This is a genomic window from Bacillus sp. AF62 (assembly GCF_050312695.1).
GTDB classification, from domain to species: domain Bacteria; phylum Bacillota; class Bacilli; order Bacillales; family Bacillaceae_G; genus Bacillus_A; species Bacillus_A cereus.
Window position 1 is genome coordinate 1 of sequence record NZ_JBNPJZ010000114.1, and the last position, 50,008, is coordinate 50,008.

The window sequence follows — 50,008 nt, forward strand, 5'->3', positions numbered from 1 at the left end:
TAAAGTTAGTTTGTCTAGCATCTAAAAATAAAAATTGACGTTTCACGTTGTTTGTTTCGTTCAGTTTTCAAAGAACTTGTCCGCCGCTTCAGAAGCGACTTCATCATATTAACATCTTCATTTTTCGATGTCAACTAAGTTTTTAAATTTCTTTTTTGTCGTTTTCTGCGTTTCCGCATCAGCGACGTTTATTAATATACCATCATGATTTTTAAATAACAAGTGTTTTTTATAAAAAACACAAAAAAATTATCTATCCTACTTTCTTCTATAGAAAGAATTATTATCCTTCCTACTAAAAATAGTTATTCTGATTGTATACTACTACAATTCATTCAACCAAATTGCATTTCACAATACCTTCCCAGGTTTTCATTCTCTTCTATATTAAAGTTTATAATAATTATCCTTCTATAGAATAACGATATAACTTAGCCGTAAGAAAAAACCCCATCCACATTAAACAATTCCAATGCAAATATAAACTTAAGAATATTGTTAGAATTTTTTTACATTTAATTAATGAAAAATATCCATTTTTTGTTATATAGTAAGAAAGGATGTACTCAACTATAAATAAACCAATGGAGGAATTATTTTATGGATAGGTTAACAAAGTTTTCATTAAAAAACCGAGCTGCCATTATCATCATGATTTTTCTCATTTCCATACTCGGTGTTTATTCCGGCTCTAAATTACCTATGGAATTTTTACCAAGTATCGACAATCCAGCAATTACCGTCACAACCTTATCTCAAGGACTCGACGCTGAAACGATGACAAAGGATGTAACTGATCCTCTCGAAAAACAATTTCGCAATTTAGAACACGTCGACACCATTACTTCTTCTACATACGAGGGATTATCACGTATCGACATTGCGTATACATCAAAAGCAAACATGAAAGATGCAGCACGCGAAGTCGAAAAAGCCGTCAATACAATTAAATTACCTAAAGATGTAACCAAGCCCGTAGTTAGTCAACTAAACACTTCTATGATTCCACTCGCCCAAATTACTATCCAGAAACAAAACGGGTTTTCAAAAGCAGATGAAAAACAAATTGAAAAAGAAATCGTACCACAACTCGAAAACATTGATGGTGTTGCTAATGTTATGTTTTTCGGAAAATCCACCTCTGAATTATCTATCGTACTTGATCCGAACCAATTAAAAAACAAAAACGTAACATCACAGCAGGTACTCACTGTTTTACAAGGAAAAGAAACTTCTACTCCAGCTGGGGCAATTACTGTTAATCAGGAAGAATACAACCTCCGCGTCATTGGGGACATAAAAAATGTAAATGATATTAAAAACATCACTGTGGTACCCCAAGTGAAATTGCAAGACATTGCTCAAATCGAAATCAAACAACACTACGATACAATCTCACATATAAACGGAGAAGAAGGCACTGGATTAATCATCATGAAAGAACCGAGCAAAAATGCAGTTGCAATTGGAAAAGAGATTGATAAAAAAGTTAAAGAGATAAATAAGGAATATAAAGATCAGTTTTCCATTAAACTTTTAGCCTCAACCCATGAACAAGTTGAAAATGCTGTTACTAGCATGGGAAAAGAAGTAATACTTGGAGCAATCGCTGCAACTCTAATTATCTTAATCTTTTTACGTAACTTCCGAACAACACTCATCGCTGTTGTCAGTATTCCATTATCTATTTTATTAACACTCTTTTTACTACATCAATCTAACATCACACTTAACATTTTAACCCTTGGTGGTTTAGCTGTTGCGGTTGGACGTCTCGTCGATGATAGTATCGTTGTCATCGAGAATATTTTCCGCCGTTTACAAAAAGATTCTTTCTCTAAAAATATTATTCTTGATGCAACGAAAGAAGTTGCCGTCGCAATTACTTCTTCTACTTTAACAACGGTCGCTGTTTTTTTACCTATCGGCCTCGTATCGGGAGCAATCGGAAAATTAATGTTACCTATGGTATTAGCAGTTGTATATTCTATTCTATCATCCTTAATCGTTGCACTCACAGTCGTTCCACTTATGGCTTTTTTACTACTCAAAAAAACAAAGCATCGAAAGCCAAGTTCTTCATCACGATATGTCGCTACGTTAAAGTGGTCTCTTTCTCATAAATTCATTATTCTACTTACTGCATTTTTATTATTTGCAGGATCAATTGCAGCCTATATATTACTACCGAAAGCAAACATAAAATCTGAGGACGACACAATGTTATCTATTAACATGACATTTCCAGCCGATTATAATGCTGAAGCTCAAAAACAAAAAGCATTTGATTTCGAAAAGAAATTACTTTCTAATTCAGATGTAACAGACGTTATTTTACGAATGGGATCTAGCGCAGAAGATGCACAATGGGGGCAAACAACTAAAAATAACCTTGCTAGTATATTTGTAGTCTTTAAAAAAGGTTCTGATATTGATCAATATATTAAAGAGTTAAAAAAGGAAAATAAAACTTTTGAGCCTGCTGAACTTGATTATATAAAAACAAGTTATTCAAGCTCTGGCGGCGGCAACAACTTACAATTTAACGTAACAGCTACTAACGAAGCGGATTTAAAAGAGGCGGCTACTATCGTCGAAACAAAACTAAAAAGCATGGATGATCTTTCTAAAGTAAAAACGAATTTAGAAGACTCTAAGAAAGAATGGCAAATTCATATTGATCAAACAAAGGCTGAACAACTAGGTTTAACACCAGAAATAGCTGCGCAACAAGTAGCATTCCTTATGAAGAAGTCACCTATTGGCGAAATTACAATTAATAATGAAAAAACTACTATTATGATAGAACATAAAAAGGAAAACACTAGTAAACAAGAAGATATTTTAAATACAAACATACTATCACCTACTAATGGACCAATTCCTTTAAAAGACATCGCAACTATTTCAGAAAAACAAACGCAAACAGAAATTTTCCATAAAGACGGAAAAGAAACAATTCAAATTACCGCCGAAGCTTCAAATGAAGATTTGAGTAAAGTAAACACAGCAGTAAATAAAGCGATAACTGACTTAGATTTACCTAGCGGTTCAAAAGTAAATATCGCAGGAGCTACTGAATCTATGCAAGAGAATTTTACAGATTTATTCAAAATTATGGGGATTGCAATCGGGATTGTATATTTAATTATGGTTATCACCTTCGGCCAAGCACGCGCTCCTTTTGCAATCCTATTCTCCTTACCGTTAGCTGCTGTCGGTGGTATTTTAGGATTAATCATCTCAAGAACACCTGTTGATATAAATTCCTTGATTGGCGCATTAATGTTAATCGGGATTGTTGTTACAAACGCTATTGTATTAATAGAAAGAGTCCAACAAAATCGGGAACACGGAATGGAAACTAGAGAAGCCTTACTTGAAGCAGGTTCTACTAGACTACGCCCAATTATTATGACAGCTATTACAACAATCGTCGCTATGCTCCCACTCCTATTTGGCCAATCCCAAGCAGGAAGTATGGTATCAAAAAGTTTAGCCGTCGTTGTCATCGGCGGTTTGGCAGTCTCGACTGTTCTTACATTAGTAGTCGTTCCAGTTATGTATGAACTATTAGATAAAATCGGGAGAAAAAGACGCTCCCGTAGGAAAATAAGCACTTCTACAGAAACACCTGATATTTAAAAACAAAAGACGTTATCTTCACAAATGAAGATAACGTCTTTTCTCTACTTAGTCATATAATCCATCATTTTTTCCACATATTGCTCTATAGGTTTACTAGAATCCACAATAAGGTATTCATTATTTAAAGGTCTTTGACTACCATTTAACCACTTTTCAAAACCTACTTCCGACTCCACCTTTTCAATTTGACTGATCATACGCTTACGTGTTTGCAGTCTCCTATTAATCTCTTCCATATCATTAAGATAACACTCAATATATTTATATTTCACACCATGTTTAGTTGATAATTTAATTCCTTTTTCAACCATTCCCTCATATAAACACGGACTATCCAATATAACACTATGCCCTTGTTCTAAATAAGAATCAATCAATACCCATTCGGCATCATACGCAAGCCCACCAACAATCGTTGATTCAATTCCTTTTACTTTTAATGATTTTAACAAAGCGGATTTCAAAACATCATGATCTATAATTACAGCACCTGTTAATTTCGCTATATACTTAGAAACTGTCGATTTTCCTGACCCAGGAAAACCTGACATTTGCAGAAAAAACAAATTAAAACTCCTCTCTAAATTACATCTGTTCTTCTTTATAATTAACCACAAATTCAACAATCATTACATCCATTCCTTCTATATTAAAATACAAAAGAACCCCCTACTTATAAATAGAGAGTTCTTCTTTATAATTTATGCCGCTTTTACCTTTTTCGTTGCTTTACTTTTTCTTTTCGTTCCTGTAAAGCGCTTGTGTAATATAGATGCTATCAAGCGTGAAATAACATTGAATAGTAATACCATAATAATTAATACAGCTGCAGATTTTGTCGCAATCAACTTCGCATCTGGAATAACTCCTTCAGAATTCAATTTCCAAATGTGAACCGCTAATGTTTCAGCTGGTCTAAACGGATTTAAAGGATGCGCAGGACTTGAGAAATCCGCTGCTGAATTTAAAATCGGGGATGTTAAACCCGCTGTGTAAATTAATGCTGCCGCTTCCCCAAATATACGACCCGCCACTAAAATAATCCCTGTAATAATTTGTGGTAATGACGATGGGATAATAATACGAGCGATTGTTTGCCACTTCGTTGCACCTAATCCAAGACTTGCCTCTTTTACATTATGAGGAACTTCTGAAATCGCATTTTCACAAACACGCGTTAAACCTGGTAAATTTAAAATAGTTAAAGCAAGAGCACCACCCATTACTGTGTATCCCCAACCTGTCATTGTAACGAACACTAACAAACCAAATAAACCAACAACAATAGAAGGTAAAGACGCCATCGTCTCTATACATAGACGAACAAAATTTAAAAAACGTCCTTGTTTTGCGTACTCTGCTAAATATATTCCAGCACCTAATCCAAGAGGAATAGATATAATAAGCGTTATAACAAGCATGTAGAAGGAATTGAATAACTGCGGACCAATCCCACCACCAGCTCTTGTATTGCTTGGTTCTCCAAACAAGAAATTAGGATCCCAAAATCCCCATCCCTTTTGTAAAATCTCAAATACTAAGAACACTAGCAAAGCTACAACTAAAGCCGCAACCGCATAAAAGATACCTGTCCAAACTTTATTTACCGTTCTTGCATTCATTATTATCGCTCACCTCTTTGCCCAATCGCTCGAATTACTAAAATAAACAGGAATGAAATAACAAGTAAAATCATCGCTAAAGTCCATAGCGCATTGTTCCAAGCAGTTCCGTTCAATGTATTCGTCATGTCCATTGTTAAAATACCAGTTAACGTCGCTGTCGGACTATATATTCCTTCTGGTAATTTAATCGTATTCCCGATTACCATTTGAACCGCTAACGCTTCACCGAAAGCACGCGCTAAGCCTAAAACAACACCTGTTAAAATCCCTTTTTTCGCAGCAGGAACAATCACTCGGCTAATCGCTTGCCATTTCGTTGATCCTAGACCATAAGAAGCTTCTAAATAATCAAATGGAACAGAACGTATTGCATCAGAAGCGATACTAGCAATAGTAGGTAAAATCATAATACTTAATACAACAATACCTGCAATTAAACTAAAGCCTACTCCCCCAAACGAATCACGTAATAGTGGTACTAAAATCGTAACACCTAATAATCCGTATACAACCGAAGGAATACCAACTAACAATTCTAGAACAGGCTTCAACACTTTATTTCCAAACTTTGGCGAAATTAAATTCATGAATATAGCAAGAGCTATAGCAATTGGTGCACTAATAATAACCGCACCTAACGAAACCACCGTTGAACCTACAATGAAAATTAAAGCCCCGAAGGATCCTTGATCAGCATTTGGATTCCATTTTGTCGATGTTAACATCTCAGTAAACGAGATACCACTTTGTGTAAAAGATTGAATACCTTTACCACAAATAAACGCAATAATAGCTAATGTAATTAAAACAATAAAAATACCACAAAACGTAACAAGTGATCTTCCTATATATTCACTTTTTACGTAATTAATTTGTTTTTTCCCCTTCATCACAGGACAGACCCCACTTCACAGATTGAAATGAACAGGACTGACCTTGCAGCCAGCCCCATAAAACTTTATTACTTATTTAATTTAGACATTGGAATGTAGCCCATATCTTCTACTTGCTTTTCAAAGTCTTTACCTTTTACATAATCGATGTAAGCTTTTGTTGCTTCTTTCGCTTCACCTTTTGTTACCATATACTCGTAAGACCAGAATGGATATTTACCAGACGCAATGTTTTCAACTTTCGGTTCAGCACCATCAATTTTCACTGTTTGTAGTGCACCTTTTTTATCTCCAACCATGTAAGACATCGCTAAATAGCTTACTGAACCTGGAGTAGAATTGATAGCTTGCTCTACTGCACCGTTAGAATCTTGTGTTGTACCAGTTCCATCATTAATTTTCGCGTCTTTCATAATCGTTTTTTCAAATGTAGCACGTGTACCAGATGAAGCCGGACGATTAATTACGTTGATTTTTTCATCTTTTCCGCCTACTTCTTTCCAGTTTGTTACTTTTCCAGTGAAGATATCTTGTACTTGTTGCACTGTTAAGTTATCAACTTTTACATCTTTATTTACGACAAGAGCGAATGCAATACCCGCTACCTTGTTATCTACTAATTCTTTCGCCTTTTCAGCATCTTTTATTTTATCTCCAGACGGAACATCTGAATTACCAATTTGTACTGCACCAGATGCTACTTGGTTAATCCCAGTTCCACTACCGCCACCTTGAACTTGAATAGAAACTTTTGAATTTTTCTCCATGAATTTCTTTCCAGCTTCCTCCGCAAGAGGTAGAAGAGCTGTAGAACCAGCTGCTGCAATCGTACCTGATAATTCTTGTTTTGTATTATCGCTTCCTTTAGCAGTTTCTTTACTAGTTGTATCTTCTGCTTTCCCACACCCAACTAATGCTCCTGCTACCACTAAAGCTGCTAAAGAAAATTTAATACCTTTTTTCATAACCATGTCTTGTACCCCCATTTGGATTATCACTTTTCGAATTCATTTTCTTTCGAACACAAATTCATTGTAGGACAACAATATTATGTGAGTGTTAAGCAATTTTTAATTTTAAGTAAATGACGATAATCATCCTCAAAAGCTAGGAATCCCAACATTTGTAGTTAAAGAAGCAAACAAAAACCACACTAACTATGCTGTAATGTAAATTTATTCTTAACAATGTAAATTCAATGTAAATGTTTTTCTCTCTTTTTCCCTTTTAGTTAAAGTTACATTTACAATTCCGCTGTATTTTGTAACTTTTTCACGCCTAATTTATGCACATTAAAAAGAATTTCAGTAATATTTTTTAGTACAACTAAATAAATTGGAACAATTCTAAAATTAAATGAATATTTTTAAAGTACTAATTGACAGCATCATCCAATGTAGTCTACTATATTACTAACAAAAAGTTTACCTAAGGAAACTTTTTTAAACTAACACTAAAAATATAGAGAAGAGGTAACTTTTATGGTATCGGCTAATACTAAACCCCTTTCCGAGTTTAAAACAGGGGAGTTTGTACAAATTGAGAAGATACAATTAGAAGGAACTATGAAACGACGTTTATTAGATTTGGGATTTATCCCAGGGGCAACGATTAAAGTATTGCAACGCAGTCCACTTGGAGATCCGGTCGCTTATCAAGTGAGCAACACAACTATTGCACTACGTAAAGAAGAAAGCTCCCTTATTTTCGGGGTATTAATAGGAGATGATTTCAGATGAGCAAACATCGTATTGCTTTAGCTGGTAACCCGAATACCGGGAAAAGTACATTATTTAATACTTTAACAGGTTTAAAACAACATACTGGAAACTGGACGGGAAAAACTGTTTTAAAAGCTGAAGGAGAATATGAACATAACGGAAGTAATTATACATTAATAGATTTACCTGGAACTTACTCACTATACTCAAATTCCGCAGACGAAGAAGTAGCGAGGGATTATATTATATTCGAAAAACCAGAAGTAACTGTAGTTGTCATAGACGCAACTGCTATGGAAAGAAATTTAAATTTAGCACTCCAGGTGATGGAGATGACAAATAATGTAGTCATTTGCATTAACTTAATTGATGAAGCCGAGAAAAAAGGGATTGTTATCGATGAAAAGAAATTAGCAAAATCACTTGGTGTACCTGTCGTTAAAATTTCAGCACGTAACCGAGTAGGTATTGGTCATTTGCTAAATGTTATTGCAAAAGTAGCAAATAAAAAACTAATTCCAACACCAATTAAAATTACTTACAGCGAAAAAATCGAAAATATGATTCAGGAATTAGAACCACAAATTTATAAAGTGTTCGGTGATACGTATCCAGCACGTTGGATTGCGTTACGTATATTAGATGGAGATAAAAATTTCTTAACTACACTTCAAAAACACCATAATGAACCACTTGTAAGGGAGGTCGTAATTAATGGAATCTCACTCAGCCAGTAAAGCTCTTCCATTAGACTATATTATTCAACATGCACAAACACTTTCAAAAGAAGATATACGAGATGATATAGTCGGAGATATTTACCGAACATCTGCAAGCATATGTAAAGAATCTGTCCAATATACAAATACTGATAAATTATATCGTTCCGAAAAACTAGATAAAATTTTCACATCTCCAATCTGGGGATTCCCAATTATGCTCGGTATTTTATCTATTATTTTTTATCTTACAATTGCAGGCGCTAACGTACCATCTGATATGATTGCCGAATTCTTCGGATGGGCCGAAGGATATTTAACATCTTGGTTCCAAGCAGCGCATGCACCTGAATGGTTACATGGCATTTTAATACTTGGTTTATTCCGTGGTATCGGTGCTGTTATTAGCGTTATGTTACCACCTATGGCAATCTTTTTCCCTATGTTCGCGCTATTAGAAAACTACGGATACTTACCACGTGTCGCGTTTAATATGGACCGCTTATTCAAACGATCCGGCGCACACGGGAAACAATCTTTAACAATGGCAATGGGATTTGGTTGTAATGCAGCAGCCATTATGTCAACACGTATCATTGAATCACCACGTGAACGTATGCTAGCAATTTTAACGAACAACTTCGTTCCTTGTAACGGTCGCTGGCCTATGTTAATTTTAATGGCTTCACTATTTATGGCTGCTGGTTATACAGGCAGTATGCAAACATTGGTTACTGCTGGCGTTGTAGTTGGAATGGTTGTAATTGGTGTTATTATGACATTAACTGTTTCTTGGGTACTATCAAAAACAGCCTTAAAAGGGGTTCCAACTCACTACACACTGGAGTTACCTCCGTACCGCAAGCCAAAAGTTTGGAATACAATTGTTCGCGCAACACTCGATAAATCAATCTACGTTTTAAAACGAGCTATAGTTGTTGCTGCCCCTGCAGCTGCATTAACTTGGTTACTTGCTAATATTTTTATCGGTGACACAAGCTTACTTATGCATTTTGTAAATTTCCTAGATCCATTTGCTAAAATGTTAGGACTTGACGGGTTTATTCTAGCTGCATTCATTCTTGGACTACCCGCTAATGAAATTGTAATCCCAATTTTATTAATGTCTTACTTATCAACTGGGGCTTTAACTGAAATAGATGATTTTAATCAAATTAAAAATCTATTCCTAGAAAATGGTTGGACTTGGTTAACAGCGTTAAACACAATGTTGTTCTCACTTCTTCATTTCCCGTGTGGAACAACACTGGTTAACATATACAAAGAAACAAAAAGTGCAAAATGGACATTCTTATCGTTTGCAATCCCTACCGTTATCGCCATTGTTGTTACATTCCTCTCTACACAATTGGTACATTGGTTAGGGCTTGTATAAAACAAAGCATACATAGAAGGCATCCCCCTTCACATATGCTTTGCCCGAAAGAAACCTGAAAATCATTCAGGTTTCTTTTTTTGTACATCAGTATTCCACGGCTGCGCTCCATACGTTGTGAGTTTTTTATGAATGAAATAAATAGCCCCCGGCAGCACCGCCATTAATATCGTGCAACTAATTCCTAATCCAGTAAACAACTTTCATCACCTTATTTCACTCTTTTCGGTAAAGCTGAACCTGAATGTTCAATTGTTGGATGAACGTGAACAGTAATTTCAGCATTACTAAAGTAATTTTCGCCTTGATCCCAATTCTTACTTATTTTTGTCCATTCTTTATAATTATGTCTCTTATACACTTCCCCTAACTCTAATACATCTACCTTATATTTTTTTTGAACAAGCTTAATCGATTTTTGAATACGCTCCTCCATTTCTTCCGATATATCCTTCTCTAAACGCTTTTCATTCAAAACCTTTTTATGATCACTAAAGTGCAACTCAGCTATTGTACCTTCCAGAAATAAATGAATATTAAATTTCGGTTTTGTAGCATTCGTTGTGGATACTTTAATTTTTCGACGTAACTTATGAATTTCATATGTAATAAGTTGATTCTTTTTACGGATGGTAAAAAAACCTCCAATTTTTTTACCTATTATATAATTCATCCCTAATGTTTCTTCCCCACTCAAATTGCCTACACACTTATTATCCTTTCCACGAAACAATGCTGCACCGTTCATTTGTACTCCTTGCTTTGTTAGTTCCAGAATAGGCAATACAAAACTTCGGTTAGAGATCATCTTTTCCTGCACCTCACCAATTCTTGCAGCCTCAATCATTTGGGCATTTTTCGGAGGGTGTTCAGCTAACATATCAATATACTGCGCCGGTAAATTTTCAGGCTTGGCACTTTGTTTTAAAATAGCTTCGGCATTTTTATTAGAAACGAACAAACGAATATTTCTTCTCATCTCATGATCGCGAATATATACATCTAACGTATTTTGTAAAATGTATGGATGTGAAAGTAATTCTTCAGAGAAAATAATCACCTGTATATGAGGGAAAAATAATGTACGACTAATTTTTTTTGCGATTATTCTTATTTGTTCAAATACACTATCTGCTTTTGCACTAACATTAATATAATTTTCGCTATCCCCACCCCCTTGTCCGCCCTGTTGAGACAATTTACTAGGGAGTACCATCTGATAGGTCCCTTTCATAATTGGATTCGCTTTCTCCTCCTTCACGATATCGTAAGCCGCTCCTACTACAAATCCTCTTTCTTCTATCTCTTCTAACTCAGAACACCCACTCATAAATCCAGTTAAAGCCATAACCATTATAATTTTAAGAAGGTGTTTCATTGCCACCATTCCTTCTTTTTATTTTATATATAATTAAAACGAGCAAAGGAGCTAACACAACAAACCCCATATCTATCCAAGCTAAATAAGTCCCATAACTTGATAAAGTATTCAAACTACTAGGTATCATATTCACCATAAAAATAATAGGGGCACTTACGAAAATAAAAATATGTTTCTTCACTTTCGGAAACATAGCACAAAACAATAAAGATGCGACGTCATAATACATTGCTGTAGTGTTATAAATAGTAATAATCCAAGTCGTAAAAAAAATCGCATCAAACCTTTCTAAAAACCCTCCACCAATTTCAATTTCTTTCCCTAATTCAATTGTTGGATATGTCAATCCACGTGTTGTCATATAAGTAAAAACACTAATACAAGTTACATAAATTAAAATGTATGACAGCACGTTTACCATCACCGCTTTCGCGACTGCCATTGGCGCTTTTTTCGCTGCCTTATCATTTAGCAACACCGCATAAAATAAAGCTACTTCAAATCCAATAAACGTAAAAATAGAATTTTTAACTCCAACAGCATATTGACTTACTTTCGTTTGAAAAGCTGGTAGTAAATTATTTATTTCCATTAAATTTATATTCAATAAAGAAAGAAGTACTATCGCAATTAAAACAATAGGTAAGAATAAAACATTTAACCTTAATAAGGCTGCTCTTGATCCTGCTATTCCATAAATAACAACTAATAAGAAGAAGAAAGACAGTAGTTGTATCGGTGTATCACTAAATAAATACGTTTGAGAAATAACTGAAATCATTCGCGATTCATATGCTGTCAAAGCAGCAAACGTTAATACTAAAATACTACTAATTGTGTATGCAACAGGCTTCGTCAAATGCGCACTCGTATATTGAACAAAATTTTGTTTCGGAAATAAGATAGCCACTCTCGTCACAAACCAACCTAAAACTGCGCAGATCAATCCACCCAAAAGCAAGATAATCCAACCGTCCGAAAATAAAGTTTGGTTAGCGATATCTCTTGGCATAGACAATGCCCCTATACCAATAATGGTCGATGATACCGCAAACCCAATTTCCCGAGATCCAATCTCTTCATCGCCATACTCAAATGGTTTCACTTATTTTCGCTCCTTTGGACGTATTGTAGAATCTTTTGTTTGTAAGTACTCTGGTCTATCTTTCAACATCGATTTTGGCATGCGAATAAATTCTTCTTTCCAATCTTTATAAAATGCAGGAGCAATTGGAGTTGTATACGGTATACCAACACTTGTTAAATTTGTAATATGAATAGCAAGTGCGATCAGAGCTAGAATGATCCCATACAACCCAAAAGCCGTTGCAGCTAATACAAAGACGAAAAGTAAAATTCGGAACGTAATCGTAATACTATATACAGGAAGCGAAAACGTAGCAATCGCAGTAACCGCAATAATAATAACTAAAAACGGATTTACAATCCCTGCATTTACCGCAGCTTCTCCAATTACAAGACCTCCTACAATCCCTATCGTTTGTCCCATCGGTTTCGGCAATCGGATTCCAGCTTCTCGTATTAATTCCATAGTCAAGGCCATCATTAACGTTTCAATATATGCTGGAAATGGAACACCTTCCCTCGCACCTGCAATTGAATAAGCCAGTTTAGAAGGAATAAGTCCTTGATGATAAGATACAAGTGCTACATACATAGCTGGTAACAAAACCGCAATTATACCTGAACCCATACGTAAAAATCTTAATAACGTTCCAATCACCCAGCGCTCGTAATGATCTTCTACAGATTGAAAAATATCAACAAACACAAGTGGTGCAATAAGAGCAAACGGGGATCCATCTACTAAAATGGCCGCTTTCCCTTTCGCTAATGAGGCTATAATATTATCAGGCCTCTCTGTATTCAAAAACTGTGGAAATGGGGATAAATTATTATCCTGAATTAATTGTTCAATCGTACCTGTTTCCAAAACGACATCTGTCACTATTGATTGAAGACGGCGATCTAACTCTTTTACAATGTGAGGATTAATAATATCCTCTATATATACTAGGGTTACTTCTTTCTGCGATCGCTTCCCCATAATATAAGATTGGAACCTCAACTTTGGATCACGTAAACCGCGTCGGATTAACATTTTATTCACATTAATATCTTCATTTAATCCAACTCTCGGTCCGCGTATTAAATCTTCTGTCACTGGTGGTTCTAAACTTCTCTTCTCCCAAGCTCTACTATTAATAACGATAGCGGTTTGAATATTATCAATTAATATAACTGTATCTCCCGCTAATATCGCATTCATAATATCTGGAAACTTCTTCTTTACACCCACTTCTGCGATAGAAATAAAACGATCCAATAACGTTTGAACAACAGCTTCCTCATTTATAATTTCTTCGTATTGCAGTGTGCGAATGACATATTTATAAACATTATCCTTATCTGTCAATCCACATAAAAACACAACCGCACAACGTGTAAAACTCCCAGCAAGAGCAACTTCTCTAATTGTTAAATCATTAGGTGAACCTAACTCATCCCTAATTTCTTTCATAACTTCAAATAAGTTACCTTCAAGCTCTAACAATTTCCCCACCTAACTTCCTTTTCAACAAGTTTTTAGTTAGATTCCGCTAATAGAAGAAAATATATACAAAAAAGAGCTATCTCTTTTCAAAGATAGCTCTAATAAACGAATTACTTTTCTACTATTATAGTGTTTTTCTTTATAAATACACCTTTTGTAAATCCACTAACTACAAACATCACAATCATATTAATTAACAATGCGACTATACCTACATTCAAATCTTTTATATACTGCGGGAAACTCGGAAACATCGTGGCTATAGTTGAACCAGATAAGGTAATATATGCGACCACTAATAGCCCAACTCCCATTCCTGCAATCGCCCCTTGCTTCGTAATAATTCGGCGTGGAAACAAGCTACATACAAGTGCAGGGAAAAGTTGCGTAACGATACTGTATCCCATTAAAAGAAGGGCTCCTATTGTTTCTCCTCCTTTAAATGTAAATAAAACTGCTACGAGCGTTACTGCAGGTACAAATAACTTTGCGGCTTTAGCAACTTGTCTATCTGAAGCTGACGGAACGATCGTTCGATAAATATTTTTCGCTAACAGTGTAGAAGCCGCCATAACAAGCATAGAGCCTGGAACTAACGCCGTTAATACTCCCGCACTACCAATAATTCCAATAAACCAAGGATCAAAAGTTTGTAAAGCAAGACGGACTAACGAAAGATCTACATCCGCTCCCTTTAACCCAGGAACTTGCAATATAGCAGCAAATCCTGCAAAAAATACGAAAAGTAAAACTAAAGAATACAATGGCATAATTGCTGCATTTTTACGAAATACTTTTTCATTTTTTGCAGAAAAAGCAGAAGCAAATGTATGAGGCCACATATAGAAACCGAGGGCCGTTAATATAATAGTAGAAACAAACCAAGAAATACTCATTCCTTCTTCAGGTAAAGATAAAAATCCTGGTTTCGCTGCTTCTACAGCTTCAAACATCGGCTGAAATCCTCCATAATAATGATACGGTAAATATATACCTAAAAACATAACGATAAACAGTATCATAATATCCTTCAAAGCAGCCGTCCAAGCTGAACCGTGTATACCTGAAACCATTACATATATAGTTATAACAATGGCACCAATCCAAACCGCAACAACAGGTGATACCCTTCCGTAAGACGCTTCTGAAACGATAATTCCCAGTCCCTTTAACTGTAAAACAAGATATGGGATGATGGAAACAACACCAACAATTGAAACAATAAGTCCAAGCGCCTTACTTCTGTATTTCTTCGCAAAAAAATCCGACTGCGAAACAAGGTTATGCTCTTTTGCATACTTCCAAATCGGTGGCAATAAAAAATACGATAAAAGATAAGCTAAAGCGCCATAGCCTAAAATATAAAAGGTAGGTGCGCCTTTACTATATGCCCAGCCGCTTCCTCCTAAAAATGTAAACGTCGTATAAATTTCACCTGCCATAAGGAGAAAAACAAAAATAGTGCCAAACCCTCTTCCTCCAACTGACCATTGCTCTAAATTCATATCTTTTCCATGTTGTGCCCGAATCCCTAAAAATAGTGCGAGAAACAAAAATAAAATAATAATAAGTAATGCAGTCATTTTACATCCTCCTTATTAGCAGGATCAAACACGTACACAAGCCCCATACAAAGAGATGTAATAAACACTGATAATAATACCCAAAATAATAAAAAGGGCATCCCTAATACGTAAGGAGTAACCGAATTCGCAAATATTGGCCCAACTACTAAACAAAGAACTGGAATAAGCGCTAGGATGTGTATTTTCTTCATCTCATTCTCCTTTACTTATAAAATTCATAATGGCTGATACAAAGACTTCCACTCCAATCGGTAATGCATCTTCGTCAATCGTAAAACGAGGGTGATGGTGAGGATATATAATACCTTTCTCTTTATTTCCCGCTCCGATAAAAAAGAATGTCCCCGGTGCCTTTTGTAAAAACGCTGAAAAATCTTCTCCAGCCATCGTCGGCTGTAAACGAACAACTCTATCCCTTCCATAAAGTTGTAATGCCGTTTGTTCAATAAGATCTGTAGCTTCGTAGTCATTTACAACTGGTCGATATCCATATTCATATGAAAATGTATATTTCGCTCCGTAAGATTCCGTAATATACTTCACAATCCGCTCAATCTTCTTCTCTGTTTCACCTCGTAATTCATGTCTTAAACTTCTCACTGTCCCTTCAATCTCCGCTTGCTCTGGTATTACATTATGAGTTGTCCCCGCATGAAATTGTGTAACAGATATTACGAGAGAATCTAATGGATTCGTGAGGCGAGATACAATTTGCTGAAGTTGCGAAACGACTTGTGTTCCGATCGCAATACTATCCACCGTTTCATGAGGGATTCCAGCATGTCCACCTTTTCCCTCTATCTTAATTTTAAAAACATCCGGTGCAGCCATTGCAGGACCATAAATAACGCCTATTTTCCCAACCTCTAACGACGCCCAAAGGTGAGCACCAATAATATAATCCACACCTTCCATTACACCTGCAGCAACCATCTCCTCTGCACCACCAGGGAAATTTTCTTCAGCATGTTGGAATAGAAAACGAATCTCCCCTTTCATCTTCTCTCTTTCTTCTACTAACTTATGTACAACCCCAAGTAATATCGCTATATGTCCATCATGACCACATGCATGCATTACACCTTTATATGTAGAAATAAAATCAAACTCATTTTCTTCATGAATAGGAAGAGCATCCATATCGGCTCGAACCGCAACTGTTTTGCCCGGATGTTTACCTACTAACTTTGCCATCACACTATATTTAGTCGGCCGTGACACTTCTAAATATGGGAATTTCCGAAGTATATCGAACACAAACTGCGATGTTTTTTCTTCTTGAAAAGATAACTCTGGATACTTATGAAAATGCCTTCTCCACTCAACTAACTGATTTTTTGACAAAACAAATTCCTTTGCAACATCCATACCCCTTCACTCCTTCTTCACCAAGTTAAATGTTATTATAACGTGAATTGTTAACTTTTAAAAGAATATTCTGAATTTTCCGCAATAATAACCCAAAAAGAAAAAGCCACCCAAAAGATGACTTTTTCATTATTATAAAATAGTAATTGCTTGTTTTCCCATTTGCTCCCAAGCTTTCTCAAATTCTGCTCGCGGAACAGCCAAACGCGGATTATTTTTAAGAGGATCATTTACATATACAAAGTTTTGATCATATCCAATTACTACTGCACTATGCTCATAATATGTAATTTTCACTTCACCTGAACTCGTATTCCATGTTTCAAAGCTACTTTCAGCTAGCGGCTTAAACGTCGTATTAATAATGACCCATACCGGAGAACCAGAACTAATTACTTTATATATATCTTGCATGTCTCTACCTGTTAAATTAATTACTTTTTCAGGAACATATTTTTCTGCCAAATTAAAAATCGGTTGATTATATACACCATATCCAGGCTCTGCCTTTGTATAAATATTTCCAACAAACCCTTCGTAAGGATTTCCCCGTACGCCATTTTGTTCAAATGGAACGCGATGAATTTCGCTAGCAAGTTGCATCTTATCTACTTGTACACCTTTATATTGCAACAACATAGCTAAACTTGTCACTTCACATCCTCGAGGTAATTCTGGTAATTGTTTAATAAACGGAACATCCTCAATCATAGCTGCTTCTTTCATTTCAGATAGAAACTCTAAGCGTAGAACTTGCGCCTTTTGCATGATTTTATCTTTCCCTATAAAAAATGCAGCAGCAAGTATAATCCCAAAAACAAAAAGATATTTTAACTTTTTCATTATAAACAAAACTCCATTAATTATTATTTTACAGACACAACTCTTATCATTGTACCCTTCTTCTTACTAGTTTGCTAGAAAGATCATGTGAATTATCGCTCATAGAATTAATTACAAAAATTCTAATTATTTTTAATAAAAAGAAAAATAAATATACATTTCCAGAATATTTTGCTAAAATCAAAATTGTTAACATAGTGAAGATATCACCATGTTAACAAACATTCTTAGAGTATTTAGTCATAGTTCGTTTTTTTACATACTCCATTCATTTCATAGTAAATAAACCGAGTGTGTGTTGCATCCCCCACTAATGATTAAAAACTCAGAATAAAACGAAGTTCACACATTCAAGAAAATACGGGGTGAGGGGCATATGAATCAACAAATTGAACAAACAGATTTAAAACGAACAATGAAAAGTAGACACCTATTTATGATTGCACTCGGCGGTGTTATCGGAACCGGGCTATTTATGGGATCTGGTCAAATTGTCCATAATGCCGGACCTGGTGGTGCTATTCTTGCATTTTTAGTCGGTGGATTTGTTATGTATTTAACGATGTTATGTCTTGGTGAATTATCCGTTGCTATGCCAGAAGCAGGTTCATTCCAAAGCTATGCAAGCAAATTCATTTCACCTGGTTTTGGATTTGTTGTCGGTTGGATGTATTGGCTAAATTGGGCTGTTACAGTTGGCGTAGAGTTAACAACTGTAAGTATTTTAATGAAACGCTGGTTTCCAGACGTTTCTTCATGGATTTGGTGCGTTACATTTGCAGCAGCGCTATTTCTCGTAAACGCTTTATCAGCAAAAGCATATGCAGAAGCAGAGTTTTGGTTCGCAAGTGTGAAAGTTGCAACAATTGTTATTTTCATCGTACTTGGTGGCGCTGTTATGTTCGGTCTACTAGACTTTAATGGAAAGCCAGCTCCGATGCTTCATAATTTCACTGAAAATGGCGGGCTATTTCCAAACGGTGCATTAGCTGTTCTTCTTACGATGATTACAGTAAATTACTCCTTCCAAGGAACAGAATTAATTGGAATCGCTTCAGGAGAAAGTGAAAATCCTGAAAAAACAATTCCAAAAGCAATCAAAAATACAATTTGGCGAACTCTCTTCTTCTTCGTCTTAGCGATATCAGTTGTTGTAGGTTTACTCCCGTGGCAAGAGGCTAATCTAGTCGAAAGTCCCTTTGTACTTGTATTTGATGTAGCCGGTGTCCCATATGCAGCAGACATTATGAACTTCGTTATTATTACAGCTGTATTATCCGTTGCTAACTCTGGTCTATACGCAAATTCTCGTATGCTGTGGGCGATGGCAAAACAAGGAATGGCAAGTCCAGCATTTACGAAATTAACTAAAAAAGGTGTACCGCTAAATGCATTAATTTTCAGCCTAATTTTCGCTAGCCTTTCCTTATTAACAAGTGTATTTGCGGCAGATACTGTCTTTCTAGTTTTAACATCTATTGCAGCGATGGCTGCTGTTGTCGTGTGGATGTCAATCGCCGCTTCACAGTTTTTCTTCCGTAGAAATTTCGTGAAAAATGGTGGCGACATAAATGATTTAAAATATCGTACACCGCTCTATCCGCTAGTTCCAATCGTAGCGTTCTCACTTAATTTCATTACATTTGTTAGTTTGGCTTTCATTCCAGATCAAAGAATTGCTCTTTATTGTGGCATTCCATTTATGATTATTTGTTACATTTTATACCAAGTTAAATATAAAAAAGTTGTCACACTTGAACAGCCACGAACTGTCACACAAGAAATAAACTAAATATACGAAATATTCAGCTATCTTTCTTATGATAAGATAGCTTTTTTCTATTTCTTGGATATCCTGGTATAACTTTATTTATCTTAAAATTTTCACAATCACGTTTTTCTCTGGAAAATAGTTTACAATGTAATCAAGTTACAAATGATATTCACCTTAAAAAGTGTGCATTTGTGTCTATTTTTTAACAATATATCAAAAACTATTGCCTTCTATAAATTAATAGGTTTATATTGTTTTATTGGCATAGTTTCAATCCAAGGAGAAAGGAGATTTTCAATCGTGCAACTAAAGAAAGCGTTTTGGAAGTTGGCTTCGCTTCTTCCGTTATCATTACTTCTGTTCCTCGGTGGCTGTGATAAAAAACTCGCAGTATTAAATCCGCAAGGACCTGTTGCAAAAGCACAGTATGATTTAATTGTTTGGTCATTCTTGCTTATGTCATTAATTATCGCAATTGTATTCATTCTGTTTACAGTCATCTTGATTCGTTATCGTGAAAAACCAGAGAATATGGACTATGAGCCACCTGAACAACACGGTAACACATTACTAGAAATTATTTGGACGCTTGTTCCTGTTATTATCGTTATCGCATTATCGATTCCAACAGTAAAAGCAACTTATGCTTCGGAAGAGGTTCCGAAAGAGTCCAAACATATTAAACCAGTTGAAATTTATGTTACATCTGCAAACTGGAAATGGTTATTCAGTTACCCAGAGGAAAAAATTGAAACCGTTAACTATTTAAACATCCCAGCTGGTGTACCAATTCAATTCAAACTGACTTCTGTCGGCCCAATGAATGCTTTCTGGGTACCAGAACTTGGTGGTATGAAGTACACAATGGATGGCATGATTATGGATCTTTATTTACAAGCTGACAAGCCAGGTTCTTACCTAGGCCGTAGTGCGAACTTCTCTGGTGAAGGATTCACACACATGGAGTTCGAAGTTGAAGCGAAAACTAAAGAGAAATATGACAAGTGGGTTAAAGAAGTACAAGAAACTGCTCCTAAACTAACAGAAGCTAAGTACAACGAAATTGTTAAACCTGGTGTAGTTGGTCGTATGACATTCTCTAGTCACCACTTAAGTTATGTAGATCCAAAATCACTTGAATATTGTGATTACAACTACTACAAAAACAAAAAATAATAGCTATTATTCCAACAGATTGGAGTGAACACAGTGAAGCTTGATGAATTCTTTGTCACAGGTGACCCGATTATTTACGGTGCAGACGCTTCTATCGTTCTTGTGACATTAGCAATCATTTTCGTACTAACAAAGTATAAAAAATGGAAATGGCTTTGGGACGAATGGTTGACAACTGTTGACCATAAAAAAATCGGAGCCATGTATATTATTTCTGCGGTTATCATGTTATTCCGTGGTGGTATGGATGGTTTAATGATCCGTGCACAGTTAACATTCCCAGAAACAACTTATTTAAACGCTGAACACTATAACGGAATCTTTACAACGCATGGTACAGTAATGATTCTTTTCATGGCAATGCCATTCGTTATGGGATTAATGAACCTTGTAGTACCATTACAAATTGGTGCTCGTGACGTTGCATATCCGTTCTTAAATGCTTTAAGTTTCTGGTTATTCTTTGTCGGAGCAATGTTATTCAACATCGCTTTCGTAATCGGTGGTTCTCCAGACGCTGGGTGGACTTCTTACTTCCCAATGGCAGGTACAGAGTTTACTTCAGGCGTAGGAAATAACTACTACGCAATTGCATTACAGATTTCAGGTCTCGGTACGCTAATGACCGGTATTAACTTCCTTGTTACTATCTTAAAAATGCGTACACCTGGTATGACTTTAATGAGAATGCCAATGTTTACTTGGTCAATCTTAATTACAACAATTATCATTATTTTCGCTTTCCCAGTATTAACAGTTGCTCTTGCATTAATGACATTTGACCGTCTATTCGATGCTCACTTCTTTACGATGGCGAGCGGCGGTATGCCGATGTTATGGGCCAACCTGTTCTGGGTATGGGGTCACCCTGAAGTATATATCGTTATTTTACCGGCATTCGGTATTTTCTCTGAAATCATTAGTACATTCTCACGTAAGCGTCTATTCGGTTACAGTGCGATGGTATACTCAATGGTTGCAATTTCTTTACTAAGTTTCGTCGTATGGCTTCACCACTTCTTCACGATGGGTGCAGGTCCAGCGGTTAACTCATTCTTCTCGATTTCGACAATGGCGATTTCGATTCCAACCGGGGTTAAGATCTTTAACTGGTTGTTTACACTGTATAAAGGACGTATCCGTTTTACAGTTCCAATGCTTTGGTCATTGGCATTTATTCCAAACTTCGTAGTCGGTGGGGTTACAGGGGTTATGCTTGGAATGGCAGCAGCTGATTATCAATACCATAACAGCTACTTCCTAATCGCTCACTTCCACTACGTATTAATCGCAGGTACAGTATTCGCTATGCTTGCTGGATTCACATTCTGGTATCCAAAAATGACTGGTCATATGTTAAATGAACGCCTAGGTAAATGGACATTCTGGATCTTTATGAGCGGATTCAACATCTGTTTCTTCCCAATGTACTTCTTAGGTTTAGACGGTATGACTCGTCGTATGTACACTTACTCTGAAAGTCTTGGATGGGGATGGCTAAACCAAATCGCATCTGTTGGTGCGGTAATGATGGGTATTGGCTTCCTACTTCTTTGCTACAACGTAATTTGGAGTGCACGTCACGGTGAACGTGACACAACTGGAGATCCATGGGATGGCCGTACACTTGAATGGGCAACTCAATCTCCTGTACAACATTACAACTTCGCGAAACTTCCTGAAATCAAAGAAGCTGATGCTTTCTGGTACATGAAAAAACGCGGAGAAACAGTTACACCAGCAGCAGAAGATATCAAACCAATTCACATGCCAAGTAACTCTGGTGTGCCTATTATTGCGTCTTTATTCTTCGGTCTTGCAGGTTTCGCATTAGTATTTAGCTGGTTCTGGCTTGCAGCAATCGGCGGCGTTGGTATTTTAGCTTGCTTAATCTATCGTTCATTCGATTATGATGATGGCTACTACGTAAGTGTTGATGAAATTAAAGAAACAGAACATATAGCATGAGAGGTGAAATGACATGGCGGCTTTAGATAAAAGCTTACCTTTGGAATATCAATCCGAACAAAGCAGATTGAATATCCTAGGATTCTGGATTTTTCTTGGGGCTGAAATTATGCTGTTCGCAACACTTTTCGCCTCTTATCTAGTCCTTGCTGGTCGTACGGCAGATGGCCCAACTCCAGCGCAACTGTTTGAACTTAAAACGCTTTTAATTCAAACATTACTACTTTTAACAAGTAGTTTCACATGTGGTATCGTAATTCACGAAATGCGTAAGCACAACCAAAAAGCAATGCTTGGATGGTTCATCCTTACATTACTTTTAGGTGCAGGTTTCCTATTCTTTGAAATCGAAGAGTTCATTATGTACATCGGTGAAGGCGCAACAATTCAAACAAGTGCTTTCCTATCTGCATTCTTCGTTCTTCTTGGAACGCACGGAGCCCACGTAACAGGCGGTATCATTTGGGCAACTTGTGTTATTATCCAAATTTTAAAACGAGGTTTAACACCAGTTACAGCTCGTAAAGTATTCATTATCAGCTTATACTGGCATTTCCTTGATCTAGTTTGGGTCTTTATTTACACACTAGTTTACTTGAACGGGATGGTGGCGTAAATGGCTCAAAACAACAATCAAGCAAACGGGCATGCGCATAGCGGATTCCCTTGGTCACACGTTTTCGGATTTATTTTATCGCTTGCATTAACGTTTCTAGCGTTATACGTGGCACTTTACACAACATTGCCACTTTCAACAGTCTTAACAACTATTATCATAATGGCTGTTGCGCAAGCATTGTTACAATTAATTATGTTCATGCATTTAAAAGAAGGAGAAGGAAGAGTTCAAATTCTTACAATGATATACAGTTTCTTCGTTGCAACTGCAACAGTTGGTTTAACTGTATGGATCTTCTTCTCAATGTAATGTACATGAAAAAGACTGCTGAGATTCCTCAGCAGTCTTTTTTTATCCCCTCCCCTATTACATCCACATTACGGAATTAACAACAGAATCATGAAAAATATACTTATTATGACAAATGTTAAGAAAAATCTTTCTTTATGAAATCGAATCCATATGCGTTGCTTTTCTACCTATTATATGGCTAAATAGGTACTATATTTATTTGAAGGGAGAGAACGCAATGGAACATCATACTTCTGTTCTATCACTTATGGTTGTCGTTGCAATCGCGTTTTTCGTTCCCCTTTTGTTACAACGCTTTAAATTAAAAGCACTTCCTGTTGTCGTTGCAGAAATTATTGCAGGAATCTTTGTAGGTAAAAGTGGGTTTAATATTATTGAGCCAGATATATGGCTTCAAGTTTTATCAACATTAGGATTTATCTTCCTCATGTTCTTAAGCGGTTTAGAAATTGATTTTTCTATCTTTAAACAAAAAGGGAAAAAAAATACGACAAACGAGCCAAATACATTTCAAGTAGCAAGCATTATCTTCTTATTTATTTTCATCTTATCTTATGCCCTATCATTACTATTCGTATGGCTAGGATTTGTAGATAATGCAATGTTCATGACTTTAATTATTTCAACTATTTCTTTAGGTGTTGTTGTACCAACATTAAAAGAAAACAACCTAGGAAAAACTGCAATCGGACAAATCATTTTATTAGTTGCTGTTATTGCAGACTTAGTTACAATGATTTTACTCGCTGTTTTCGTCGGATTAAATTCCGAAAGCGGCCAAAGTATGTGGCTCCTACTTCTTCTATTCGGTGCTGGTATTGTCATTTACTTTATTGCAAAACGCTTTAAAAACATTCCATACTTAGATAGTTTAAAAGCTGGTAGTGTACAAATTGATACACGAGCTGTTTTTGCACTCATTTTAATATTAGTAGGGTTATCGGAATCTGTTGGAGCAGAAAATATTTTAGGTGCCTTCTTAGCAGGTGTACTTGTATCGTTATTATCACCAAATGAAGATATGGTTGAAAAACTTGATTCCATCGGCTATGGTTTCTTCATCCCTATTTTCTTCGTAATGGTTGGTGTAAATCTAGAGGTATGGTCTATTTTCAAAGAACCTTCTAGCATGCTAATGATCCCAATCTTAATTGTAGGACTCTTTATTTCAAAACTCTTACCATCACTCGTCTTACGAAAATGGTATCCACGTAATATAGTACTTGGAAGTGCAATTTTATTAACATCGACACTTTCTTTAGTTATTGCGGCTGCACAAATTGGTGAAAAACTGGGGATTATCAGTCCAAGTTTATCTGCCTCTCTTATTTTAAGCGCAGTTATTACTTGTATTTTTGCACCTATATTGTTTAAAAAAATGTTCCCAAAAGTAGAAACACCAAAACCAAAAGTAGCTATTATTGGCGCGAGCAGAATTACCCTTCCGTTATCACTAGATTTAAAACGAGAAGATTATGACGTAACGCTATATATGATGCGTCAAAACAAAATAAATGATGAAGAAGCGAAATCGCATGACTTCCCTATCGTAAAATTAGATGACATCACAATCGCATCATTAACTGAACAAACAGCATTTGATGCAGATCGCGTCGTTGTTGCAACCAGTGATGATGAACAAAACTTATTATTGGCAGAACATGCAAAAGAGCTAGGTGTTGAACATGTTATTGCAAGTGTAGAAGATCCACTTCTACAAGAAAAAGCAACGCAAGAACATATCGCTGTATTCTCAACAATTAACTCTACACGTATTTTATTACGTGCGCTTATTGATAAACCTAGTCTCGTTCGCTTAATTACAACAGCAAACGAAACAGTACGCGAAGTTGAACTGCGCAGCAATAAATATAACGGCGTTGCGCTTCGCCGCCTCCCATTTTTAGGTGATGTACTTGTCATTCAAATCTACCGCGGTAACAAAGCATTAATACCACATGGTGATACAAGACTACAACACGGTGACACATTACTTGTAACAGGTTCAAAAGAACATATCGATACACTAAAAAACATATTAGAGTAAAAAATGCCCCTCACATAATTGAGGGGCATTTTTTTAACTTCATATGGTAAAATGTTACTATCACATATTATGAGGATGGATTACATTATGTCTATTGTAACTTTAGCTCTCTTATTATTAGCGGAAGTACTCATCGCCATTATTCTCATCGGTGTTAGCATTGAAATTTGCAGCTATGGTTGGAAAAAATCAACTGGAGTTAAATACTCATGCCTTTTACTTTCACTCTTCCTCGGAACCGCTAGTATACTCGGCCTTCTAGCTGCACCTGCATACTTCTTTATACAACTTATAGAAAAAGGTTTATAAGAAAGGATGATAACATGATTACTGTGCAATATATTGATGCATCCGAGACACACTTATTACGCCAAGCGGTGTTGCGTCCAAATCAGTCCCTAGCAGACTGTAAATACTCTTCTGACTACGAAAAAGACACATTCCACTTAGGCGCCTTTATAAACGCTGAGTTGATTAGCATCGCTTCCTTCTCAAAAGAAATATATCCTGATTTACAAAATGGTATCCATTATAGACTACGAGGAATGGCAACATTACCTAACTTTCGGAACAAAAGAGCTGGAAGCTCCTTAATTCATAAGGCAGAACAAGTTTTAAAAGAACGAAAAGCAAACATCCTATGGTGTAATGGCCGAATTACTGTAACTGACTATTACAAGCGATTAGGCTTTCAGGAGCATGGTGAAATTTTTGAAATTGAACCAATTGGCCTTCATAAAGTTTTGTATAAAAAGATATAAGAAAGGCTTTCCTCAATATAGGAAAGCCTTTCTTATATTTCAATCTTCTCTTTTTATTTTTTTCATATATATGTATATAAACAAACTTGGAACTAAAAAACAAGCAAACATAATAAGTCCTGTCATACTAATTTCCTTTATCGAAATATCTGGTGTTACAACGATACAAATAGCTAAAATCCCAATAATAATACCCACCGGAATGAATAATAGCTTCATAAAATAACGACGCGACACTCCGCCCGTATGCTCATACACTTCCACTGAATTTTTCAGATTTAAAAAGTTAATAATTATTATCCCGCCCATAAATACCATTAATAAATCCGAAACATTTTCATATCCTGCCCCTTGCAAGACATAGCGGTAAAAGACGATAGCTAGTATGACGATATTTTGTAAGATGAAAGCTAATCTAATATGTTTTAACCCTTCAATCATTAAACGTTCATCTTTCACGATTTTCATCCTACCACTCCTTTTCCTCCCAAAACAAATCATTCAACGTTTTATCTACTGCATAACAAATTTTTAAACATAAATCTAAAGATGGATTGTATTTCCCCTTCTCAATTAAACTAATCGTTTGCCTTGTAACGCCTACTTTTTCTGCTAATTGTTGCTGTGTTAAATCTAACTGAACACGCGCGACTTTTATTTTACTTACAGCCATTCATGTTCCTCCTCTACCTCTATTGTAACATATATATTCCATTAAGTAATTTATATTTTACGAAATCAATTAAGTTTTCACCTTATCCCAATTGGTGCGGGCTAATACACAGTGAGGATATCCCCTACTGCCTATAGTTTCACTTTATTATACACAAAAAGGGAGCCTCCCATAAGAAGGCCCTCTCCTATATTTATATTATAAGAATAAATGACATCCAAATAAGAATGCAAATAAGTATAGTAATGGATGTACTTCCATCCCTTTACCCTTCACAATTTTCAAGACTGGATATACTAAAAATCCAATTGCGATTCCATTTGCAATACTAGATGTTAACGGAATACCTATAAAAATTAAAAATGCTGGTAACGCATCTTCAAATTCATTCCAATTAATATCTCGAATGCTTTGTGCCATTAAACTACCTACTATAATTAACGAAGGAGCTGTAATAGCGGCTACACTTGATAAAGAAGCAATAACAGGACTAAAAAATGCCGTTATAATTGTTAGACCAACAACTACAATCCCTGTTAATCCAGTTTTACCACCTGCAGCAATACCTGCTGACGATTCAATCGTCGCTGCTGTTGGGCTTGTTCCAAAGATAGAACCTGTAGTCCCGCCAATTGCATCTGCAATAAACGCTTTACCAAAACGCTTCTCTGTATTGTCTGTAATTAAACCTGCTTGTTTAATTAAACCAAGTAATGCACCTGTTGTATCGAATAAAAGTACAAGTAAAAATGAAAATACAACACCATATAATCCGTATTCAATTACATCTGAAAATGCATTGATTGGGTTTGAAACGATAATACCCTCTGGCAAATGAGGCATCGCCACAATTTTATCAGCAAACTTCAATTGCCCTGTAAAGAAGGCGATAACTCCTGTCACAATCATACTAATAAATAATGCACCACTCACACGTAATGTCATTAATACCGCCGCTAATATTAAACCAATTAAAGTTAAAATAACAGCTGGAGAATGAAAATCACCAATCGTAACTAAATTAGATGGATGATCCACGATAATTCCAGAAAGGCGCAATCCAATAAAAGCAATAAATAGTCCAATTCCACCTGCAATTGCATGCTTTAAACTATCAGGAATTGCTAAAATTAACTTTTGCCTAAACGAAGTAAAAGATAATAAAAGAAAAATAATCCCCGTCACAAATACAGCTGAAAAGGCAACTACATATGTAATCCCTTCTGCCTTCTGTACAACAGAATAAGCAAAATATGCATTCATTCCCATAGCTGGAGCAATAACAATCGGGTAATTCGCGAAAATGGCCATACCTACTGTTCCAACAACGGTTGCAATAATTGTTGCTGTAAACGCTTGGTCAAATGGTACACCTGCATCAGATAATATTTTTGGATTGATGACAAGAATATACGCAAATGTAAAAAAAGTTGTGATGCCAGCTAAAAACTCTTGCTTCACAGAAGTGTTATATTTTTGTAATTGAAACATGCTTATGTACCCTTCCTACACCTGAATTATTATCACACATTCTTTTTCTTACTAGTATGTGAGAAAATATAATACTTAATCTTAACAATCAATAAAAAGAAGAGTCAACATATTCCCTAATAGTTCGAATTTTAAGTTTAAGTCTGACAAGTACAGATGTAGTACAGTTCATTATGATTATTTTTGTAGCATAACAGATAGAAATGTTTTATAATTTGAAATAGTTAAATATTTAGTAAACGCATTCAAATATCGTTCACTCTACAAGGGGGAGTCTTCTTATGCAGCACACAAACAAATCTGGAACTTTAAATCGTGGTTTAAAAGAACGACATATTACTTTAATGTCACTGGGCTCAGCTATTGGCGTTGGGCTATTTTTAGGATCCGCTTCCGCGATTAAACTAGCCGGTCCTTCTATTTTACTAGGCTATATGATTGCCGGACTCGTTATTTTTTTCATTATGCGAGCTCTCGGGGAAATGGCAATTGAACAACCTGTTGCCGGTTCTTTTAGTAAATATGCATATGATTATATCAGCCCACTCGCTGGTTATATTACTGGTTGGAATTACTGGTTCTTATGGGTGGTTACTTGTATGGCTGAAATTACAGCAGCTGGCATTTACATGCAGTACTGGTTCCCAGATATCCCGCGCTGGACTTGGGCGTTACTTGCTCTATTGTTAATGAGCGCTTTTAACTTCTTATCGGTAAAAGTATTTGGAGAACTTGAGTTTTGGTTTGCTCTAATTAAAATTGTCACAATTATCTGTATGATAGTAGTCGGAGCTGGTATTATTTTATTCGGATTCGGAAACGGTGGTATCGCTACTGGTATTTCAAACCTTTGGTCACATGGTGGCTGGTTCCCAAATGGTTTTTCTGGGTTACTACTCTCCATGCAGATGGTACTATTCGCTTATTTAGGCGTTGAATTAATCGGTGTTACAGCTGGTGAAGCTCAAAATCCGAAGAAAACACTCGCAAAAGCAATTGATAACGTGTTTTGGAGAATATTACTGTTCTACGTAGGAGCTCTATTCGTTATGATGGCAATTTATCCATGGAACGAACTTGGTGAGAAAGGAAGCCCATTCGTATTAACATTCCAGCAAATTGGTATCGCAAAAGCAGCAGGTATTATTAATTTTGTCGTATTAACAGCAGCTCTTTCTTCTTGTAATGGCGGTTTATTTAGTACAGGCCGTATGCTATTTACATTAGCTCAGCAGAAAAAAGCTCCTGAAAGATTTGGTCGTTTAAATAAAAATGGCATTCCAAGCCAAGGAATTGTAGCAACTGCTATCGTTTTACTCATTGGTGTTATATTAAACTATCTCGTACCTGCAAAGGTATTTACATGGCTTACTAGCATTTCAACTTTCGGCGCAATTTGGACTTGGGGAATTATATTAGTCGCTCAAATTAAATTCCGTAAAAGCTTACCTACTCAAAATAAACAAAAGTTATCGTATAAAATGCCTTTATACCCATTAAGCTCATATTTCTCACTCGTTTTCCTTGTATTAGTACTAGGTATAATGGCGTATTCAGAAGATACACGAATTGCATTGATTGTCGGCCCAATTTGGCTTATCGGCTTAGCAATCGTATATTACATGAAAGGGTTTCATAAGATTGATGAAACACCTAACTCAAAAATTAGTTAAGCAAAAACCCCTTCCTTATTACTTGGAAGGTTTTTTTTATATCTATATAAATATTTCTCAACAAAATTCACGGTATTTTTACAATCTTTTAATATTTTTTATGTTTTCCGTCTTTATTTTTACAGAAAAATAAATTACATTATTAAAGCACATATATTTATTATTAGGGGGATTCTTCTATGAAGAATAAAAAATGGATTACATTTTCTTTAGCAACAGCAATTACACTAAGTATAGGGACCTCGTTCATACCGTCTACTTATGCCGAAAGCTCTGTAGACCCAGCTCCTGAAATTGCTGCAAAAGTTGTAAATCAAAACAATGGGAAGAAAGTATTATTCGATAATACACACGGTCAAACTGCTGGGACAGCTGACTGGGTTATTGACGGCGGCTTTTCTGACTTCGGAAACGGCATTGCAAAAAACGGTTATCACGTAAAAGAACTTCGTAAATCAACACCTATTACGTACGAAGACTTAAAAGGTTACAATGTATTTATCGTTCCAGAAGCTAATATTCCTTACAAAAAATCTGAGCAGGACGCTATGTTACAATATGTAAAAAATGGCGGTAGTATCTTCTTTATTGCCGATCATTACAATGCAGATCGTAATAAAAATCGCTGGGACTCTTCTGAAGTATTTAATGGATATAGACGCGGTGCTTGGGATAATCCAGCAAAAGGAATGTCTAATGAAGAAGCAAATTCACAAGCTATGCAAGGAGTAGAAAGCTCTGATTGGCTATCTGACAACTTCGGTATTCGCTTCCGCTACAATGCACTTGGTGATGTTTCAGCGAAAACAATTGTATCGCCTGAACAATCTTTCGGAATTACAAAAGGTGTTTCTTCTGTAGCAATGCATGCTGGTTCTACTCTAGCAATTACAAACCCAAAACTAGCAAAAGGACTTGTTTACCTTCCAGAAAATCCATCAAAATGGAATAACGCTGTTGATAGTGGCGTTTATAATGGCGGTGGTATTGCAGAAGGCCCATATGCTGCAATTGCAAAAGTAGGACTTGGAAAAGCTGCCTTTATTGGTGACTCTTCTCCTGTTGAAGATGCTACGCCAAAGTACGTTCGTGAAGATTCTGGCCAAACAAAGAAAACTTACGATGGTTATAAAGAAGAAAACGATGCGATTTTATTAGAAAACATCGTAAATTGGTTATCGAATAAAGAGACATTTACAAGTTTAGATCAAGTAAATGGTTTACAGCTTGATTCACCTACAGCTCTACAAACATTTGAACAGCCAAGCTTATCAACAGAACCACAACCTGAACCTTGGAGTGCACCAAATGCAGGTTATCAATGGTTTAATACAAATACTTTTAAACCAGGTTCATACGGTTATAACGGTGCGGTAACAACAAGCGACTACGTCGTTACACACCCTAGCATTCTACCAAACAATGAAATTTTCCAAATGAAGATTCAAGTAAACAACTTACTACCTAATACAACTTATAACAACTATTCTTTAGGTATATTCACTACTGGTGGAACACAAGTAGCAAAAATTCAAAATACAAACGGCACTTGGCCATCTGCTTTTGGATATAGTAGTGCCTTCTCTTTCACAACCAACAGCTTAGGCTCTGCTGAGAAAGTTGTAAATGTACAGATTGATTCAAATACAACTGGACAAGCAACTCTTCGCCTACGCCAAAATACAACAACGAAATATAATGAAACTGTAACGATTAATAAGAAATAATGAAAAAGGCAATCCATACATGGATTGCCTTCTTCTCACTTCTCTTCCTTCGAGAAAAACATTCTTGAAATAACGATACCTATACTACCGACGATTAGGAATAACACTGCCCTAATCATCATCGATACCTCTGGTAAGTCAAGTAGGAATAACTTCCCTACCGTTACTACTAATACGATTAATCCAGCATATAATATTTCATTCATCTGTCTATAACGGCCAAACCAAACTGCAAATAACGCATATATCATCCATAATAACGATACAGATACGCTAATTATACTTCCATCTGTAGAAAGAACTTCACCAATTCTAGTGATTGTAATAAATACAATGACCATTAACCAGTAGAGTGCTATAGAGTACACATACTTACCAAAACTCGCTAACACTTCTTTCGCCTGTCTCATGCAATAATAGAACGTTCCTATTAAAATAAGATGAGCAACAAAACCTGCCGAAATAAATTGATCAAACGGGCTAAAAATCGTCTGTATCATTCCAATTGCGTAAATCGTTGCACTAACATACAACTTTATCTGTTGTTTTCCTTTAATAGAAGTAACCATACCGAGGAAACCTTGTAACAATAGTACGATCGCTGCATTCACTAAACTATACTCGTATAAAATCGCTAAACTAAATGCTCCCATTGCGAAACCAAATAAGAGATTTGTAAATGTAGAATGTCTATTTTTCCTATATTCAAATACGAACATAGCGGCATGCACGAGTGCACTAATAATTAATCCCCATGTTGTAAAATCAGGTATTTTTGAAATAGCTAGTATAAAGAACACTGCATTCGCACTAAATATCGCCAAACGCGGTTCTGGTATAAAACTTCTCTCCGTAAACATATGCCAAAATAATAGTAAATGAATCAAACCATATACAATCGTTAACTGTATTTGCAAGTTCTCTAATAATATTGACATAACAGCAAAGAAGACAAAAAGAACAATGGCCGCAACAGCGTAAGAAATCATATATAAATATTTATAACGATTTTTCAATCCATACCATAATAAACTAAGTGTTAACACTGTCTCATATCCAAAGAAAATATAAGGATTAGGAGTCGTACTATTTAACAAGAATGGCACGAAGAACGCTCCTACCGCTACGAAGATAGTAAGGTATTCCGAGTTATATCTTTTCGCTAAATAAATCCCTAAAATAACCCATGCAATATTAAAGAGAAACGCGATACTTGCCGGAATAAATGCATACAAATAATGTGCCGCAAACGTCGTTAAAACAATCCCCGAAATACTTCCTCCAACCAATACTAATCCTAACGCCTGCCGCTCTCTTTTAATTTGAATATCTCCTATATAATACAAACCGATAGATAATGCGATACCAAACACAATTCGTATTGCTGGTGTTAATAAACCAGCATCTACCCCTGCTTTAAATAACCAGATCACTCCAAGCAACATAATACCGACAAATACACGCGGTAACCACGTTTGACAAAACTTAATAATATTAAATGGCTCTGGTTTAAAAGCAGATATATCTACTTGTTTTACCTCATATTCTTGCACAGGCTCTTTTATCGTAACTATTTCTTCTTTTGGCTTTTCCTCCATTACCGTTTCAATATATTCTTTCTTTTCCTTACTAACATGTTGCTGAGCGTTCTCTACTTCTATTTCCCTTTGCTTCACTTTTAATTCAGCAAGTGCTTCTTGAATTGTTTCAATTGCCGTTTCGAGTGCTTCTATTTTCTTATCCAAATCCTTCTTCATACGCTACCCCCTTATTCGTAACTCTCATTAAACCTATATATTACCAATTATCTTTATCATACTCTTAGTCTATTCATTTTCAATAGTATTTTTTCCAAAAAAAGAAAGATGCCTTCCCAAAATAGGAAAACACCTTTTTACTCATTTATTCTTATTTAGAACAATGCTAACGATGACACCAACACACACGCCTATAATAGCTGGAACTATCCACCCAACACCTTCTGTATAAAATGGAATGTATTTTAATACTGACGTCCACTGATTCATCATTACATTTTTATTTAAAATATCAATTGCACTAAATATTGCTACAAACCAAACAGTTACTGCATATACGTATGCATACTTCCCAATATACTTATGGAATAACCCTAGAATAATAAGCGTTAATGCAATTGGATAAATAAATCCAAGAATTGGTACTGATACTTTTAAAATTTGCGTTAATCCTAAATTAGCTAAGATCATACTAACAACGCTTACTATAAATGCCCACACTTTATAAGATACTTTCGGAAATGCACTCGCAAAAAATTGACTACAAGACGTAACAAGTCCAATTGAAACACATAAACAAGCGATAGTAAAAATAAGACCTAATAAAACGACTCCGCCCTGTCCAAATAATGTAATCATAACTTGTGCTAACACTTTCGCACCGTTATCAAATGTTCCTAATGAGCCACTAATTGCCCCCACATATCCAAGGATGACATAAATAATAGATAATAATAGTCCTGCTCCAATTCCAGCAATACTCATATATTTCGCTAAACCTTTATCATCTTCAATACCCTTTGCACGTAATGCATTTGCAATCACAATTCCAAAAATTAAAGCAGCTAACGCGTCCATTGTTAAATATCCATCTAAAAATCCTTGAAACATAGGAGCTTGTCCATAATTCCCCGCAGCCTCTTTCACGCCACCTACTGATGTAAACATACTTTTTATAAAAATAATGGCAATCATACATAATAATAATGGTGTTAAAACTTTCCCAAACAAACCCATTAACTTAGATGGTGATAAACTTAACCAATAAACAATACTAAAGAAAATAACTGTATAAAACAATAATACTCCGCTTCCTGCTTCAGGGAATAACTGACCTGGCCCCATTTCAAAGGCTAAACTTCCCGCACGTGGTATACCAAGCCCAGGTCCAATAAATACATACACGATACATGGAAAAATAATTGCAAATGAAGAATGAACTCTACCCGCTAACGTTTGAAAACTTCCTGCTTTTGCAATAGAGATAACACCTAATATAGGAAGACCTGTTGCTGATATAATAAATCCTACTAATGAAATCCACACATGTTCTCCTGCTTCATATCCAAGAAAAGGTGGGAATATAAGATTCCCTGCTCCAAAGAACATCGAAAATAACATAAGACTAATAAGTAAAATTTCTTTTTTCTGTAACAATTTCATTTCTTTCTCCTTCTTTAATTTTATCTCTTATGAAATCAATTCCACATATAAAAAAAGTACAATAACCTGCTTCCTTACAAAGAAAACATAGTCCATAGTCTATCACAAAAGAAACACCCCTTCTATAGCTATCCCCCTTTTCCAATTTCTTCTGAAAAATCAACCTTTATTGACTTATAATAGTTAATAAGGTAAAATATTAAATGTACAAAATTATTAACTTTGTTTTTGTTTGTGTCAGGAGGAAAATAAAATGGAATCAACGATACAACTAGAAAGAGAACAACAAAGAAAAAAGAAACATCCTCCAGGTTTATACTTACTCTTCTTTACAGAAATGTGGGAAAGATTTAGTTACTATGGATTACGAGGATTATTAACATTATATTTAACGACAGCTTTAGTAAGCGGTGGTCTTGGGTTTAGTCCCGCATGGGCACTCTCTATTTACGGATTTTACACTGGAGCCTGTTATTTCACACCAATGATTGGTGGATACTTAACAGATCGTTTTCTAGGTAGACGAAAAGCGATCACAATTGGTGGTATAACAATGGCAATCGGTAACCTTACACTATTTGCCTTGCAAAACCAATTAGGCCTATACCTCGGATTAGCGCTTATTATTATCGGTAACGGATTCTTCAAACCGAACATCTCTACACTGGTTGGAGAATTATACGAAGAGAACGATCCAAAACGTGATAGTGCATTTACCATTTTCTATATGGGTATTAACGTCGGGTCATTTTTAGCTCCACTCGTTTGCGGATTTTTATCAGAAAATTTATTCAAAACAACAGTTGATGGCGTTGTACATTACGGATTCCGTTACGGTTTCTTAGCCGCTTCAATCGGAATGATCATTGGACAAATTTTATTTACAACACTATCAAATCGCTTCCTTGGTAATATCGGTAAAAAACCAACTCGTGATTTACAAACAGCTGCTGGACAACCATCAGTAGGAGATACACCGTTAACAAAAAAAGAAAAACAACGTACCGCAGTTATCGTCATTTTAACATGCTTCGTTGTCTTCTTCTGGGCTGGCTTTGAACAAGCTGGTAGCTCATTAACATTATATACAAACAAATTTGTAGACCGCTCTGTGTTCGGATGGGAAGTTCCAACATCTTGGTTCCAATCGGTTAATCCATTATTTATTATTTTACTTGCTCCAGTCATTTCTGCATTATGGGCAAAACTTGCAACTCGCAAGCAAGGTGATTTAAAAATCCCAACTAAAATGGGACTTGGTATGATCTTGCTCGGTATCGGTTATATCATTCTCGTTATCGCTACATTAAAAACAGGTAGTGATGAACATAACATTACAGAAAAAGCAAACTTACTGTTTATCGTCTTTACGTATCTTTTCCATACGTTAGGTGAGCTATTCTTATCACCTGTCGGACTATCAATGGTTAGTGCGCTTGCTCCGGTAAAATTAGCATCTTTATTAATGGGTGTATGGCTAGCAAGTTCAGGTATCGCCAACATTTTAGGCGGACAACTTGCAAGCTTCACAACTTCACTTGGATACGCTGAAGTATTCACAGTTATTGGCGCTGTGGCAATTGTATTAGGCTGTGTTTTATTATTAATTTCTAAGAAATTAGTGAAATGGATGGATTAAAAAAGATGAGGAATTTCTCCTCATCTTTTTTTATACTGTTTTACCTTTTTCTATTGCTTGTTCGTACAGCTCTTTATGTTCTTTATATTCACTTGGTACGAAACTCTTATAGAAAAATGAGAACCAGCTATCTCCCTTTTTATACCCTTCTTCTCGAATTTCCGCTGCTTTTTTATTCGATTTAAATCCTTCAGTAAACCATTTCTTTAACAATTCATTTCGTTCATACTTAGCAGGAACTTTTAAATCATAGTTTTCAAATGCATACTTATAGCCAGCCTTTTCTACTGCCTTTTTTGTAGACTTATAGCCTTTTTCATACGCTTTTTCATATGCCTTCACGTATACTTCTTTCTCTCTATTTCCAGGATTCTTTTCAGCTAGTTCTTTCCCTGTCTTTTCCCCTAATTCAGCTTGCTCTTTTTCAATTTTTTCTGTTCTTTCTTTATTCCCTACTTTGAATCCTTCTGCAAAGTTTACCTTAAACTCTGGAGCAACTTGACTATCGTCCATTGTCTCTTGTGCTAAACCCTGTTCTTTTCCTTTTTCAAAATGCGTTTTCTTCTGCTCTTCTAAAGACCATGCGGCTGCATAAGTCGCTTTAAACGCTTGTTTATATGCATCAGATTTTCCAGCTACATGCACTTCTGCATCATTTTTTCCTGCTTTAAAATCAGTTTCTCCATTCTTTTGACCTTCAAGTTGACCTTTTTCCATATCAGCTTGGCGCTGCGCTTCCTCTTGCTTACGTGCCTCTTCAGCTTTTCTTTGTTCCTCGGCTACACGTTGTCTCTCTTCTTCAGCTTTACGCTGTGCTTCTGCAGCACGTTGTTTTTCAGCCTCAGTATTGCGCTGTGTTTCTGCTTGTCTCTCAGCTTCTACAGCACTATTATTATTCTGACTAGGAGCTGGGCTCGTTGCGCCACTACTAGAAGCTGGTTTATTGTGATAATGATATTCCCCGTACTGTAATCCCCACTTCTCACAATTTGTACGACACGTATGTCCGCCATTAGCATCTGTACGCCCTGGATGCGCATAAGCTGAAATTGGAGCTACCAATAACGCTATACTCGTTGTTAAAAGAAGTTTCTTCACCTGTTGTCTCACTCTTGTTCCTCCCAAAATATAGAATTCTAAATTTATTATACATAAATAGAAGAATAATTAAATACAAACCGAAATATTCTATTATTTCTCAACATTAGTAAAAAAGAAGGGGAACTCTTTAAAGAGTTCCCCTTCTTTTTTACTTCTTCGCCTTCGTTCCTACTAAATCACCAGCAACAACATAACGCTTAGAATTGTCCTTTACAGATACACATGTAATAAGCGTTATCTCATCTTTCCCATGATCCTCTACAACTTCCCACTTATCAGGAGTCACTTCAGATACACCAGTAACCGCATACTCATATTCATTTTCATTGTCATACAAATAAATTTTATCGCCTTTTTTCAAAGAAGCTATATCACTAAATAAAACACCTTTTTTAGACATATTATGTCCTGCTAATGCGTAATTTCCTTTTCCCATAACTTGATTCTCTTTTACTGTCGCTGCACCTGATAATAAGTTTTTTTCAGTAGAAGCTTTTAAAACAGGCAGTTCTACTGAAACACTTGGAATCGAAATACGACCAATTACTTGTTTCTTATCTAATGATGCATTCGCTACTTCCGCCAAGTCTGGTTGATTAATTTTGGAAGCATCTACAAATTCCGTCTCATGCTTTTCATAATCCATCTTTTGAACAGCCTGCACATTTTCAGTCTGTTTCTTTTCAGCCTGATATCCATCATAAAATGGCTTTCCAATTAACACGCCACCTACAACAAATAGCAGAATTGCTACTATACTATAAATTCTTTGCTTATTCATACACAGTTCCTTTCCCTTACAAAATCTTACTCTATATAAAATGATAAAATAATATCGCTATATGTACAAGTATTAGCTTAAAAAGAAACCTTCTTGCCGGTGCAAGAAGGTTTCTTTTTAAGCTAATTTATTTCTGTATAGTGATACGTGAAATACTGTCATTTGAATAAAGAAAATAGAAAATAGAATATATAATGGGTATCCAGGAAGATATTCATTAATAATAGGCGAAAAAGTTAAAAATCCAACTGCACAAGGTAACACAAACCATAACGATACAAATGTTGTTCGGCAAGCTTTATCCGTAATCGCTTTTTCACGTTCATCTTCTAGTGGAAATAATAATGGATACATCCAAAAAGATAAATTCTTATATTTTTTCTTTTGAATTCTATAAAAAATTGTAACTATAATTGCTCCAATAAATAATAAAATGAATGGTACTCCATTAAACCATACTTCAAACGGGAATTTCTCGTTTTTAATTATATCTGCTAACTCTGTAATAACACTATAAAATTCAACAAATGTCCAACATGCTAGTGCAGTATAGAGTACATTTATAATATAAGAAAAAACAATTCTATTCATCCTTTTCCCCCTCCTTATTTAAAACAAACACATCTTCCATCTTTAACTGAAACACATCACAAATCGTAAGTGCCAATAACAACGAAGGAACGTAATCCCCTTTTTCAATTGCTGCAATTGTTTGTCTCGTTACTCCAACCTTTTCTGCTAATACGCTTTGCGTAAAGTTAAAACGAGCTCTTAATTCTTTTACTCTGTTTAAAATGGTCAAATTTACCACCTCTCACCATTATTGTATGCTATTCTTAACAAAATGTAAACTCAACTTAACATTATTATTATAAAAAAATCCAACTCTACGTATTGTAAAGTTGGATTACTTGTTAGTTTAAAATTGTAACTTTAACTGTTCTTCTGCCCCAGCTACTTGATGAACCTTTATCTGGCATTAAAACATCAATTCTATGCCCTTTAATAGCCCCACCAGTATCGGCTGCAATTGCTACTCCATAACCTTCAACATTTACAGTCTTACCTAATGGAATAACATTTGGATCTACAGCAATTAATTTCATTCCTGGGTTTGCAGTTAGATTATAACCTTTACCACCTGGTCCCCATGCAGAAAATACTTGTTGACCTGGTGCATAACCATTTTCCCCTGGATCAGCTGTATAAGCTGTAGCTTCTACATAAATTTCTTTCCCACCAGCAGTTGGCTTAGAAGATGGTTCAGGTTGTGCAGGTTTTGCAGGTTCTACCTTCGAATTATTATTAGCAACTGGTTCAGCTGGTTTACTAGCTTTTTCCTGCTTTTGCTTTTCAACAATTTCTGCTTGTGCTTTCGCTAAAGCTTCTTGCTCTGCTTTTGCAGCCGCTTCTGCTTTTGCACGCTCTTCCGCTGCAATTCTTGCTGCTTCTTGCTCACGAGCAATCGTTTCTTGTACTGTCTTCATATTTGATTCAATTTTAGCTTTTTCTTCCGCTGCTAAATTAAGTTGACTTGTAACTTCATTATATTTAGCTTGAACTGTTTGTAAGTTATCTTGACGCTTTTTCAAGTTATCTTGCAGTTCAGCTTGCGCTTTTGCTAATTTTTGTTTGTCTACTACTAAAGATGCTTCTTTTTCGTCAATTGTTTTCTTATCTTCTTCAATTTGACGAAGATCTTGTTCTTGTAGACGTAAAATTTCTTTATCAGCTTCTAGAATAGTAGAAACTGCGTTCATACGTTGTAAGAAGTCTGCAAAGTTTTTTGACTCTACTACAACTTCTACTACTAAACTTGTATTTGAACTGTTTTGAACAGAAACCATACGTTTTCTCATAATATCTTTACGAGCAAGGACTTTATCCTCCAAAACGACAATTTCTTGCTTTTTTTGCTCAATCTGCTTATGTGTTTCATCGATTTTACGTTGAATAGCAGCTTGATCCTCTTTATTTTTTGCAATTGTATTATTTAAATTATGTAGTTCGTTTTCGATACCTTTAATTTCTTTACTAACAGCTTGCTTCTCTTGCTCTTTCTTTTGCATTTCTGCATCGTTTTGTTGCAATTGCTGTTGCATGTTGTTAAGTTTCTCGTCGTTTGACTCTGCTTTAACAGCGACTGTACTAGAAAGACCGATAATTCCTGCTAATACTAGACAGCTGATTCGCTTAAAATAGTTCATAATCCGACTCCCTTCTTATACAGTTATACATGATTTATTTTACAGTTTGTTTACAAAACGATTAAATACAGTTTATTTTTCGTGACAAAAAAAAGAGAATTGTGAATAAAATGTAATAGATTCTTAAATATTTAACAATTCCTATATTTAAAAAATACAAAAGATGCTAAAATCCAAATATAGAGAAAATATAACTTTCGAAGGCGGTTGAAATAAATACATGTTTACTCAAAAGAAATCACTCCAACATACAATTGCTCAATTAGAAGAGCGTATACAAGAATTAGAAGCAGAATTAAAACAAAAAGATATTGAAAAACAAGAGACTATTTCTACTATCCACAATCGTGTACAAAGCGTTGTCCACGAGCACCAACTTGTAAATAACCAACACAATACACTCCAAAATTTAGTTCAACAATTAAGTTCATGTTTCGAAAATGTTTCAACACGTACGACACATTCCAATGAGTTAAATAATGAAATGTTGCAAAAGGAACAAAGCTTAATTCAGTCTATTGCAGAAATTATTGACTGCTCTAATGAAGGAAAAGAATCCGTTCACCGCTTACTTATTGTAATTAATAAATTAGGTGAACAATCCCAACGCACGTCTAATAGTATGAATCATCTAAGCGAACGCTCAAAGGAAATCGAGCAAATTGTAGAAGTCATTCAAAACATTGCAGCACAAACAAATTTACTTGCTTTAAATGCGAGTATTGAAGCCGCACGTGCTGGAGAACACGGTAAAGGATTCGCTGTCGTTGCCAATGAAGTAAGAAAACTAGCAGAAAGTACAGCAGAAAGTACAAAAAACATAGGCAACTTAACGAAAAAAATTCAAGAAGAAATTGAAAAAGCATACGATAACACAAAAGATAATTTACATTTAGTCGATGAAGGTGTAGAAATGAGCGCCGATACAAATGCTAGAATTGAAAATATTTTAGTTATGATTCAAACGTTACAAAATGGTGCTACAAATGTTATTAAGGCTATTGAAAACCAAAAATCTTGTAATGATGACATATTACGAGAATTCGCTAACACACAACAAATGTTCCAAAAATTAAATACTACTATTATGAATCATATTCATGATGCTGAAAAAGTCGATGTTCAATTGTCTAAAAGTCTTCAAGGAACAGTAAATTCTTAATTAAAAATAAAAATCCCTTATACTGCTATAAGGGATTTTTATTTTATTTCGAATATTTATTTCTTTTCAATATTCATCCATATCTTTGTTATAATGGAAAAGTTGTTTCTTTCAACTAATAAACAAGGAGGTTATTATGGAACAATTTTACTACGTTTTAAAATATTTAATTCTCGGTCTGTTCCAAGGACTAACAGAACCAATTCCGATTTCTTCAAGTGGTCATCTCGTTTTAGCACAACATTTGCTAGGACTAAAAATAGAAGGGTTTAGCTTCGAACTACTTGTTAATTCAGCTTCATTATTAGCTGTATTACTTATTTATAGAAATGATTTAATTCGTCTAACGAAGAATGGTCTCTCTTATATATTTACAAGAGCAGAAGACGCAAAATCAGATTTCTTCTTTATTATTTATCTTGTTATTGCAACCATTCCAGCAGGTGTTATTGGTGTTTTATTTAAAGATTACATCGATCAGTACTTAAAAGGTGTGAAGATGGTTGGGATTTCCCTTCTTATTACTGCTGTCGGCCTTTGGATTATTAGAAATTTACGCGGTCGTAAAAATGATGGCGACCTTTCTATGAAAGATGCAATCATCGTCGGATTAGCACAAGCTTGCGCACTGATTCCCGGAATAAGCCGATCTGGTGCCACAATCGTAGCAGCAATGTTACTTGGTATGAAGCAAGAAACAGCTCTTCGCTTTTCATTCTTACTATACATTCCTGTTAGCTTAGGTGGCTTATTGTTAAGCATTACAGACATTGCAAATGATCCAAATCTAGACACATTATTCGTGCCATATGTTGTTGCATTCATCGCAACATTTATCATGACGTATATTTCACTAAAATGGTTTATGAACATTATGGCAAAAGGAAATTTAAAATATTTCTCTTTCTATTGTATTATCGTAGGTGTACTTACTCTTATTTTCTTATAAAATGAAACTTACAAATTGAAAGCGAGTCATTCTATTACACTAGATGACTCGCTTTTTTATACCTTTATTAAGTTAAAATCTATCATTTACTTTGAATTTTCTGAATAGTATAATATTATTTAAGTTCACTATTATAGTAAAGCTATCTTTCCTACTATTATCGTAAAAGAGGTGTTTATATGTTTATTGTTACTAAACTCATTCATATTAAGTACGGATATGAATGTGAGCTTCTTTATGGGCTTAAACAATATTATCCTTCTCCCGGAACGAACGGTTGTATTAACATAGAGTTTTCACATGTTCATCGTACAAATGATAAGACAGAATATATGATTCGTATGTTATGGAAAACACAACAAGATTACCATACATGGCTTTCTCAAAGAGAAAGCCATGTAACTTTGAAGCGCAAAATACAAGGCTATATCCTTTCTTCCAAATCAAATGCTAGCTATGTACATTAACCCTCCTCTTTTTATTCCTTACGAGGGGCAAAATGATAAAGTGAAACTTTAATCAGCTCTCATCAATCGGGCTGTTCACAAATAACGAGATAAGGCCCCTCTTACTTTTCATACTGTAAGAGGGCTTCTCTTATGCATACACTTTCTTCTCTTGACAATACAAACGAATAACATGTTTATTTTGTTGAAATACATCATGCGTCAGACGAATAATAATAAAGTTTCTTTTTGTTTGATCATCATGAACAAAAATCTGTTCTCCCTCCTGAAAACGCCATGCACTTTCAAAAGTCGTAATATGATCCCCACTTACAGAAAAAAGTTCATATCGCATCTCTTGTACCCTCTCTCAACTTACATAATCATAATATCCTCATATTAAATTTATTATAACTTAATTCCTATAAAATTAGTAATTATTTCTATTTCGAAAGATTTTAACTTTGTATTTAAATATTTTTAGCGCTATAATGATAAACGAATTTTTATTGAAAGGAGTTTTACTTTGACTGCATATTTATTTCCAGTGAAAACAGCGTTTATTTTATTTCCCTTTTTAGCAATGTTTCTTTTAATCCCTTTTTTAATATTTAATTATCGAAAATACGGTTATTTAAATAAATGGCGCTCATTTATTTTATACTCATTATTACTTTACTTATTAAATGCCTATTTTCTTGTTATTTTGCCGTTACCACAAACGTTTGATACTTGTAGCCTACAACCGGCTAATACACAACACATGCAACTCTCACCATTTTATTTCATACAAGAGATTAGTAGTCATACATCGGCAGTTTTAACGAAACCAGCTACTTATTTCTACTTATTAAAAGAGTCTGCGTTTTTACAAGTTGCATTTAATGTTCTATTAACTGTTCCATTCGGTATTTACTTACGTTATTATTTCCGACGTAGTTTCTTACAAACAATTTGCATTTCCTTTTTCCTTTCACTATTTTTCGAGCTAACACAAGTGACTGGATTATACGGTATATACAATTGTGCATACCGATTATTTGATATCGATGATTTGTTTTTAAATACATTAGGTGGCGTAATTGGTTTTATCATTGCACCAATATTTACGTACTTCCTTCCGAAGACAAATGAGTTAGATAGTCATATTGATTTGGAAACGAAACCAGTCGGATTCATTCGTCGCCTTATCGCGATGCAAATTGATTGGATTTTCTTATCTATCGTTGTACCTGTCGTTAAAAACAAAGGAAATTCTTTCTTCGTTTCTAATATGCAATCTTACACCAATATGTATGAACTCATTTTCATTACGTGTTCAATCCTTATTTACTTTATTATTATTCCATACTTTACGAATGGAAAAACAATTGGGAAAGCATTGCTTCGCATTCACCTGAAAGGAAAATCAGATCGTATTACATTAAAAGAACTATTTATTCGCTACGGTATATTTTATTTTGCGTTAGGCGGAATCAATTACATTCTTTCTAGTAGCTCTATGTTAAATCATACAGAGCCTTTAGTATTACTCGTTACATTGTTATTCCTATTTATCATTAACGGCCTATTTATTATTCATGTTTTACTGCATGTATTTAGCCGTGATAAACTACTTTTTTATGAACATATTAGTCATACAAGAAATGCAATTACACTAAAAAAAGCTGACAAATAATTATTTGTCAGCTTTTTTATATACATAATGTGAAACTTTAATCAGTGGGGGTCTTACTGCCCGGCAAATAGCGGGATAAATAATTTTTCTGCATAAGGATTAAAAAACATTCCAAGTTCATCTAGAGACTTCCTCGCCTGTAAAAACGAATGAAACTCTGGATATATATCTTGTAATTGCTCATACGATAATGTATGCATTTTCCCCCAATGCGGACGCCCTTCATACTTTAGAAAAATTTTTTCCACTTCGCCAAAGTAAGCAGCATATTTCATACCTTTATACATATGAACAGCGATATACGCTGAATCTCTTCCATAGGCTGGACTAAGCCATATATCATCACCTTTCACATAGCGGCATTCGATCGGGAAGTGCACCTTATACTTTTTCTTTTCAATAATATTTGAGATTTCTTCTACCACAGTCCTCATATACTTTGAAGGAATGCTATACTCCATTTCATAAAATGGTACCGTACGTGATGTAGCAAATACTTCATAGCTCGGGCCAATTATTTTTGTGTTTGGTACAGCCTTAGCTGATAATCGACTCACTCCTTTACTTATAGAAGGAAACCATTTACACCCTTTAGATAGTAAAGAGAACATCCTATTTTCAAGTAACTCCACCTTTAGTTTATGCCATTTCAAATCACTGCCTTGATTCGTTGTTTCGTTCGTAAGTTTTACTTGTACTTCATCAGAATAAGGAAAAACGAAAAATTCAAAGTGACGATGCTTCTTATACTCTTCTAGTTTGTTCATTACAGTAGATAATGACTGTTTTTCACTTTTATAAACGAGTGAATACGCTGGAATAACCTTCAATTTTATCTTTACAATGATACCTAACATTCCAAGTGACAACTGAAACGCTCTCCAATATTCTACGTTCTCAGCTTCCGAACAAACTATACTCTCACCATTAGATAAAACTGCCGTAATCTCTATAACTTGTGTTGATAAGCTCCCAAAGGTAATACCCGTTCCATGAGTCCCCGTACTAATCGCTCCTGCAATAGATTGCGAATCAATATCCCCTAAATTTTCTTGCGCATAACCTTTTTCCTCAAGTAACTTCCCTAAATCATATAACTTTGTTCCTGCCCACACTTCAGCGACCATCTTTTCTTCATCAATATTCACAATGCCCTTCAATTCATCTAAAGAAACTAAAACTTCTTCCGTTTGCACAAGGGGTGTAAACGAGTGTCCTGAACCAACAACACGAATTTTCTGCCCCTTTTTTCGTGCAAGCCCCACTACTTCTACTACATCTTGTATACTTTCTGGATACATCGTATAATGCGGCGTTCCTTCTACATTCCCTGTCCAATTCCTCCACTTTTGTCCCTTTATAGAAAGCATTGGCCATCCCCCCGATATGTTGAATACTCCCCAACAATCTCTCCTTTTTTAACACGATACAAAAAAGGAAAGCGCTCACATAATTTACCAGCCTTACTATGACGAAACAAAATGGACTCTCCTATATCCACTCGTTCCTCGCCGCTATAAAAAATTGGCGTTTGTACCTCGCCAGCACCTTCTAAAGCTAATAGTTTTGCACCCTTCGGTCTCCAAACTTCAGGCTCTTTATCTTTTCCAACTGCTCCTGAAGCAATATATCCACCACCTAGGCAAGTGTAAATAAACGGGACTGGTTTACGCACAACTGGTAAAGCAAATCCGACCGCTGGATGAAATTTCACCTCTTTATAATAATCAAACAGCTTCGGAGAATAAAAAGCAGAACCTATTGTAATCTCTGAAACTGAATTATCTTTCTCAGTTGTTTTTATGCTTCCTGTTCCGCCTCCATTTACAAACCTTAGCTCAATACCAAGTTTTTGTATTGCTTTTACAATATATTCTCTTCTTTCTTTCACTTCTAGCACTGATTTCTGCTTTAAATACGAAATCACTTTACTTTTCAGCCATTGATTCGGTATATGGTCTCCCACCCCAGCAATTTGAGCTTCATAACCCATCACACCATCTAACATTAAATATGATGACCTTCTCACCTTTTCTACTACTTTCAACGCATCCTGCACATTTTTTACTGGGGATCTTTGTACACCAAAATGAAATTGAAAGAAACGACTACTCATATCAATATCCAAACAAACACGAAAACACCCTTTAGATTTCTCAGCAATTTTTTCTAAATACACAATATGCTCTTCACAATCCACCATACAAGTTATAATGAAACCTTTCTTTGTTAGCAAACTAATTTCACACAAAGCTCTTTCATCATAAGCAGGATATCCGAGCAATAAATCATTAAATCCTTGTTCTATTAAAAATAAAACCTCTCTAGGTGAAAAGCACATAATACCTTGAAATCGATCATTTGCAGCTAAAATCTTTTGCATAATCGGAACAGAACGTAACGATTTACTCGCTATACGAATCTTCTTATTTCCACTTAACTCTATAGTCGATTGAATATTTCTATCTAAAGCCACTTCATCCAAAAATGCACACGGTAATGGAACTTCTTTAAAAATTCCTCGATCCACATTTTTCTCTCCTCTTTTCAATATGTCTTATACATATTGGAAAGAAAGTATGATTTTCCTGTTTGCAAATAAAAAAAGTTTCTTCTTTACGAAGAAACTTTTTGAAACTACTTCATAGAAATAGTCGCCTCTACTGGATAATGATCAGAGTAATCATTATACGTATATTTTTGGAACCACGATGTAACAGTCCATTGTGGAGATTTCGGCTGTAACACCTTATTCTCTATATACGATGGGTTCGCATGGTCTTTGCTTGCAATAATATAATCTAAATATTCGGCAGGACTATCAGGGAAATTATATTTTGCAATACTGTTTGTCGTTGCATCCCAAGTCGCTGTATGTCCAGTATAAGATGGTACAGAAGCGTTCAATGTTTTAAACATAGATGCATACTCTGAATCATTATTGTTCTCTGCATTTATCTTATTTACGTTCATATCACCACCAATTAACACATACTCATTATTTGGTATATTTTTATTTTTAATAAAATCTTGAATTTCTTTTAATTGGTTCGTACGTACAGATGCTGGTGAAGTTTTTCCGCACATACTATCCTCAGCCTGCAAATGCGTCCCAATCACGTGAACGAAACGATCATTTTTCTTAATTTTCGTGTATCCAAATCCTTTATTCGATAAATTATCTGGCCCGCATCCTTTTGCAAATACATATTGAATCTTTTCAGCGATTGGCCATTTGCTCACAATCGCAACGCCACCATCTTCAGGAGTTGAAGATGAATAGTTCCCTAACGTTTTATCCCATTTGCTTCCACTACTACGACCTAATACTGCTGTTTGATTTGGATATTCTTTCTTCAAATTGCCTAATAAACGATCTGAGGTACTATTATCAAACACTTCATTTAATATAACAACATCTTGATTCTTTATATAATCTGCCGCCCCGATTAAATCAGCACGCTCGGTTTGTCCCCAGTTTGGATATAAGTTTGTTGATAGCATATATACATTATGCGTCATCACTTTTAATGTATCATTTTGATTTGTAGATGCTTCTGCTTGAGCTGAAGTTCCGCTATATAAAGCTCCTAAACCAACCCCTAAGCTAAGTACACCTTTTAGCAATTTACCTTTCACGTTTCATACCTCCATGTATTGTATAGTCATAAAAAGGCCAAATACTCTATTCTGAGATTTGACCTTTTTCAAATACTTAACGATTTCCGTACGTATCAAACCAAAGCTGAATGTATCCAGCAGTAACACGTTGTGCATCCATTAAACGCTTACCTGTCATTGGTGTAACTTCAGCGCGCCATTTATCTGCATATTCTTGTGATACAGCTGCTCTTACGAACCAATCTTTCGTATTATCATTTACAATGCCAGCGTAATCTTGTTTCGCAACTACTGCCGCTCCATGAATCCAATCTTCTGGATTTGTACCTTTCCAGTTCCAATATCCATTTCCATCCGTTACTTTATAATTATCTTTTATCGTATCTACAAAGTTTTCATATTTAGAATGGAATCCTTGTGGATACGAAAGGTTCGTAAAGTTTGCCGCATGCATCGGTTGGTTTACATCCCCTAAATAATGAAGAGATAATCCTAAATAGAAGAATGCTTGTTTCATATCTTTATTTTTGTAAGACTCACCAGCTAATTTAAAATATTTAGCTCCAGTTTCCTTTGCCTGCTTTGCATACGGAATATAAGTTTTCCCATTGTCAGGGTCATAGAAATGTGAAGCAAATGTGCTATTATCATAATAAGGATTTTCATAGTCAGCAGCATAAATACCGTTCTCTAACTCAGTACGCCATTCATTTAATAGTGCAACTCGATCTTGTTTTACAAGTGTTGTATTACGAGACATAATATCAATTGCACGGTTTACAATCCATAAATGAGAATTCACGCCTTCTTTATGTTTATCTTCAGCAGACCAGCGCGGAATAACTCCAAATCTCTGTCCCCCATCATTTTCATGAGCAAATGCAACACTTTGTAATGGAGCAACTAATGTAATAGCTGCCGCTAAAGCAAGTACTTTCTTTTTCATATAAAATCCTCCATTTTATAATTGAATTATTGTAAACATTTTGTTAGGATCCTATGATGTCGTCCGGTTAACCTATGACTAGAATATCCCACCTTTCACGAAATTTCTATCACTAAATTAAAATATACAAATGTTCATATCATTATAACTTTATACACAGTGAATATAATGAATGAATACACTTTCATTTTAATAAACTATTATTAAGGCTTGTCTAAACTAATGTGAGGGTGTTGCAAAACTCATAAATATCCAAAAATGAATGCATAAAGAAACCCGTTTTCCTGGAAGAATGATAGTAT

45 protein-coding genes and 1 pseudogene are annotated in these 50,008 nt (G+C 35.3%); 19 read left to right on the forward strand and 27 right to left on the reverse strand.

The genetic code is table 11. From position 1 onward, the window contains the following. Positions 1-600 precede the first annotated feature (600 nt). Positions 601-3,645 (forward strand): efflux RND transporter permease subunit, encoded by a 3,045-nt coding sequence (locus ACQRBL_RS27920; RefSeq protein WP_097920124.1) that lies wholly within the window; start codon positions 601-603, stop codon positions 3,643-3,645. A 44-nt stretch (positions 3,646-3,689) separates the two neighbouring features. Here ACQRBL_RS27920 and ACQRBL_RS27925 read toward each other — a convergent pair whose 3' ends face one another. The 4 genes from ACQRBL_RS27925 to ACQRBL_RS27940 form a co-directional block, all read right to left on the reverse strand. Further along, on the reverse strand, positions 3,690-4,214 hold the full coding sequence (locus ACQRBL_RS27925; protein ID WP_063546482.1) for an AAA family ATPase: 525 nt from the start codon (positions 4,212-4,214) through the stop codon (positions 3,690-3,692). Between the two features lie 135 nt (positions 4,215-4,349). Beyond that, positions 4,350-5,270, reverse strand: a complete 921-nt coding sequence (gene pstA / locus ACQRBL_RS27930) for a phosphate ABC transporter permease PstA (protein WP_411996461.1) — start codon at positions 5,268-5,270, stop codon at positions 4,350-4,352. Between the two features lie 2 nt (positions 5,271-5,272). Next, a complete protein-coding gene (gene pstC, locus ACQRBL_RS27935) occupies positions 5,273-6,163 on the reverse strand; it encodes a phosphate ABC transporter permease subunit PstC (protein ID WP_000676676.1) in 891 nt (296 codons plus the stop codon). 71 nt (positions 6,164-6,234) lie between these two features. Continuing rightward, complete coding sequence (locus ACQRBL_RS27940; protein WP_000245112.1) at positions 6,235-7,137, reverse strand: phosphate ABC transporter substrate-binding protein PstS family protein; 903 nt, start codon at positions 7,135-7,137, stop codon at positions 6,235-6,237. Positions 7,138-7,647: 510 nt separating this feature from the next. Between ACQRBL_RS27940 and ACQRBL_RS27945 the strand changes: the two genes are divergently transcribed. The 3 genes from ACQRBL_RS27945 to ACQRBL_RS27955 are packed head-to-tail and all read left to right on the forward strand — an operon-like array spanning position 7,648 to position 10,002. Then, positions 7,648-7,905, forward strand: a complete 258-nt coding sequence (locus tag ACQRBL_RS27945) for a FeoA family protein (protein ID WP_000252989.1) — start codon at positions 7,648-7,650, stop codon at positions 7,903-7,905. Further along, positions 7,902-8,624 (forward strand): FeoB small GTPase domain-containing protein, encoded by a 723-nt coding sequence (locus ACQRBL_RS27950; RefSeq protein WP_000033865.1) that lies wholly within the window; start codon positions 7,902-7,904, stop codon positions 8,622-8,624. Before ACQRBL_RS27945 ends, ACQRBL_RS27950 begins: the two co-directional genes overlap by 4 nt. Continuing rightward, entirely contained in the window at positions 8,602-10,002 is a 1,401-nt protein-coding gene (locus tag ACQRBL_RS27955; RefSeq protein WP_411996462.1) for a nucleoside recognition domain-containing protein, read from the forward strand. Before ACQRBL_RS27950 ends, ACQRBL_RS27955 begins: the two co-directional genes overlap by 23 nt. Positions 10,003-10,064: 62 nt before the next feature. Here ACQRBL_RS27955 and ACQRBL_RS27960 read toward each other — a convergent pair whose 3' ends face one another. The 8 genes from ACQRBL_RS27960 to ACQRBL_RS27995 all read right to left on the reverse strand — a co-directional run bounded on the left by ACQRBL_RS27960 (position 10,065) and on the right by ACQRBL_RS27995 (position 17,755). Next, a complete protein-coding gene (locus ACQRBL_RS27960) occupies positions 10,065-10,202 on the reverse strand; it encodes a hypothetical protein (RefSeq protein ID WP_000493991.1) in 138 nt (45 codons plus the stop codon). 11 nt (positions 10,203-10,213) lie between these two features. Beyond that, positions 10,214-11,380 (reverse strand): spore germination protein GerLC, encoded by a 1,167-nt coding sequence (gerLC, locus tag ACQRBL_RS27965; protein WP_411996463.1) that lies wholly within the window; start codon positions 11,378-11,380, stop codon positions 10,214-10,216. Continuing rightward, the gene (gene gerLB / locus ACQRBL_RS27970; protein WP_023521199.1) at positions 11,364-12,488 is read right to left on the reverse strand and encodes a spore germination protein GerLB; all 1,125 of its coding nucleotides are present in this window, start codon (positions 12,486-12,488) and stop codon (positions 11,364-11,366) included. Before gerLB ends, gerLC begins: the two co-directional genes overlap by 17 nt. Next, positions 12,489-13,967, reverse strand: a complete 1,479-nt coding sequence (gerLA, locus tag ACQRBL_RS27975; protein ID WP_003269520.1) for a spore germination protein GerLA — start codon at positions 13,965-13,967, stop codon at positions 12,489-12,491. It lies immediately after the preceding gene. A gap of 101 nt (positions 13,968-14,068) precedes the next feature. Beyond that, the gene (locus ACQRBL_RS27980) at positions 14,069-15,541 is read right to left on the reverse strand and encodes a sodium:solute symporter family protein (protein ID WP_097920125.1); all 1,473 of its coding nucleotides are present in this window, start codon (positions 15,539-15,541) and stop codon (positions 14,069-14,071) included. Beyond that, positions 15,538-15,735, reverse strand: coding sequence for a DUF3311 domain-containing protein (locus ACQRBL_RS27985; protein WP_000719836.1), 198 nt, complete (start codon positions 15,733-15,735; stop codon positions 15,538-15,540). The genes ACQRBL_RS27980 and ACQRBL_RS27985 overlap by 4 nt, the downstream gene beginning before the upstream one ends. Position 15,736: 1 nt before the next feature. Next, complete coding sequence (locus tag ACQRBL_RS27990) at positions 15,737-16,912, reverse strand: amidohydrolase (RefSeq protein WP_097920126.1); 1,176 nt, start codon at positions 16,910-16,912, stop codon at positions 15,737-15,739. 132 nt (positions 16,913-17,044) lie between these two features. Next, complete coding sequence (locus ACQRBL_RS27995) at positions 17,045-17,755, reverse strand: C39 family peptidase (protein WP_000734491.1); 711 nt, start codon at positions 17,753-17,755, stop codon at positions 17,045-17,047. 376 nt (positions 17,756-18,131) lie between these two features. Between ACQRBL_RS27995 and ACQRBL_RS28000 the strand changes: the two genes are divergently transcribed. The 8 genes from ACQRBL_RS28000 to ACQRBL_RS28035 all read left to right on the forward strand — a co-directional run bounded on the left by ACQRBL_RS28000 (position 18,132) and on the right by ACQRBL_RS28035 (position 26,412). Further along, positions 18,132-19,547, forward strand: coding sequence for an amino acid permease (locus tag ACQRBL_RS28000; RefSeq protein WP_023521196.1), 1,416 nt, complete (start codon positions 18,132-18,134; stop codon positions 19,545-19,547). Between the two features lie 282 nt (positions 19,548-19,829). After that, complete coding sequence (locus ACQRBL_RS28005) at positions 19,830-20,705, forward strand: cytochrome aa3 quinol oxidase subunit II (protein ID WP_001176165.1); 876 nt, start codon at positions 19,830-19,832, stop codon at positions 20,703-20,705. A 33-nt stretch (positions 20,706-20,738) separates the two neighbouring features. Continuing rightward, complete coding sequence (qoxB, locus tag ACQRBL_RS28010; RefSeq protein ID WP_000762374.1) at positions 20,739-22,673, forward strand: cytochrome aa3 quinol oxidase subunit I; 1,935 nt, start codon at positions 20,739-20,741, stop codon at positions 22,671-22,673. Positions 22,674-22,686: 13 nt separating this feature from the next. After that, a complete protein-coding gene (gene qoxC, locus ACQRBL_RS28015; RefSeq protein WP_000729314.1) occupies positions 22,687-23,289 on the forward strand; it encodes a cytochrome aa3 quinol oxidase subunit III in 603 nt (200 codons plus the stop codon). After that, the gene (gene qoxD / locus ACQRBL_RS28020) at positions 23,290-23,601 is read left to right on the forward strand and encodes a cytochrome aa3 quinol oxidase subunit IV (protein ID WP_000068425.1); all 312 of its coding nucleotides are present in this window, start codon (positions 23,290-23,292) and stop codon (positions 23,599-23,601) included. It begins immediately after the preceding gene. A 220-nt stretch (positions 23,602-23,821) separates the two neighbouring features. Next, a complete protein-coding gene (locus ACQRBL_RS28025; RefSeq protein WP_063546478.1) occupies positions 23,822-25,651 on the forward strand; it encodes a monovalent cation:proton antiporter family protein in 1,830 nt (609 codons plus the stop codon). Positions 25,652-25,702: 51 nt separating this feature from the next. After that, complete coding sequence (locus tag ACQRBL_RS28030) at positions 25,703-25,960, forward strand: DUF4022 family protein (protein ID WP_071732208.1); 258 nt, start codon at positions 25,703-25,705, stop codon at positions 25,958-25,960. 14 nt (positions 25,961-25,974) lie between these two features. After that, positions 25,975-26,412 carry a GNAT family N-acetyltransferase gene (locus ACQRBL_RS28035; protein WP_023521193.1) on the forward strand — a complete coding sequence of 146 codons (438 nt, stop codon included), beginning with the start codon at positions 25,975-25,977 and terminating at the stop codon, positions 26,410-26,412. Positions 26,413-26,451: 39 nt separating this feature from the next. Here ACQRBL_RS28035 and ACQRBL_RS28040 read toward each other — a convergent pair whose 3' ends face one another. From ACQRBL_RS28040 to ACQRBL_RS28050, 3 genes are all read right to left on the reverse strand, one after another. Beyond that, on the reverse strand, positions 26,452-26,880 hold the full coding sequence (locus ACQRBL_RS28040) for a hypothetical protein (protein WP_063546476.1): 429 nt from the start codon (positions 26,878-26,880) through the stop codon (positions 26,452-26,454). Between the two features lies 1 nt (position 26,881). Next, complete coding sequence (locus tag ACQRBL_RS28045) at positions 26,882-27,085, reverse strand: helix-turn-helix transcriptional regulator (protein ID WP_000301183.1); 204 nt, start codon at positions 27,083-27,085, stop codon at positions 26,882-26,884. A 198-nt stretch (positions 27,086-27,283) separates the two neighbouring features. Next, positions 27,284-28,576 carry an NCS2 family permease gene (locus ACQRBL_RS28050; RefSeq protein ID WP_023521191.1) on the reverse strand — a complete coding sequence of 431 codons (1,293 nt, stop codon included), beginning with the start codon at positions 28,574-28,576 and terminating at the stop codon, positions 27,284-27,286. A 281-nt stretch (positions 28,577-28,857) separates the two neighbouring features. On the opposite strand from ACQRBL_RS28050, the gene ACQRBL_RS28055 reads away from it, so the two are divergent. Continuing rightward, positions 28,858-30,249 (forward strand): amino acid permease, encoded by a 1,392-nt coding sequence (locus tag ACQRBL_RS28055; RefSeq protein ID WP_001164901.1) that lies wholly within the window; start codon positions 28,858-28,860, stop codon positions 30,247-30,249. Positions 30,250-30,428: 179 nt separating this feature from the next. Further along, the gene (locus tag ACQRBL_RS28060; RefSeq protein ID WP_000791513.1) at positions 30,429-31,976 is read left to right on the forward strand and encodes a DNA-binding protein; all 1,548 of its coding nucleotides are present in this window, start codon (positions 30,429-30,431) and stop codon (positions 31,974-31,976) included. 35 nt (positions 31,977-32,011) lie between these two features. Here ACQRBL_RS28060 and ACQRBL_RS28065 read toward each other — a convergent pair whose 3' ends face one another. Both ACQRBL_RS28065 and brnQ1 read right to left on the reverse strand, forming a co-directional pair. After that, positions 32,012-33,733: a DUF2339 domain-containing protein gene (locus ACQRBL_RS28065; RefSeq protein WP_063546474.1), complete on the reverse strand. Its 1,722-nt coding sequence runs from the start codon at positions 33,731-33,733 to the stop codon at positions 32,012-32,014. A gap of 141 nt (positions 33,734-33,874) precedes the next feature. Beyond that, positions 33,875-35,176, reverse strand: a complete 1,302-nt coding sequence (brnQ1, locus tag ACQRBL_RS28070) for a branched-chain amino acid transport system II carrier protein BrnQ1 (RefSeq protein WP_023521188.1) — start codon at positions 35,174-35,176, stop codon at positions 33,875-33,877. Between the two features lie 253 nt (positions 35,177-35,429). Here brnQ1 and ACQRBL_RS28075 point away from each other — a divergent pair, with 253 nt between their 5' ends. Next, entirely contained in the window at positions 35,430-36,815 is a 1,386-nt protein-coding gene (locus ACQRBL_RS28075; RefSeq protein WP_023521187.1) for a peptide MFS transporter, read from the forward strand. A gap of 30 nt (positions 36,816-36,845) precedes the next feature. Here the strand turns inward: ACQRBL_RS28075 and ACQRBL_RS28080 are convergent, their stop codons facing one another. From ACQRBL_RS28080 to ACQRBL_RS28100, 5 genes are all read right to left on the reverse strand, one after another. Then, a complete protein-coding gene (locus ACQRBL_RS28080; RefSeq protein WP_023521186.1) occupies positions 36,846-37,925 on the reverse strand; it encodes a YHYH domain-containing protein in 1,080 nt (359 codons plus the stop codon). Between the two features lie 139 nt (positions 37,926-38,064). Further along, on the reverse strand, positions 38,065-38,697 hold the full coding sequence (locus ACQRBL_RS28085; protein ID WP_001041724.1) for a class A sortase: 633 nt from the start codon (positions 38,695-38,697) through the stop codon (positions 38,065-38,067). Positions 38,698-38,814: 117 nt separating this feature from the next. Beyond that, positions 38,815-39,288, reverse strand: a complete 474-nt coding sequence (locus ACQRBL_RS28090; RefSeq protein WP_001080043.1) for a hypothetical protein — start codon at positions 39,286-39,288, stop codon at positions 38,815-38,817. Next, positions 39,281-39,499 (reverse strand): helix-turn-helix transcriptional regulator, encoded by a 219-nt coding sequence (locus ACQRBL_RS28095; RefSeq protein ID WP_000154020.1) that lies wholly within the window; start codon positions 39,497-39,499, stop codon positions 39,281-39,283. Before ACQRBL_RS28095 ends, ACQRBL_RS28090 begins: the two co-directional genes overlap by 8 nt. A gap of 112 nt (positions 39,500-39,611) precedes the next feature. Further along, positions 39,612-40,904, reverse strand: coding sequence for a 3D domain-containing protein (locus ACQRBL_RS28100; RefSeq protein WP_411996465.1), 1,293 nt, complete (start codon positions 40,902-40,904; stop codon positions 39,612-39,614). Between the two features lie 631 nt (positions 40,905-41,535). On the opposite strand from ACQRBL_RS28100, the pseudogene ACQRBL_RS28105 reads away from it, so the two are divergent. From ACQRBL_RS28105 to ACQRBL_RS28115, 3 genes and pseudogenes are all read left to right on the forward strand, one after another. Further along, a pseudogene (locus ACQRBL_RS28105) lies at positions 41,536-42,066 on the forward strand (methyl-accepting chemotaxis protein); the annotation flags it as partial. A 136-nt stretch (positions 42,067-42,202) separates the two neighbouring features. After that, on the forward strand, positions 42,203-43,015 hold the full coding sequence (locus ACQRBL_RS28110) for an undecaprenyl-diphosphate phosphatase (protein WP_000434794.1): 813 nt from the start codon (positions 42,203-42,205) through the stop codon (positions 43,013-43,015). 179 nt (positions 43,016-43,194) lie between these two features. Further along, positions 43,195-43,482, forward strand: a complete 288-nt coding sequence (locus ACQRBL_RS28115) for an antibiotic biosynthesis monooxygenase (RefSeq protein WP_097822397.1) — start codon at positions 43,195-43,197, stop codon at positions 43,480-43,482. Positions 43,483-43,612: 130 nt separating this feature from the next. On the opposite strand, the gene ACQRBL_RS28120 is transcribed toward ACQRBL_RS28115, so the two are convergent. Beyond that, entirely contained in the window at positions 43,613-43,816 is a 204-nt protein-coding gene (locus ACQRBL_RS28120; RefSeq protein WP_001268332.1) for a hypothetical protein, read from the reverse strand. A 171-nt stretch (positions 43,817-43,987) separates the two neighbouring features. Between ACQRBL_RS28120 and ACQRBL_RS28125 the strand changes: the two genes are divergently transcribed. Beyond that, positions 43,988-45,139 carry a VanZ family protein gene (locus tag ACQRBL_RS28125; RefSeq protein WP_000128017.1) on the forward strand — a complete coding sequence of 384 codons (1,152 nt, stop codon included), beginning with the start codon at positions 43,988-43,990 and terminating at the stop codon, positions 45,137-45,139. A gap of 53 nt (positions 45,140-45,192) precedes the next feature. Here ACQRBL_RS28125 and ACQRBL_RS28130 read toward each other — a convergent pair whose 3' ends face one another. The 4 genes from ACQRBL_RS28130 to cerA all read right to left on the reverse strand — a co-directional run bounded on the left by ACQRBL_RS28130 (position 45,193) and on the right by cerA (position 49,706). Further along, the gene (locus tag ACQRBL_RS28130; protein WP_000948955.1) at positions 45,193-46,509 is read right to left on the reverse strand and encodes a D-arabinono-1,4-lactone oxidase; all 1,317 of its coding nucleotides are present in this window, start codon (positions 46,507-46,509) and stop codon (positions 45,193-45,195) included. Then, positions 46,497-47,669: an amino acid deaminase/aldolase gene (locus ACQRBL_RS28135; protein WP_411996466.1), complete on the reverse strand. Its 1,173-nt coding sequence runs from the start codon at positions 47,667-47,669 to the stop codon at positions 46,497-46,499. The genes ACQRBL_RS28130 and ACQRBL_RS28135 overlap by 13 nt, the downstream gene beginning before the upstream one ends. Positions 47,670-47,776: 107 nt before the next feature. Beyond that, positions 47,777-48,778 (reverse strand): sphingomyelinase C, encoded by a 1,002-nt coding sequence (gene sph / locus ACQRBL_RS28140; protein WP_411996467.1) that lies wholly within the window; start codon positions 48,776-48,778, stop codon positions 47,777-47,779. Between the two features lie 76 nt (positions 48,779-48,854). Then, positions 48,855-49,706, reverse strand: a complete 852-nt coding sequence (cerA, locus tag ACQRBL_RS28145; RefSeq protein WP_000730997.1) for a phospholipase CerA — start codon at positions 49,704-49,706, stop codon at positions 48,855-48,857. Positions 49,707-50,008: the final 302 nt, after the last annotated feature.

Excerpts from the sequence above, each read along its gene's own strand:
- ACQRBL_RS27920 (WP_097920124.1), top strand. The coding sequence starts at position 601 with ATGGATAGGTTAACAAAGTTTTCATTAAAAAACCGAGCTGCCATTATC.
- pstA (WP_411996461.1), bottom strand. The coding sequence starts at position 5,270 with ATGAATGCAAGAACGGTAAATAAAGTTTGGACAGGTATCTTTTATGCG.
- pstC (WP_000676676.1), bottom strand. The coding sequence starts at position 6,163 with ATGAAGGGGAAAAAACAAATTAATTACGTAAAAAGTGAATATATAGGA.
- ACQRBL_RS27940 (WP_000245112.1), bottom strand. The coding sequence starts at position 7,137 with ATGGTTATGAAAAAAGGTATTAAATTTTCTTTAGCAGCTTTAGTGGTA.
- ACQRBL_RS27945 (WP_000252989.1), top strand. The coding sequence starts at position 7,648 with ATGGTATCGGCTAATACTAAACCCCTTTCCGAGTTTAAAACAGGGGAG.
- ACQRBL_RS27950 (WP_000033865.1), top strand. The coding sequence starts at position 7,902 with ATGAGCAAACATCGTATTGCTTTAGCTGGTAACCCGAATACCGGGAAA.
- ACQRBL_RS27955 (WP_411996462.1), top strand. The coding sequence starts at position 8,602 with ATGGAATCTCACTCAGCCAGTAAAGCTCTTCCATTAGACTATATTATT.
- gerLC (WP_411996463.1), bottom strand. The coding sequence starts at position 11,380 with ATGAAACACCTTCTTAAAATTATAATGGTTATGGCTTTAACTGGATTT.
- ACQRBL_RS27980 (WP_097920125.1), bottom strand. The coding sequence starts at position 15,541 with ATGACTGCATTACTTATTATTATTTTATTTTTGTTTCTCGCACTATTT.
- ACQRBL_RS27985 (WP_000719836.1), bottom strand. The coding sequence starts at position 15,735 with ATGAAGAAAATACACATCCTAGCGCTTATTCCAGTTCTTTGTTTAGTA.
- ACQRBL_RS27990 (WP_097920126.1), bottom strand. The coding sequence starts at position 16,912 with ATGGATGTTGCAAAGGAATTTGTTTTGTCAAAAAATCAGTTAGTTGAG.
- ACQRBL_RS27995 (WP_000734491.1), bottom strand. The coding sequence starts at position 17,755 with ATGAAAAAGTTAAAATATCTTTTTGTTTTTGGGATTATACTTGCTGCT.
- ACQRBL_RS28000 (WP_023521196.1), top strand. The coding sequence starts at position 18,132 with ATGAATCAACAAATTGAACAAACAGATTTAAAACGAACAATGAAAAGT.
- qoxC (WP_000729314.1), top strand. The coding sequence starts at position 22,687 with ATGGCGGCTTTAGATAAAAGCTTACCTTTGGAATATCAATCCGAACAA.
- qoxD (WP_000068425.1), top strand. The coding sequence starts at position 23,290 with ATGGCTCAAAACAACAATCAAGCAAACGGGCATGCGCATAGCGGATTC.
- ACQRBL_RS28025 (WP_063546478.1), top strand. The coding sequence starts at position 23,822 with ATGGAACATCATACTTCTGTTCTATCACTTATGGTTGTCGTTGCAATC.
- ACQRBL_RS28030 (WP_071732208.1), top strand. The coding sequence starts at position 25,703 with ATGTTACTATCACATATTATGAGGATGGATTACATTATGTCTATTGTA.
- ACQRBL_RS28035 (WP_023521193.1), top strand. The coding sequence starts at position 25,975 with ATGATTACTGTGCAATATATTGATGCATCCGAGACACACTTATTACGC.
- ACQRBL_RS28040 (WP_063546476.1), bottom strand. The coding sequence starts at position 26,880 with ATGAAAATCGTGAAAGATGAACGTTTAATGATTGAAGGGTTAAAACAT.
- ACQRBL_RS28045 (WP_000301183.1), bottom strand. The coding sequence starts at position 27,085 with ATGGCTGTAAGTAAAATAAAAGTCGCGCGTGTTCAGTTAGATTTAACA.
- ACQRBL_RS28050 (WP_023521191.1), bottom strand. The coding sequence starts at position 28,576 with ATGTTTCAATTACAAAAATATAACACTTCTGTGAAGCAAGAGTTTTTA.
- ACQRBL_RS28055 (WP_001164901.1), top strand. The coding sequence starts at position 28,858 with ATGCAGCACACAAACAAATCTGGAACTTTAAATCGTGGTTTAAAAGAA.
- ACQRBL_RS28060 (WP_000791513.1), top strand. The coding sequence starts at position 30,429 with ATGAAGAATAAAAAATGGATTACATTTTCTTTAGCAACAGCAATTACA.
- ACQRBL_RS28065 (WP_063546474.1), bottom strand. The coding sequence starts at position 33,733 with ATGAAGAAGGATTTGGATAAGAAAATAGAAGCACTCGAAACGGCAATT.
- brnQ1 (WP_023521188.1), bottom strand. The coding sequence starts at position 35,176 with ATGAAATTGTTACAGAAAAAAGAAATTTTACTTATTAGTCTTATGTTA.
- ACQRBL_RS28075 (WP_023521187.1), top strand. The coding sequence starts at position 35,430 with ATGGAATCAACGATACAACTAGAAAGAGAACAACAAAGAAAAAAGAAA.
- ACQRBL_RS28085 (WP_001041724.1), bottom strand. The coding sequence starts at position 38,697 with ATGAATAAGCAAAGAATTTATAGTATAGTAGCAATTCTGCTATTTGTT.
- ACQRBL_RS28090 (WP_001080043.1), bottom strand. The coding sequence starts at position 39,288 with ATGAATAGAATTGTTTTTTCTTATATTATAAATGTACTCTATACTGCA.
- ACQRBL_RS28100 (WP_411996465.1), bottom strand. The coding sequence starts at position 40,904 with ATGAACTATTTTAAGCGAATCAGCTGTCTAGTATTAGCAGGAATTATC.
- ACQRBL_RS28110 (WP_000434794.1), top strand. The coding sequence starts at position 42,203 with ATGGAACAATTTTACTACGTTTTAAAATATTTAATTCTCGGTCTGTTC.
- ACQRBL_RS28115 (WP_097822397.1), top strand. The coding sequence starts at position 43,195 with ATGTTTATTGTTACTAAACTCATTCATATTAAGTACGGATATGAATGT.
- ACQRBL_RS28120 (WP_001268332.1), bottom strand. The coding sequence starts at position 43,816 with ATGCGATATGAACTTTTTTCTGTAAGTGGGGATCATATTACGACTTTT.
- ACQRBL_RS28130 (WP_000948955.1), bottom strand. The coding sequence starts at position 46,509 with ATGCTTTCTATAAAGGGACAAAAGTGGAGGAATTGGACAGGGAATGTA.
- cerA (WP_000730997.1), bottom strand. The coding sequence starts at position 49,706 with ATGAAAAAGAAAGTACTTGCTTTAGCGGCAGCTATTACATTAGTTGCT.